We start from the raw sequence: 57,671 nt of genomic DNA, 5'->3' as shown, positions 1-57,671 counted from the left end.
ATGACAAATTCGTCGGGAACGAATTTGCCCAACCAAAGGCTGACCAGAAGTCGAAAGGCAGGAGCCTTTCATTACTCTGGGAGCATAGATAACCGTATGTTTATAAAAATAGTGACCGGGATGAATGGGTACAGCCAACAAAGAGGCAACTTGAAAGACAAAGGGTATAACTAAATTAATGAGTGATATATGTCTAACATTCCACTTTTAGGTATGGTTTCTTATTAAATGGAAACTGACTAACTTATTGGCTATTTAATTTTAAGTGTAACTTATTGAAGTTAAATATTTTTAATTTTTCATCGTTTTTTATTTTCTTATTTATTTCCAAGGGTTTTTATATTTCATTTTTGTACTGAATTTAAATTCTAAAGTGATTTTTATTTTATTGAAGTTAATTTTTTTATTTATGATTTTTTTCCATAAATAATTGATGGATATTTGACATGTGGTGAATAAATACTAATTTTAAATTAAGGGGAATAAAAAGGAGAATGTAAGATGAGCCTTATTTCAATGACGATGACTTTTATAAATAACACGGGAATTACTTTTACCCGGGGAGAGTATGATCTGAATATGAAAGAGGGAACTTTTGAACCATATCCACCAGTTAGTATTGCTAGCCATAGTACTGTTACTATAATAGCTGTATCAACTTCGCCATTTACGGGACTTGAAGGTAGTGTTACATATCATGCTCAATATGATTCAAATAAACATGACAGAAAGATGATTATATACTTTGATATTCCACTAGCAGGCGGAAATACATATGATGTTAATCTTTATGAATTACCTGAATTAACCTATGATGTGCAAAATATATCAGGGTATCATAGCTACCCAACAGTCACCATTAAATATAAAAATTAATTCATTATAATAATCCCCTTGGCTATTTATTATAGATTTTTGGGTTTCGACTAATAACAGTAATTTATAAAATATGTTAACAAATTTTTTTATTAATGAAAGCTCGCGGTTATGGTGATAGTGTGCAATAACCGCGAGTTTTTTATCGAGCCAATGAGTTATTCATACGTTAAATCTCGTCAGATTTACTGCCTAAAAAATCCCCTCTGGTTATAATTTTCTGATAAAAATTAAAATAATTTGTTAAAATTTGCAGATTTTTATGATTTGCCTCAAGGTCTTTATAGACAGCTAGTGAATACTTTGTTACTTTAAGACCCTGTATTCTAAATTGGTATTACCAATTGACTCCGGTCTTGTTATTTTTGGCTTGCTGGCTATAATTCAGGCTGCGAGGCTTAGGTAAACAGGGCATAGTCCGAAGCAACATTTACTCATTGAATGGCTTACAGCAGATATGGCCTATAGCAAGATTCGCCAACCAAAGTTATCAGATGTGATTGAGCAGCGTCTTGAGCAGCTCATCCTTGAAGGCTCGCTTCGCCCGGGAGAAAAACTGCTGCCTGAGCGTGAACTGGCGAAACAGTTCGAAGTATCACGCCCTTCATTGCGCGAAGCCATTCAAAAATTGGAAGCCAAAGGCTTTCTTTTCCGTCGTCAAGGGGGAGGAACTTTCGTGCAGAATAATCTGTGGCAAAGTTTCAGCGATCCACTCGCCCAACTCATTGCAGAAAATCAAGAATCCCAGTTCGATCTTCTCGAAGCGCGGCACGCGCTGGAAGGGGTTGCAGCTTATTATGCTGCCCTGAGAGGAACGGATGAAGATTTTAAACGCATTGAACAAAGCCATTTTGCTATCCAAGAAGCACAGCAAAGCGGTGATGTGAATGCGGAATCTGATGCTGTCTTGCAATATCAGCTTGTTGTCACGGAAGCCGCTCATAATGTGGTATTGCTGCATTTATTGCGTTGTATGATCCCGATGTTAGAACAAAATATCAGGAGCAATTTCGAGTTCATCTATACCCGTAAAGAGATGCTGGCGGCTGTCAGTTCTCATCGAGCTGAAATTTTCCACGCAATTATGGCAAGAGAACCGGAAAAAGCCCGTGAGGCTTCCCATCGCCACTTGGCCTTTATTGAAGAAGTTTTATTGGATCTGACTCGTGAACAGACGCGTCGTGAACGTTCATTGAGGCGGCTCCAGCAACACCAGGAATAAGAGCCTGTCCCTTGGGCTTTATAAGTCAAATTCCTGAATGGGTAGGCTTTAAACTTAACTGTGCAAATCCTGACTGCTGCGTTTGTACAGTTTGTGAACTCTTTATTCAAGAGTTTTAGCAGCAACATATAGCAGGGCCTATCTTCCGGTCATAACGGGCTGTCGTCAAAGGGTATGACCAGAAGATAGGCTCCAACAATCATTAGAAATAGATAACAGATAAGGAATACACCATGTCAGATATTTTGAAAAATGACGTGGATCCGATCGAAACTCGCGATTGGTTGCAGGCGATCGAATCGGTCATCCGTGAAGAAGGTGTTGAGCGCGCTCAGTTCCTGATTGATCAGGTTTTGAATGAAGCTCGTAAAGGTGGAGTTAGCGTTGCTGCTGGTGCTGCAAGTCGTAATTACATCAACACTATTCCTGTTGAGGATGAACCAGCTTACCCTGGCAACCAGAATTTAGAGCGCCGTATCCGTTCTGCAATTCGCTGGAACGCGGTAATGACCGTTCTGCGTGCATCTAAAAAAGATCTGGAACTGGGTGGCCACATGGCTTCTTTCCAGTCTTCCGCTACTGTTTATGAAGTTTGTTTTAACCACTTCTTCCGCGCTCGCAATGAAAATGATGGCGGTGATTTGGTTTACTTCCAGGGTCACATTTCTCCGGGTATCTACGCACGTGCGTTCCTTGAAGGCCGTCTGGCTGAAGAACAGATGAACAATTTCCGTCAGGAAATCGGTGGTAATGGTCTGTCTTCTTACCCGCATCCAAAATTGATGCCTGACTTCTGGCAGTTCCCGACTGTTTCTATGGGGCTGGGGCCAATTTCCGCGATCTATCAGGCTAAGTTCCTGAAATATCTGGAAAACCGTGGGCTGAAAGATACCTCCAAACAAACCGTTTACGCTTTCTTGGGCGACGGTGAAATGGATGAGCCAGAATCCAAAGGTGCGATTACTATCGCAACCCGTGAAAAACTGGATAATCTGGTCTTTATCATCAACTGTAACTTGCAACGTCTGGATGGCCCAGTAACCGGTAACGGCAAAATCGTTAACGAACTGGAAGGCATCTTCGAAGGCGCTGGCTGGCAGGTACTGAAAGTCCTGTGGGGTGAGCGTTGGGATGCACTGCTGCGTAAAGATACCAGCGGTAAACTGGTTCAGCTGATGAACGAAACGCTGGACGGTGATTATCAGACATTCAAGTCCAAAGATGGCGCTTACGTTCGCGAGCACTTCTTCGGTCGTTACCCAGAAACTGCGGAATTAGTCAAAGATATGACTGATGACGAAATCTGGGCTCTGAACCGTGGTGGTCACGATCCTAAGAAAGTATACGCTGCACTGAACAAAGCGCAGAATACAACTGGCAAACCAACTGTAATCCTGGCTCAGACCATTAAAGGTTACGGTATGGGCGATACCGCTGAAGGTAAAAACATTGCTCACCAGGTTAAGAAAATGAACATGGAAGGCGTTCGTCTGTTCCGTGATCGTTTCAACGTGCCTGTATCCGATGAGCAAATCAATGAACTGCCATTCGTGACTTTCGACAAAGATTCTGAAGAATCTAAATATCTGCATGAGCGTCGTAATGCACTGGGTGGTTACCTGCCAAGTCGTCGTGTTAACTTTGACGACAAACTGGAAATCCCAGCTCTGGAAGATTTCAGCTCTCTGCTGGAAGAACAATCCAAAGAAATTTCTACTACCATCGCTTTCGTTCGCGCACTGAACGTTATGCTGAAGAACAAGTCGATCAAAGATCGTCTGGTTCCAATCATTGCTGACGAAGCACGTACTTTCGGTATGGAAGGTCTGTTCCGTCAAATCGGTATCTACAGCCCGAATGGTCAGCAGTATACTCCGCAAGACCGTGAGCAGGTTGCATACTATAAAGAAGACGCAAAAGGCCAGATCCTGCAAGAAGGTATCAACGAACTGGGTGCTGCTTCATCTTGGCTGGCTGCTGCAACTTCTTACAGCACCAATAACCTGCCAATGATCCCATTCTACATCTACTACTCAATGTTCGGATTCCAGCGTATCGGTGATCTGTGCTGGGCAGCAGGTGACCAACAGGCTCGCGGCTTCCTGATCGGTGGTACTTCTGGTCGTACAACTCTGAATGGTGAAGGTTTGCAGCATGAAGATGGCCACAGCCACATTCAGTCTCTGACTATTCCTAACTGTATCTCTTATGACCCAGCATTCGCTTATGAAGTGGCTGTCATCATGCATGACGGTCTGGAGCGTATGTATGGTGAGAAACAAGAAAATATCTACTACTACATCACTACCCTGAACGAAAACTACCACATGCCAGCAATGCCAGCAGGCGCTGAAGAAGGTATCCGTAAAGGTATCTACAAGCTGGAAAGCCTGGAAGGCGGTAAAGGCAAAGTTCAGTTGTTGGGTTCTGGTTCTATCCTGCGTCATGTCCGTGAAGCAGCGAAGATCCTGTCTGACGAATACGGTATCGGCTCTGACGTATACAGCGTAACTTCCTTCACTGAACTGGCTCGTGAAGGTCAGGATTGTGAGCGTTGGAACATGCTGCACCCAGCAGAACAGCCTCGCGTTCCTTACATTGCTCAGATCATGAACGAAGCGCCAGCAGTTGTTTCAACCGATTACATGAAACTGTTCGCAGAACAAGTACGTAACTTTGTTCCTGCAAGCGAATTCCGTGTATTGGGTACTGATGGTTTCGGTCGTTCTGACAGCCGTGAAAACCTGCGTCATCACTTTGAAGTTGATGCTTCTTACGTGGTTGTTGCGGCTCTGGGTGAATTGGCTAAACGTGGCGAAGTTGATGTGAAAGTGGTTGAAGAAGCGATCACTAAATACAACATCAATCCAGAAAAAGTTAACCCACGTCTGGCATAAGAGGTAAAGATTAATGTCTATTGAAATTAACGTACCTGATATCGGTGCAGATGAAGTTGAAGTTACCGAAATCATGGTAAAAGTGGGTGACACTGTAGAAGCAGAACAGTCACTGATTACAGTTGAAGGTGACAAGGCTTCCATGGAAGTCCCATCTCCACAGGCGGGTGTAGTTAAAGAAATCAAAATTGCGGTTGGCGATAAAGTCGAAACCGGCAAATTGATCATGATTTTCGAATCCGCAAATGGTGCAGCAGAAGCTGCGCCAGCACCGCAAGCGGCAGCTCCGGTTGCAGCGCCAGCAGCGGCTGAAAGCAAAGAAGTTCATGTACCTGACATCGGTGATGATGAAGTTGAAGTGACCGAAATCATGGTTAAAGTCGGTGATACCATCACTGAAGAACAATCACTGATTACAGTTGAAGGTGACAAGGCTTCCATGGAAGTTCCTGCGCCATTCGCAGGTACTGTGAAAGAGATCAAAATCGCTGCGGGCGATAAAGTTAAAACTGGCTCTCTTATCATGGTATTTGAAGTTGCGGGTTCTGGTGCAGCACCAGCAGCAGCTCCTGTAGCTGCTCCAGCAGCGCCAGCAGCTTCTGCGGCGAAAGAAGTTCATGTACCAGATATCGGCGGTGATGAAGTTGAAGTGACCGAAATCATGGTTAAAGTCGGCGACACCATTGCTGAAGAACAATCATTGATTACGGTTGAAGGTGACAAGGCTTCCATGGAAGTTCCTGCACCATTCGCAGGTACTGTGAAAGAGATCAAAATCGCTGCGGGCGATAAAGTTAAAACGGGCTCTCTTATCATGGTATTCGAAGTTGCCGGCGCAGCACCTGCTCCAGCGGCAGCGCCAGCAGCGGCTCCAGCTCCTGCGGCGGCACCTGCGAAAGCAGCACCAGCAGCAAGCAAGCCAGCAGAAAGCAAAAACGAATTCGCAGAAAATGACGCTTACGTTCATGCAACTCCAGTGATCCGTCGTCTGGCTCGTGAATTTGGCGTGAACCTGGCGAAAGTCAAAGGTACTGGCCGTAAGGGTCGTATCCTGCGTGAAGACGTTCAGACTTATGTGAAAGAGGCTATCAAGCGCGCAGAAACAGCACCTGCTGCTGCGGGCGGCGGTCTGCCAGGCATGCTGCCTTGGCCGAAAGTTGATTTCAGCAAGTTCGGTGAAATCGAAGAAGTTGAAATGAGCCGTATCCAGAAAATCTCTGGTGCAAACTTGAGCCGTAACTGGGTCATGATCCCTCATGTTAACTTGTTCGATGAAGCGGATATCACAGAAGTTGAAGAATTCCGTAAACAGCAGAACAAAGAAGCTGAGAAGAAACAACTGGGCGTGAAGATCACTCCACTGGTATTCGTGATGAAAGCAGCTGCAAAAGCATTGGAAGCAATGCCTCGCTTTAACAGCTCCATTTCTGAAGATGGCCAGAAGCTGATCCTGAAAAAATACGTCAACATCGGTATCGCGGTTGATACGCCTAACGGTCTGGTTGTTCCTGTATTCAAGGGCGTCAACAAGAAAGGCATCATGGAACTGTCCAGAGAACTGGCTGAAGTTTCCAAGAAAGCACGTGCCGGTAAGCTGACTGCATCCGACATGCAGGGTGGATGTTTCACCATCTCCAGCTTGGGTGGTATCGGTACTACCGGTTTTGCACCAATTGTAAATGCACCAGAAGTGGCAATCATGGGTCTGTCTCGTTCTTCCATGAAACCTGTCTGGAATGGCAAGGAATTCGTTCCTCGTCTGATCCTGCCTATGTCTCTGTCTTTCGACCACCGTGTGATCGACGGAGCTGACGGTGCACGCTTCATCACTTATATTAATCAATTGATGAGCGACATTCGCCGTTTGGTGATGTAATGCAAAGGCCGGTAAATATACCGGCCTAATGATTACTGCCGTGACAGATATTTTCTCCTAATATCTGACAGGTTGAGATTTCTGTCACGTTAACGCGCTTTTCAGGTTATTTACAATTCTGTAAACTGCTCGCGGTGTGTACGTCCCGGTGGAATAAGGTTTTTTTACTCAATGGATTTCGTGTTGCAGCTAGGCGGCAAGTGAACGAATCCCCAGAATCATAGATAACTATGTACCTGCCTGGGGTGAGGGCGCAAAGCTAACAACGCAGCAATGTGAAATACGAAGAGTATTTTCGTCTGACCCGCCGGACAAACAATTAAGAGGTCATGATGAGTACTGAAATTAAAGCCCAGGTAGTGGTGCTTGGTGCAGGCCCTGCTGGGTATTCTGCTGCTTTCCGTTGTGCAGACTTAGGTTTGGATACCGTTCTGGTTGAGCGTTATTCTACTCTGGGTGGTGTTTGTTTGAATGTTGGCTGTATCCCATCCAAGGCGCTGCTTCATGTTGCAAAAGTCATTGAAGAAGCAAAAGCACTGGCACAACACGGTATCGTGTTTGGTGAGCCACAAACTGATATCGACAAGATCCGTCTCTGGAAAGAAAAAGTAATTTCCCAGTTGACAGGCGGTCTGGGCGGTATGGCTAAGGGCCGTAAAGTTAATGTTGTGAATGGTATTGGTAAATTTACCGGTGCTAACACTCTGGTAGTTGAAGGCGAGAACGGCGCAACAACGATTAATTTTGATAATGCCATTATCGCAGCGGGCTCACGTCCAATTCAGCTGCCATTCATTCCACATGATGATCCTCGCGTATGGGATTCTACCGATGCTCTGGAACTGAAAACTGTTCCGGGACGCTTGCTGGTTATGGGCGGCGGTATTATCGGTCTGGAAATGGGTACTGTTTACCACGCTCTGGGTTCTCAGATTGACGTGGTGGAAATGTTCGATCAGGTAATTCCTGCTGCGGACAAAGACATTGTTAAAGTATTCACTAAGCGTGTCAGCAAGAAGTTCAACCTGATGCTGGAAACTAAAGTGACTGCGGTAGAAGCTAAAGAAGATGGCATCTACGTAACAATGGAAGGCAAAAAAGCACCGGCAGAACCACAACGTTATGACGCGGTTCTGGTTGCTATCGGTCGTGTACCAAACGGTAAATCTTTGGATGCAGGTAAAGCCGGCGTTGAAGTTGATGAGCGTGGCTTTATCAATGTTGATAAGCAAATGCGTACTAACGTACCGCACATCTTCGCTATCGGTGATATCGTTGGTCAGCCAATGCTGGCACATAAAGGTGTTCACGAAGGTCATGTTGCTGCTGAAGTTATCTCTGGCAAGAAACACTACTTCGATCCTAAAGTTATTCCATCCATTGCTTACACTGAACCAGAAGTTGCATGGGTTGGCCTGACTGAGAAAGAAGCGAAAGAGAAAGGCATCAATTACGAAACTGCGACTTTCCCATGGGCAGCTTCTGGCCGTGCAATCGCTTCTGATTGTTCAGATGGTATGACCAAACTGATTTTCGATAAAGACACTAACCGTGTTATCGGTGGTGCTATTGTTGGTACTAACGGTGGCGAACTGCTGGGTGAAATCGGTCTGGCTATCGAAATGGGTTGTGATGCAGAAGATATCGCTCTGACTATCCACGCTCACCCAACACTGTATGAATCAATCGGTATGGCTGCTGAAATTTATGAAGGCAGCATCACTGATTTGCCAAATCCAAAAGCAAAGAAAAAGAAATAATCTTTTCTCTTTTGCCATAGATTAGGCATTCATCGAAAACGGCTTCCATATGGGAGCCGTTTTCATTTTGCCATGTCATTAAGGTATCAATAAAACGTGAGTTATGCTTTTGACGTTTTGGGTTGATTAAACCATTCGCGGCCTTGCTCTCTTTCAGCATCATTTCCGGCGTCAGCAAACAGTGTTACTACTTTCTGGTCACTTGTCATAGTTTCTGCAAGTTTCCATGCCGTTTTCCAGTTTGCTGCTGATGACGAGCCAATTTTTATGCCGGTCAGATGGTAAAACTCATACATTGCGGTAATTGCTTCTTCATAGGAGACCGGGTTGAATTGTGGTTCTTCTGGCATGAATTTTTTGATAAAAGGCTGACGGAAACCCCAGCCGAAACCACCGGCACCCATAAATTTTTTCTTCCCGTTAGGCGCTGCAAGTGACCCGTATGGTAATTCCTTCGTTGTGCTCGCCATAACGGTCAGTTGAGGATTATCCTGACGTAGCGCAGCGCTTACACCTGCAAACGTACCACCTGTTCCTACCGCTGCCACCCAACCATCAGCATGGCTACCATTTAATTGTCGCAGAATTTCTTCTCCGGTTTGGTATTGATGCATTGAGGTGTTCACCATATTGATATGTTGGGCGAGGAGTGTCCAACTGCTGTCTTCATGTGCGATTTGCTGACCACGGGCAAGAACGCCCATCAGGAAAAGGTTGTGATCTACAGGTGTAATAGTGGCGTTGGTCGCTTTTAATTCCTCGATTAACTCTTCTGAAGCGGAATCAGGAATGGCTACATGTACAGGAATGTCACACATATAACCCAAATTAGCTAATGCTTTAGCCATATTGCCGCCAGAAGCATCAAGTAATTTTAGTTCCCCTTGAGAAAAATCATGTTTATTGATGGCGTCACAAAATAAACCAAAGGCGACTCGATCTTTCACAGAACCAAACGGGTTCTCAGATTCAAGTTTGGCAAGAATTGAGGCTTTTCCCTCAGGTGAGGGCACTGAAATTAACGGTGTATTACCCAGAGCAGCATAAATTTTTTTCAACTGGGGAAATAGAGTAAATGCTTTTTCTGTGTTTGGTAAATTATCTTGTGGATTAAATAAATCAAGATTCATTATATATTCCTTCAATGTATCGAATGGATAAAAAAGTAAATTCTCACCGAGTTAGTTGATGATTGATTTTTTTATAAATCGAGTCGTTTTTTATTACACCATTATCTTTTCTTATTTGAAGTGCATTTTTACTGTTTTTTTATTAGTTTTTTATTGATTCGATAGGTTAATTTCATTGATCTTTTAACTTCAAATAGAAAAATAAGCACTATGTTGTGAACTTGAAAATGAAATTCAAGAACAACAGTTTCTGTTGAGTATTATGCAAAGCCCTAGTGCTAGCCTCAGCAATTATAAGCTAATTATGGTGTTTTATCGGGAATTTTTTCCTCCATGCATAAAATTATTAAGTCTTTTTTTGTTACATGATTATTGTCTTTTTGTTTATTTCCGTCGCCATTATTGGTTATTTTGTCTTATGATTTATGGGCTTTTTGTGCTTCTTAGATAATTTATATGTAACATTTTGTGCTTACTAGGTATTTTATATGCAGAATATAAAATTATATCCTGAAATCCATATTTTTTAAGCATGCTATATCTTTATGTTTCTTTTTCTTTCTGTTTTATCTCGTTTTATACAATTGTTGTCTATATAAATTATGTCGATTATTTAATTGTGATTTTTTTATTTTGTTAGTAAGTGTAACGAATTTATTATGTTAAATGTGGTGGAAACGGCTTCTGATAGAAACCGTTTTTATTGAGTGATAATAAATGCATTTGAGAACTTTTAGAAAGGAAGTTTATATATATTTCTTTAATCGATAGACGTTATTAACCATTTCCCATTTTTCACTTTCTTTAGGTACTAACACCATTGAGACTGTATTGTTATTAGAGCCCCCTGACCTAGTAAATCCTAATTCTGTGTAAAAAGGGGTAGAAGAATGCTTTGCATTTACCCGTAGCTCATCGTTGGTTAATGACTCCACCGCTTTTTCAACCAGCAAACTTCCAATACTTTTAATACCGGGGTGTGTGAGCAGATAATCTATGTAATCTGGCTTCCCATAACTATATTCAGATGTACCTGGTAAAAATACCATAATACCAACAGGCATATTATTTTGTATGGTGCAGACAAAATATCGATGCCCTGAAGTTGAAGGGAGGGTTGACAACAAGGAATGTTGGTGTTCCCTTTCTATTCCTTTATATACAGCTTCAAAAGATTGTTGTCTAATGGCATACTCACTATTACTATCGATTACACCTAGCCCTTTGTGCCAGTTAGAGGAATCTTGATTAATACGATAAAGATGCCTTAGCATTTGATCTTTATTCACTTCTATAATTTTTGTTGCGTATTCCCTTTGATATATTTCTTTAGCTGATGGCTTTATAGATAGCAGTGATTTAACGCGACTAAACAGTGAGATATTTTTCAACGGTGGGATATCTTTCATGGCAAAAATCTCCAGTTTATTTGACTACTTTACAAAATATAGCATCTCCATAGAGAACCAGGTGAATGTTTAATGAATTGATAACCATCAGGTGTTCTTTTCCACAGGCGACTTTCTGATGGGATTAGTTTCATTTCTATTGCATCAAAATCATTATTACTGTTTGTGATTGAAAAACCTATTTTTTGATAGATAGGAGTGGCGTAGGGTTCTGCATCTAATATTAAATCCCCTGTATGATTTAATGTCATAGAGATATTGACCGCATGCTCAATCAATAATCTTCCATAACCCCGACGGCCAGGGTGAGTCAATATATATCCGATTCGATCAGGGGTATTATATCCAGAAGTATTGCTTGATGATGAAATAAAAATAATAATTCCGACGGTTTTATTTTCACTGGTACAGATAAAATAGCGGTGAGTATCTATCCCTCCATTAATTCCTTGGTTACCATATATGTTTTTTATTGAATTGGCTGTTTGTTGAAACGCACTATGTCGTTTTATATCTTGGTTGGCTGCGTCTGCCATTTCATTTGCTTTTAATCGTTCTAGTTCTGATAACATATCATGTTTTGAAACTTCTTTAATTATGGCTTGATAATTAGCATACGTTTTTTCAGTGAAAGCATTATTGGTGCTGGCTGGTACAATATTGTTGGATGCAGTATCATTAAGTGTGGTTTTATCATCAGGTTGCATGCTCTCCTCCTTAACAGAAAATTGAGATACCTTGATTTCCTATGTAAGCATCCTTGTGCATGTTGAAATTTAATTAATATAAAAAATACATTGGATAAAATAGGAAACGGTTTTTTCTGGAGATAAATAGACAAAGTAGTACCTCAAAATTTAATACACTTTTTTAAAATTATTATCCAGCTATTATTGTTACTTTTTATGTCAATCAACCAGAATGTAAATTTTTTAAAATGTGCAGGATATTAAAGATTTCTAAATGTTTTCACATAAACTTCTGGTTAGGAAAATTTATGGGGAGTTGTGGTAAGCTATGTCAGCATTTAAATGTCCGAGAGCATTTTATAACATCACAATAAAATAAGTTTAATATTCAATTATTTTTATAGGAAACATGGGATATCCTTCAAGTTTCTTGATGATAAAAAGAAGAGAGTTGGAAAAAATGGAAGAATAAAATTCAGCCTTTTCAAAAGGCATCAGAAAAAAACAGAACATTTACCTGACATACACGCTTAAGTAGCTCTTATCTAGAATTTTATCGTCGTTTAATGTTGATTTTATGTGAATGAATTAACATGCCATTCAAATTTTGGTATGCTAAGCGCGCAAAGCTGGGCATAATTCTAATGTTATGCGAGCAAAATCCTCTGACCTGGCACCCTCAACGATCGTTTTAGCTGATTGTTTTTGGATAAGCGTTTTCAATGATCGTTACCGGGTGCAGACAGCCGGGTGTATAAAATGACAATGAGAGCGAGGAGTATGTCGTGCTAGAAGAATACCGCAAGCACGTAGCCGAGCGTGCAGCTCAAGGCATCGTCCCTAAACCGTTAGACGCAGCTCAAACAGCCGCGCTGGTCGAATTACTGAAGAATCCACCTCAAGGTGAAGAAGATTTCCTGCTGGATCTGTTGACCAATCGTGTTCCCCCTGGTGTAGATGAAGCAGCTTATGTCAAAGCGGGTTTTCTGGCCGCTATTGCCAAGAAAGAAGCTGCTTCTCCTCTTGTCACTCAAGAAAAAGCCATAGAATTATTGGGAACCATGCAGGGCGGGTATAATATCCACGCTTTAATTGACGCTCTCGATGATGAAAAACTGGCGCCTATCGCAGCAAAAGCGCTGTCTCATACGCTGTTGATGTTTGATAGCTTCTATGATGTGGAAGAAAAAGCAAAAGCCGGTAACGCTCACGCTAAACAGATTATTCAATCATGGGCTGACGCAGAATGGTTCCTCGAACGCCCTGAGTTAGCAGAAAAAATTACTGTTACAGTCTTTAAGGTCACAGGTGAAACTAACACTGATGATCTCTCTCCAGCCCCTGATGCTTGGTCACGCCCCGATATCCCTCTACATGCCCTGGCAATGCTCAAGAATGCCCGCGAAGGTATCGAACCTGATCAAGCTGGTGCTGTAGGCCCGATTAAACAAATCGAAACATTGAATCAGAAAGGCTATCCACTGGCCTATGTTGGGGATGTTGTTGGTACTGGTTCTTCCCGTAAATCAGCAACTAACTCTGTGCTGTGGTTCATGGGTGAAGATATTCCGTTTGTGCCAAATAAACGCGGTGCCGGCGTAGTATTGGGTGGAAAGATTGCCCCCATTTTCTTCAATACGATGGAAGATGCTGGTGCTTTGCCAATTGAAGTGGATGTATCCAAACTCAATATGGGTGATGTGATTGATATTTATCCTTATAAAGGTGAAATCCGTCATCATGAAACAAATGAGTTACTGGCTACTTTTGAATTGAAAACTGATGTACTCATTGATGAAGTGCGCGCCGGAGGCCGTATTCCGCTGATTATCGGGCGCGGTTTGACCGGAAAGGCTCGTGAATCTCTGAAGTTGCCGCACAGTGATGTTTTCCGTCAGGCAAAAGAAGTTGCAAAAAGCGATCGTGGTTTCTCACTGGCTCAGAAAATGGTTGGCCGTGCTTGCGGCACAGCAGGCATCCGCCCGGGAGAATATTGTGAGCCTAAGATGACTTCCGTAGGTTCTCAGGATACTACAGGGCCAATGACTCGCGATGAACTGAAAGATCTGGCGTGTCTGGGATTCTCTGCGGATTTGGTCATGCAGTCATTTTGTCACACTGCGGCTTATCCAAAACCTGTTGATGTAACAACACACCATACTTTGCCTGACTTTATCATGAACCGTGGTGGGGTATCACTGCGTCCGGGAGATGGGATTATCCATTCATGGCTGAACCGTATGCTGTTGCCGGACACTGTCGGTACAGGCGGTGATTCTCACACTCGTTTCCCTATTGGCATCTCTTTCCCGGCAGGCTCCGGCTTGGTGGCCTTTGCTGCAGCAACAGGCGTGATGCCGTTGGATATGCCTGAATCTGTTTTGGTTCGTTTTAAAGGGAAAATGCAACCTGGCATCACGTTGCGCGATCTGGTTCATGCGATACCTTACTATGCAATTCAGCAAGGCTTGCTGACTGTAGAGAAGAAAGGCAAGAAGAACATTTTTTCTGGCCGCATTCTTGAAATCGAAGGTCTGCCAGAGCTTAAAGTTGAGCAGGCATTTGAATTAGCAGATGCATCTGCAGAGCGTTCTGCCGCAGGTTGTACCATTAAGCTGGATAAAGATCCTATCATTGAATACCTGCAATCGAATGTGGTATTGCTGAAGTGGATGATTGCGGAAGGCTATGGCGATCGCCGGACACTGGAACGCCGTATTATTGGTATGGAAAACTGGCTGAAAGATCCTCAATTGCTGGAAGCGGATGCTGACGCTGAATATGCTGCCGTGATTGAAATCGATCTGGCTGATATCAAAGAGCCTATTTTGTGTGCTCCAAACGATCCGGATGATGCACGCCTGCTATCAGCAGTGGCTAACAGTAAAATTGATGAAGTCTTTATCGGCTCTTGCATGACCAACATCGGCCATTTCCGTGCTGCGGGCAAATTGCTGGATCAACATAAAGGCCAGTTGCCAACTCGTTTGTGGGTCGCTCCTCCAACCAAAATGGATGCAGCCCAGTTAACGGAAGAAGGTTATTACAGTATCTTTGGCAAGAGTGGCGCACGCATTGAGATCCCTGGTTGTTCATTGTGCATGGGGAATCAGGCACGTGTAGCCGATGGTGCAACCGTGGTATCCACATCAACCCGTAACTTCCCGAACCGCCTCGGTTCAGGTGCAAATGTTTACTTGGCTTCAGCTGAATTAGCTGCTGTGGCATCGTTATTAGGTCGTTTGCCAACGCCTGAAGAATATTTGCAATTTATGGATAAAGTTGATGAAACTGCGGCAGATACTTATCGCTATCTGAATTTTGATCAATTGAATCAATACACAGAAAAAGCGGAAGATGTCATCTTCCAAACCGCAGTATAAAAAAGTATATTGCATAATGAGGAGGCGAAAGCCTCCTTTTTTTTGTGTGTAATTCAGGGAGTTTTGTGTCAGTTTGTGGACTACCTCTGAGGTGGGATGAATGGAAATGTTTAAAATCCAGAAATGTTGGTTTGGTATATACGCAATGGATTTCAAGTTGCATCGCGGAGGCAAGGGCTAGGCTCCGGTGAAAGGCATCCCCGGGAGCGCAGATAACTGTATGTTTATAAAAACGGTGAGTGGGGTGCATGAGCACAGCCAACAAAGAGGCAATTTGAAAAACGAAAGGTATAAGCAGAAAAATAGTGGAGGTGCGTAATGGAATATGAATTTACGCAGGATATTGCTGGTCAGGTAACAACCTTTTTTTCGATGGATCATGAAGCTATTGGTCATTGGCTGAATGAAGAAGTAAAAGGTGATTTAAGCGTTTTGGATAAAATCATTGCTGCATTGGGTGATATTAAAGGCAGTGAAAAACAGTGGCAGTTGGAGGGGCATGAATACACTCTATTAATGAGTGAAGATGAGATAATGATCAGGGCCAATCAACTCCAGTTTGATACTGAATTGATAGAAGAAGGCATGAGTTATTACGATAACGAAAGCCTGGCTTTCTGCGGAACAGACGATTTTATCGGTATGCTCGATGATTACAGGGCATTTATTTTGCAAAAGAATCAAACGTAAGTACAAATGTTCAACCTGTGATAGCTTTCTGTCATAATCGACACTCCATCACTTTCGTGTGTGATGAACATTGGATATGTTGCAAGCGTTTGTATTGCCATTGTGTATATTATAATCGTCATTTTTCTGTTTTATGAACAGGAACCTATGCTAACTGACGGTGTTCATAACTATTAATGACACCAAGTGAAATAGGTTCCAACAATAATGGTGGACTTTGTATGGAAGAGCTAAATTTGTCGCATGAGATTAATAAAGCAGCGGGCTGGTTTACCAACAATCAGGATTTATTGATCCAGTATGCAGTGAATATTGTATCAGCCATTCTGATCCTTATTGTTGGTTTATTTATTGCGAAAGTAGTCAGTAAAACCGTTAAGCGTGTTATGTCATTGCGTGATATCGACACGACTATTGCCGACTTTTTGTCTGCAATTATCCGTTATGCTGTTATCGCATTTACGATTATCGCTGTTCTTGGGAAATTGGGCATTCAGACGGCATCCGTCATTGCAGTAATCGGTGCCGCAGGTTTGGCTGTGGGCTTGGCATTGCAGGGATCGTTATCTAACTTTGCCGCAGGTGTGTTATTAGTCCTTTTTCGCCCACTTCGCACGGGTGAATATGTCACTATCGGTGCTGTGGAAGGAACCGTTATGCAAGTGCAAATTTTCTCTACGACATTACGTACAGCAGATGATCGCATCATTGTTATCCCCAACGGTAAGATTATTGCCGACAACATTATCAATATAAGCCGTGAGCCTAACCGCCGTACACAGATCATCGTGGGAGTAGCATATAATGCGGATATTGATGAAGTGAAAAAAGTGCTGGGCGATGTCATTAAAGAAGATAAGCGTATCCAGCATGAAAAAGGCGTCACAGTCCGATTGCATGAAATGGCACATTCCTCGTTGAACTTTGTTGTTCGTGTATGGACAGTTAATGGTGATGCCTGGGATGTGTACTGGGATCTGATGGAAAACTTTAAACGTGCCCTGGACAAGCATAATATCGGCATTCCGTTCCCACAAATGGATGTTTATCTGCACCAGCAACACCAGCAACAAATCGCTTCACAGAAAAATACCGACAGCCGGAATGTGTGAGCGTAGCCTATAAAGTTACAATTTAAACGGCGTTAGCCGTAAGAGCCGAGCCATATTAGTGTGAGGATATGGCTGTGAAAATATTGGTGTGAGAACAATGATGCTCACACCAAATCCAGTGATTTCTTCCCGCCCACAAGTATCATCACTTTTTCTAATGGTAGATAAATATTATTCATTTCTTCTAATGTCTTATATTGACTAATATGCATTTATACCGAATCAAGCTGAATAATTATTAGGGATTTTTGCATGTTATCGATCTTAATGCAGGGTTTTTTCCTCAGTGCTGCAATGATCATTCCACTTGGCCCACAAAATGTATTTGTTATGCAACAGGGAAGCAGAAAACAATTTCATTTAATGAGTGCAACATTATGCTCTATCAGTGATGCCTTACTCATGACAGCCGGGGTCTTTGGCGGAAGCGCCTTGCTTGGACAATCACCGTTTCTGCTACAGGCCGTAACATGGGGTGGTGTTGCATTTTTATTGTGGTATGGATGGGGCGCTTTCCGCACAGCTTTATTTGCCAATACCGAACTTTTCTATGCTGAAAACGTAGTCCAAAACCGTTGGCGGGTCATCATAACGCTGTTTGCAGTGACTTGGCTGAATCCTCATGTCTATTTGGATACTTTTGTGGTACTGGGAAGCATCGGTGGGCAATTATCAGCGGAATTTCGATCATGGTTCGTTTTTGGGGCTGTCATGGCATCAATTAGCTGGTTTTTTGCGTTGTCGCTTTTGTCTTCATGGCTCTCACCTGTATTAAACCAACCCAAGTCACAACGAATTATTAATATTTTTGTTGGCAGTGTAATGTGGTATATCGCTTGGGGATTAATTAAGCAGGGCTTACAGATTTTTTACTGATAACGATACTTCTTTATAGATAGTATGCTAATGTTTCTGAAAGCATCAATTAATGTAAACTTGCTGTATTTGAAGGAGGTTTTGTGAAACATAAATCACTGGTATTGGCCGCAATGATGGCTCTTGGAGGTCTGTCGGCGATGACGGCTTCAGCAGCTGAATTACCTTCTGTTCCACATATTTCTACATCTGGTAACTCGGTAATTAAAGCGACACCAGATATGGCTACTTTAATTATCAATGTAAGTGAAACTCAAAAAAGTGCGGCAGATGCGAAGAAAAAAGTAGATAGTCGTGTCGCAAAATATTTTGATTTTCTGAAAAACAGCGGCATCGACAAGAAAGATATTGATGCTGCTAACTTACGCACTCAGCCAGAATATCAATATGATCAGAAAACTAACAAATCAACTATTACGGGTTACCGTGCTTCGCGCTCAGTTGAAGTTAAAGTTCATAAATTAGACCAACTGAATACATTGTTGGATGGCGCTTTAAAAGCAGGGCTGAACGAAATTAATTCTATCCAATTCAGCGTTGATAACCCACAGCGTTATCGTGATGAAGCCAGACAAAAAGCAATTGATAATGCTATTCAACAGGCTACTGCGTTGGCAAAAGGATTCAATGGCAAACTGGGGCCAGTCTATAGCATCAATTACCGTGCTCCTGAAGCCGTGGCTGCGCCAATGAGCCGCCTGAAATATCAGGCAGCCTTGATGGCAGCACCTGCGTCAGATGCAGCCAATGAAACTTATGAGCCTCAGAGCATTGAGTTCTCCGATCACGTTGACGCGGTTTTTGAATTGCAACGTTAATGATCATCATCGTCTTGACGTAACATTTGGCGCCCTAATTTCAGCAGGGCGTCAGTGACTTTCCTCATTGCTCCGCTTTCTGGGGCAAAGCGATGCCAATAAAGCATGCGGCGCTGGTATAAGCCAGGGGTCAAATCAACCAATTCTCCCGCCTGTAGTTCTTTGTCGATTTGTAAGTGAGGGATCATACAGCAGGTCGAGCCTTGTTTTGCCAATTGAACAAACGCTTCTGAGGAATTGACAATATGACAAGGAACACTGCCCGGCGATAAATCAAAATGTTGTTGTAAAAACGCCTGATGCATATCATCCAAGTGGTCAAATGCAACCGCTGGTGCTTTCAATAATGCGGAACGAGTCACCCCATTTGCGAAAAAACGGTCAGCAAATTTTGGTGAAGCCACAAAGAGATAATCGAGAGCACCTAATTTATCCACCAGACAACTTGGCAAAGGCTGAGATTGAATACTAACCGCTCCGACAACCTCTCCACGCCGTAAGCGCTCCTGCGTTCGGGTTTCATCTTCCACTTGAATATTTAATCGAATAGGCAAATCAGATAAAACCGGATGAAGGGCCGGCAAAAGCCAGGTTGCCAAACTGTCCGCATTCACTGCGAGAGAGAGCAGTAGCGGAGTATCACTACCATTTTCGTCACCAAGCCATTGTGCTTCCAATAACTCTACCTGATGTAATAGCGCGAGCAATTTCTGCCCTTGCTCTGTGGGGCGGGGAGGTACGGTGCGAACCAACAGTGGTTGGCCAAACAAATTTTCTAATTGTTTGATCCGCTGGGATACTGCGGATTGGGTGATACAAAGTTTTTGTGCCGCCCGCTCGAAACCACGTTCTCGGATCACTGCATCCAGTGCTTGTAGTGATCGATAATCAGGACGTTTCATTAAAAATAAAATTCTCCGGTTGTAAAGCCTGTGTTTATTTGCCTGCCTAGCACTATGCCATATTTTTTCGTGGGAAGAGGCAATATTGTTTATACTAGCCGTCAGATTTTTCCTTGTAACTGATTATAGGCTGTGATTGATATGACTCAGGATGAACTGAAAAAAGCAGTAGGTTGGGCAGCATTGGAATATGTCAAACCCGGTACAATCGTCGGTGTTGGTACGGGTTCAACGGCAGCGCATTTTATTGATGCATTGGGCACGATCAAAGATAAAATTGAAGGTGCAGTATCGAGTTCAGAGGCTTCAACTGAAAAATTAAAAAGTCTCGGTATTCCCGTATTTGATTGTAATGATGTTGATACTTTGGGCGTTTATGTTGATGGTGCGGATGAAATCAATGACCAGATGCAGATGATCAAAGGTGGGGGCGCTGCATTGACCCGGGAAAAAATCATTGCTGCAGTTGCAGAGAAATTTATTTGCATTATCGATGCCTCTAAGCAAGTCGATGTGTTGGGTAAATTCCCACTGCCGGTTGAGGTTATTCCCATGGCTCGCGCTCATGTTGCCCGTGAATTGGTTAAATTGGGCGGCACGCCGGTTTATCGTGAAAATGTCGTGACGGATAATGGCAATGACATTTTGGATGTTCATAACCTATCCATCGTTGACCCTGTTGCGCTAGAAAACAAAATCAATGCCATTCCTGGTGTGGTAACGGTTGGTCTTTTTGCTAATCGCGGCGCCAATGTTGTGCTGGTTGGTACAGCAGACGGCGTTAAAACGCTCACAGAGTAATCATTCAGAGGGCAGAATATCCTGCCCTCAAAATATTTTTGTATTTATTAAAAAAAAGAAAATTTAGAGATATCTGTCACATCACCATCTAAAAAAAACTCAAAATCCTGTCTTTTATCTGTAACCAATTATTTTACTTTGCATAACAACTTATTTACTGTTGCTTATTCTGTAATAGAAGCAATCGATTGTATTGCCGTTGTCGTTTTTTTTGTTATTTTGGTGGAACCTATGGGAGTCATGAAAGTTAGAACAACTAGGGCGGGCAAATGGTTAAGGTATCTTTAGAAAAGGACAAAATTAAATTTTTGCTACTGGAAGGCGTTCACCAAAGCACAGTAGATAGTTTAAAAGCGGCTGGATACAGCAATATTGAATATCATAAAGGAGCATTGGAACCTGAAGAATTAAAAGAAGCTATTCGTGATGCTCGTTTTGTTGGGATCCGTTCTCGTACCCAGTTAACGGAAGATGTTCTTTCCTCCGCAGAAAAATTGGTTGCAATAGGATGTTTTTGCATCGGCACCAACCAAGTGGATCTGAAAGCGGCAGCAAAACGCGGTATTCCTGTCTTTAATGCCCCATTTTCCAATACACGCTCAGTAGCAGAAATGGTATTGGGTGAGTTACTGCTGTTATTACGTCGCATCCCTGAGGCAAATGCAAAAGCACATATTGGTGTATGGGATAAGCAAGCCAAAGGTTGTTATGAAGCACGCGGAAAAAAATTAGGCATTATTGGTTACGGCCATATTGGCACACAGCTTGGCATTTTGGCTGAAAATATCGGCCTGAACGTCTATTTTTATGATATTGAAAATAAACTGCCATTAGGCAATGCACAGCAAGTTCATCACCTGTCTGAACTATTGAACATGAGTGATGTTATCAGTTTGCATGTTCCTGAAACTGCTTCGACTAAAAATATGATTAGTGCGTCAGAATTGGAGCTGATGAAACCTGGCTCAATTCTAATCAATGCATCACGTGGCACAGTAGTGGATATTCCGGCATTAAGTGAAGCCTTGGAAATCGGGCACCTTGCTGGTGCGGCGATAGACGTGTTCCCTGTAGAGCCAGCCACAAACAGTGATCCTTTCATTTCACCACTGAGCAAATTTGACAACGTGCTGTTGACACCCCATATCGGGGGATCAACTCAGGAAGCTCAGGAAAACATTGGTACAGAAGTCGCGGGCAAACTGGTGAAATATTCTGACAACGGCTCGACTTTGTCAGCAGTCAATTTCCCGGAAGTTTCTCTGCCGATACACGCCAAAGATACTCACCGTTTGCTGCATATCCATGAAAACCGCCCGGGTATCCTGACCAGCATTAACCAGGTATTCACCGAGCAATCAATTAATATTGAAGCGCAATATTTGCGGACTGAGGGAGATATCGGTTATGTGGTTATCGATATCACGACCCAAAGTTCGGCTCAAGCGGAATTAGTATTGCAACAACTGAAAACAGTACCGGGCACAATCCGTTCCCGTCTGCTTTACTGATTTGGATTGAACCTACCAGCCATTTTAGTTGTAAATCGTATTTGTAAAATGTAGTGGTAGAAAGCAGGGGCTAATTAACATTGGCTCCTGCTAATTCTGTAAAGCCTGCCAAAGGTCAGACAGTATTTATTCATGCCATTGCCATCGTTTTCTCGGTGTAATAATTTCTGGCAAGGGAATGTCCCATTTCTCACTGGGTAAAGTTTCGACTAATTGAACGTCGTGGGCTAACCCGATGGGATAAAATTTTTGCTCCTGCCATTTTGCCAAGGTTCTGTCGTAAAACCCGCCGCCCATACCTAAACGTTGACCTTTAGAGTCAAAAGCAACGAGTGGAATAAACATAATATCAAGCTCGGAAACCGGTAACACGTGCCTTACATCCAATAAGGGTTCTTCTATGTTAAAACGGTTGCGAACAAGGGGGGATTCGGGGCTATAGCGCAGGAATAACAGATGATGCTGGCTGAACGGATGAATTATTGGCAAATAGACTTGTTTGTTTTGCCGCCAGAGTTGTTGAATCAATGGGCTGGTATCCAACTCGCCATCGAAGGAGAGATACACTGCTATTTTGTCAGCTTGCTGGATCTTTGGGTGAGTGAGAGCACTTTCAGCGACTTGCTGGGCGAACTGTAATTGTTGCTCAGGAGATAAATTTTGACGTAATTGTCGAACATTTTTGCGAATTGATTTTCGTAGAGATAAAAATTGAGGCGAAAAAAAAGAATCTGATTGCATGATACCTGCCTATAAATGCAGAAAAGGATACAAAACAGATAAAAAATTGAGATTCTCCAAGATGCCGTTGCAGGTGGTAACCCTTGAACCCTTGGTTCAAGGTGAACGTAGTGTCGCTTCTATTAGGCTTCTTAGTCGAGCCAAGCATGCTCACAAGAAACGGAGCACTACATTCTATAGAGATGAAATATCGGCTCAGGGGACTTACCTGCTGACAAACATCTCAGAGAAATTTTTTTGCTGCTTAAACCATCAAGATAGGCTTTAAGCGATGCTATGGAGCCTATTGTATGGAACTAAATGAAGAAAGCAACTGCTTATATTAAGCCTTAGCAACTACTGCCTAATTTATCAACAAAACAACGTTTGCTGAATGCTGAATAGGCAGAACATCAGATAATTCTATTTTTCTTCTGACTACTATCCCCAATGGCTTTCAAGTTGCATCGATACGGCAGGGAATGACAAATTCGTCGGGAACGAATTTGCCCAGCCTATGGCTGGCTTTTGGTAAAAGGCTCCTGCCTTTCATTCATCCCCGGGGAACATAGATAACCGTATATTTATAAAAGCGGTGACCGGGGTGAATGAGCGCAGCCAAAAAAAGGCAACATGAAAGACGAAAGGTATACCTTGTTCTAGCTTTTATTTTGTTCTAGCAATGCCTTTTCAATGGATTGCTGGAGCATTTTTATTTTTTGTTCCATATTGTAGGCGTAATCACGGGTTTTCACTTTCTCTTGTGCCAACTCATGACAAATGTTCAGTGCCACAATAAAAACCAGTTGCTCAGTGTTAGTGACTCTGGTGCGTTCTTTGAGATTATGTAAACGTTGTTCAAGTTCCTCAGCAGCAGCTTGCAAGGCTTCTATTTGCTCTGGTGGACAATTGACACGTAATGACCGCCCAAAAATCTGAATATCTACTGGTTGTGCAGACATGACACCTTCCTGATTTAATACTGTGCCGATACCTTGATTTTGATATACCCTTCGTCTTCCAAGTCGCTGCTTTGTTGGCTGCGTTCACTCACCCCAACCACATAGTTAGCTATGCTCTTGGAGATTTGTTCCCTTACGGCTTGCTTAGCTGAATAGCAACTTGAAATCTGCTGGGTGTAAAGTTAATTTTGGTATAAAAACAAGGCCGACACCAATCATTACTGTACAAATACCAAAAGCCCCCCTTTTTATATCGGTGTGTGCTGTCTGGTATAGCGACTCCCCTTGATGGTAGCATAGCATGAACTTATATCGCCAACGATGATCAATATACATGTCTATACAAAACTCATTACCTAATTATCAATCATTTGATGAAATTTTGCATCAACAGTCCGTAGCACTGACAGCAGCAGAAATGCATGGCTTAATCAGTGGATTATTGTGTGGTGGAAATCACGACAGTAGTTGGCAAGCATTGGTGCATGACCTCGCAAATGATGGTCTGGCATTCTCTCAAGTTTTATCGCAGCCGCTCAGAGAATTATACGAAACGACGTTTGAATCGCTGGATGACAGTAATTTTGCGTTTAATTTACTGCTTCCTGATGAAGAAGCTGGGATTTTTGAATGCGCAGATGCGTTGGCGGGATGGGTCAACCATTTTCTGTTGGGAATAGGTGTGGCAAATCCCAAATTGACAGAAAAAGCGGAAATTCAGGAAATTATCACCGATTTACGTAACATCGGTATGCTAGGGTACGACGAGAGTGAAGATCAGGAAGAACTGTCTCAGGCTCTAGAAGAAGTATTGGAATATGTTCGTGTTGCAGTCCAGCTCTGTTACATCGCCTTAGCGAAGCCGAAAACTTCAAGTAGTGCAAAAAACGAAAAGCCAACGTTGCACTGATTGGCGATACATACCCGTTCTCTTCCATGTTGCAACTAACTGCATGTTGCAACCAACATAGCGGTAACTTGGCAATGGGCGGGTATTTCAACTAATAATAATGAAATCGCAGGAGTGGGTATGACTAAGCAAGAATATTTATCTCGTCGTCAGGCATTATTGGAAAAAATGGCACCGGGCAGTGCGGCCATTATTTTTTCTGCCCCGCCTGCGACACGCAATTCAGATAGCGAATATCCCTACCGTCAGCACAGTGATTTTCTGTACCTGACAGGATTCAGTGAGCCAGAATCCGTTCTGGTGCTAATCAAAAGCGATAACACACATAACCACAGTGTGTTGTTCAATCGTGTTCGCGATTTGACTGCGGAAATTTGGTCTGGCCGTCGTCTTGGGCAAGAAGCCGCATTGGAAAAAATGGGGGTGGATCGTGCCCTGCCAATTGATGATATCAATAGTCAGCTTTACCTGTTGTTAAATGGCTTGGAAGTGGTTTATCACGCTCAGGGGGAGTTTGAATACGCTGATAAAATTGTATTCGACGCCTTGGCTACATTGCGTGAAAACAGCCGTCGCAATTTCAAAACTCCGTCAATAATGGCAGATTGGCGTCCATGGTTGCATGAAATGCGTCTGTTTAAATCAGAAGCAGAGCTGGAGGCCATGCGCTTCGCGGGCCAAATCAGTGCGCAGGCACATACCAGAGCTATGCAAGCGTGCCGGCCCGATATGTTTGAATATCAGCTTGAAGCCGAAATTCACCATGAATTTACCTATCATGGAGCCCGTTATCCTGCCTACAACACGATTGTTGGTGCGGGAGAAAATGCCTGCATTCTGCATTACACTGAAAATGATCGCCGAATGAAAGATGGCGATTTGGTGTTGATCGATGCGGGATGTGAATATAAAGGATATGCAGGCGACATTACGCGGACATTCCCGGTCAATGGCAAGTTTACCCGTCCTCAACGTGAAATTTATGACATTGTGCTGGAAGCTATCAATGTCTCCCTTGAACTGTATAAACCGGGCACCAGCATCAATAAAGTGATGGAGCGTGTTGTGCGCATTATGGTTGAGGGATTGGTAAAACTGGGAATTATGCATGGAGACGTCGAACAATTGATCGAAACCAATGCACATCGCCAATTTTTCATGCATGGTTTAAGTCATTGGCTGGGGCTCGATGTACACGACGTAGGTGATTACGGGATCGATCGCGACCGCATTCTGGAACCGGGCATGGTTCTGACTGTTGAACCGGGGCTCTATATTGCATTGGATGCGGATGTTCCACAGGAATACCGCGGCATCGGTATTCGTATTGAAGATGATATCGTGATTACGGATACCGGAAATGAAAATCTGACTGAGTATGTCGTGAAAGATCCGGATGAAATCGAAGCTCTGATGGCACAGGCAAAACAGAATTAAGAGATTCAGTGATCAGGAAGTTATCATGAACGTGATTATCGTGGGAGGAGGAATGGCCGGGGCGACGTTGGCACTGGCGATTTCTTCACTAAGCCGGGGGCAACTGAAAGTCTCCTTGATTGAAGCAGCAGAGCCTACTCAGGAGCATCCGGGATTTGACGCAAGAGCCATTGCCTTAGCTTACGGCACATGCCAGCGCCTGAATCAGATAGGAATCTGGCAAACATTGAAAAATTATGTCACGCCAATAACTCACGTTCATGTCAGCGATCGTGGCCATAGTGGTTTTGTTAATATTCACGCCAGTGATTATGATATTTCTGCATTGGGCAATGTCGTTGAATTGCACGATGCAGGAACCCATCTGTTTGATTTATTAAATCAATCTCCAAATATCCAGTTGCATTGCCCGGCGAAAGTAGATTCTATCGAACGTCTGGAAAATTCAGTCGTTGTTACGTTGAACAATGGTGAAAAACTGACCGGAGAGTTGCTGGTGGCCGCAGATGGCAGCTATTCAGCAATAGCTCAAGCGTGCCATATTCCCTATCAGCAACAATCTTATGGGCAGGTGGCAGTTATCGCCAATATCTTGACGTCTGAGCATCCTCAGGGCAGGGCATTTGAGCGTTTTACTGAGCATGGACCATTGGCCCTTTTGCCAATGTCAGAAGGGCGCAGTTCTCTGGTGTGGTGCCATCCCTCGGAAAAACGGGCAGAAGTTAATCACTGGAGCCAGCATGAATTCCTTCAACATTTACAGAAAGCATTTGGCTGGCGGCTGGGAAAAATGTTGGAAACCGGCCAGCGGCACAGTTATCCATTGGCTTTATCAACAGCCAACCAACAAATAAGCCACCGTGTTGCTTTAGTCGGCAATGCATCCCAGACCCTGCACCCCATTGCCGGGCAAGGGTTTAATTTGGGAATACGCGATGTCATGGCGTTGGCAAGCGTTATCTCAGCAGCGGCTGCCTCAGGGCAGGATATTGGCTCCTACCAAGTGCTGGCTCAATACCAGCAACAACGTCAGGCCGATCGCGAAAATACCATTGGCATCACGGACGGATTGGTTCGGTTATTTGCCAATGACTACTTGCCATTGAAGATTGGGCGCAATCTTGGCCTGATGGCAATGGAAACTTTACCGCTGACGCGGGATCTACTTGCCCGCCAGACATTGGGTTGGGTTGCCCAGTCATCATTGGCAAATTAAGAGGAAAGAAAAAATGCAATCATTTGATGTGGTGATCGCAGGGGGCGGAATGGTCGGCCTTGCGCTGGCCTGTGGTTTGCAGGGTAGCGGTTTGCGCATCGCGATTGTAGAAGAGTATCCGCCGACGGAAACATTTGATGCCAGCGATGAACATGCACTACGGGTATCGGCCATCAATGCCGCAAGTGAACGGTTACTGACCCATCTTGGTGTCTGGCAGAATATTCTGGCAATGCGGGCAAGCCCTTATCAGGGAATGGCAGTCTGGGATCAGGACAGCTTCGGCCGCATTCAATTCAATTCGGCCGAAAATGGCCTGACGCATCTTGGTCATATCATTGAAAACCGGGTTATCAGGCAAGCGCTTTGGCAACGGGCAGAAAGCCTGCCGGATGTAACCATTTTTGCCCCATCCTCCCTTCAAAATGTAGCCTGGGGAGAAAACGAAGCGTTCATTACCTTATCTGATAACCGAATGTTGACTTCGCGGTTGGTTATCGGTGCAGATGGCGCTCACTCCTGGTTGCGCCAGCATGCTGATATCCCGCTGACTTTTTGGGATTATGAGCATCACGCCTTGGTGGCGACGATCCGTACAGATGAACCCCATCAGGGTGTTGCGCGTCAGGTTTTTCATGGCGACGGTATATTGGCTTTCCTGCCATTGTCCGATCCCTATCTATGCTCAATTGTCTGGTCACTGCCAGCAGAATCGGCACAACAGCTCAAAGTGATGGAGCCTGAATTATTTAACCGACAATTGGGAGTGACTTTTGATATGTGCCTTGGTCAGTGTGAACTGGTCAGCGATAGGCAAACAATCCCATTAATGGGGCGATATGCCCGTAATTTTGCTGCACATCGCTTAGCCCTTCTGGGGGATGCGGCACACACTATCCATCCTTTGGCTGGGCAAGGCGTCAATCTGGGATTCATGGATGTAGCGGAATTGATAGGGGAATTGAGCCGCCTGAATAAGCAAGGAAAAGACATTGGTCAATATCTCTATCTGGGTCGTTATGAACGCCGCCGCAAACACAGTGCTGCATTAATGCTGGCTGGGATGCAAGGGTTCCGTCAGTTATTCGATGGTAATAACCCTGCTAAGAAGTTATTCCGGGACATCGGGCTGGCGCTGGCTGATCATTTGCCCGGGGTGAAACCACAATTACTTCGTCATGCAATGGGGCTCAACGATCTTCCTGATTGGCTGGCTGCTCAACCCTCTTCAGTTGAAAAAATCTAATTCTACGCATTATTTAGGATTAGTTTTTTTCATGTAAGACTAAAGTGTGTTCAGTTGATTTATTTCACACTTTAGTCATTTTCTAATTTAATCAGATTGTATTTTCCCTTTTATTGCCAATTTTGAGTGCAATGGCACAATAAATTAGACAAAAATTCTGCATGATAGTGAATGTTTTTTTAGGTGAACACTCTAGTGCAGCTAATTTATTTTATGGTTCATTTCTATTTTCAGTGATAACTTCTGATCCCAAGGTATTGTTTGCGTGGTTAACCGCTTCTTTGCTTCATGATCCAACATCTGCCGGTTAATGCGCTGCATGTTTTTTCAGGTCACGAATGTTTTCATGTCAAGAATGGAAAGAGGGAAAGAATGTCAAAACACACCCCACTATATGATCAGCATCTGGCATGTGGAGCACGCATGGTCGATTTTCATGGCTGGATGATGCCCCTGCATTATGGATCACAAATCGACGAGCATCACACAGTGCGTACCGATGCTGGTATGTTCGACGTTTCCCACATGACAATTGTGGATCTGCACGGTACAGGTTGCCGTGATTTTCTTCGTTACCTTCTGGCAAATGACATTGCCAAACTCACCGAACAAGGCAAGGCGCTCTATACCGGCATGTTGAATGCTTCTGGTGGCGTCATTGATGACCTTATCGTCTATTTCTTCACTGATAATTTCTATCGCATGGTCGTTAACTCAGTTACCCGTGAGAAAGATTTGGCATGGATCCAACAACATGCAGAGAAATATGAAGTTGAGATTACTGTTCGTGATGATCTGGCATTAATCGCTGTTCAGGGGCCTCAGGCACAAAGCAAAGTGCAGGCACTGCTCAGTGATGAACAAAAGCAGTCAATTGCCGGCATGAAGCCTTTTTTTGGTATCCAGACAGGGGATTTATTCCTTGCGACAACCGGTTATACCGGCGAAGCGGGTTATGAAATCGCATTACCAAAAGAACAGGCCGCCGATTTTTGGCAGCAATTATTGTCTGTAGGTGTAAAACCTGCGGGATTAGGTGCACGCGATACATTGCGCCTTGAAGCCGGCATGAATCTTTACGGTCAAGAAATGGATGAAACCATTTCACCTCTGGCTGCCAACATGGGTTGGACAATTGCCTGGAAGCCGGAAGATCGTCAATTTATTGGTCGAGAAGCACTGGAAAGACAGCGTGAAGTCGGTACTGAACAGCTGGTCGGGCTTGTCATGCGTGAAAAAGGGGTATTGCGGGGTGGGTTAACTGTCAGCTTCAGTGATGATTCTGGGGAAATGCAAACAGGCATTATTACCAGCGGAACATTCTCTCCAACTTTGGGGTTTAGTATCGCTCTCGCGCGCGTACCTCAGGGGATTGGTGAGCAGGCTGTCGTTCAGATCCGCAACCGTGAGATTCCCGTACAGGTGGTTAAACCGGGCTTTGTGCGAATGGGGAAACCACTTGTAGAGTGATTTTTGAATAAAATGTTTTGATTGTTGTAATTTTTTTTTGATTAATCATTAAGAAACAAGGAGATGGCAGCAATGAGTCATGTACCGGCAGAATTGAAATATACAGAATCACACGAGTGGGTTCGTTCGGAAGGCAATGGTGAGTATACAGTTGGTATTACCGAGCATGCCCAGCAATTATTGGGTGATATGGTGTTTGTTGACTTGCCGGATGTCGGCACAGAAGTAAACAGCGGCGATGATTGTGCCGTTGTTGAATCCGTTAAAGCAGCTTCTGATATTTATGCACCATTGAGCGGCGAAATTATCGCCATCAACCCTGAGTTAGAGGAAACCCCCGAATTAGTGAACAATGAGCCTTATAATGAAGGCTGGTTGTTCCGAATCAAGACCACTGACGATAGTGGGCTTGCTAATCTGCTTGATGCTGAAGGCTATCAATCGCTTCTGGAAGAAGAATAATTATTTTTACCGCCCCATATCACACTGTGAATGGGGCGTTTTTTTATGAGCCATTTTTTAGCTATACCCTATGGATTTTGAGTTGCATCAAGGCGGCAAAAGAGTGACAAAGTCGTCGGGAACGAATTTGCCCAGTCTATGGCTGGCCAAAGGTCGAAAGGCAGGAATCTTTCATTCATCCCTGAGAGCACTGTAGCTATGTGACGGGGTGAATAAATCAGCCAACAAGGCGGCAACTTGAAAGACGATGGGTATAAGTTTCAGGAAACTATTATCAATGACCCAGACACTAGTCCAACTTGAAAATCAAGGTGAATTCATACGTCGCCACATTGGTTCTTCTGTTGAACAGCAAACAGAAATGCTGGCAATAGTTGGAGCAGATTCCCTTGATGAGCTGACAGAAAAAATCGTCCCTCACAATATCGCCTTATCAGAGCCACCAGCAATCGGTGAAAGTGCGACAGAACAACAGGCATTGGCCGAATTGAAAGCGATGGCGAGCCAAAACCAGCGCTATCAGACATATATCGGAATGGGGTATGCGCCATCAATACTCCCGCCAGTGATTCTACGCAATTTATTGGAAAATCCGGGTTGGTATACGGCATATACTCCTTATCAACCGGAGGTTTCCCAAGGTCGGCTGGAAGCATTGCTGAATTTCCAGCAAGTGACCATTGATCTGACCGGTTTAGATCTTGCCTCTGCCTCTTTATTGGACGAAGCAACGGCGGCGGCGGAAGCTATGTCCATGGCGAAAAGAATCAGCAAACTGAAAGGGGCCAACCGTTTCTTCGTGGCAGATGACATTCATCCACAGACATTGGATGTTGTACGTACTCGGGCGGAAACATTTGGTTTTGAAGTCATCGTTGATAAAGCAGAAAAATCACTGGAACTGGATGGTATCTTTGGCGTTTTACTGCAACAAGTCGGCACAACAGGCGAAGTTCATGACTACAGTGCACTTATCGCGGCACTGAAAGAGCGTAAAATTATCGTCAGTGTTGCTGCGGACTTTATGGCACTCGTCATATTGACCGCGCCGGGCAAACAAGGGGCTGACATCGTATTTGGTTCCGCCCAGCGTTTTGGTGTCCCGATGGGTTACGGCGGCCCTCATGCTGCTTTCTTTGCTTGCCGTGATGAGTTCAAGCGCTCAATGCCGGGACGTATCATCGGGGTTTCTCGCGATGCTGCGGGCAACAGGGCGTTGCGTATGGCGATGCAAACCCGTGAACAACACATTCGCCGCGAAAAAGCGAATTCAAATATTTGTACCTCGCAGGTTTTGCTGGCAAATATTGCAGGCATGTACGCGGTTTATCACGGTGAAGAAGGGTTGAAACGTATCGCGAACCGTATCCACCGCCTGACCGATATCCTGGCTGCCGGTTTGCAAAAAGCAGGCATGTCACTGCGTCATAAAACATGGTTTGATACCCTGACTGTTGAAGTCGCAGATAAATCTCAAGTTCTGGCAAGAGCGGAGAAAGCACAGATTAACCTGCGTACCGATATTCTGGGTGCGGTGGGTGTCTCCCTGAGTGAAAAAACCAGCCGCGATGACTTGGTTACATTATTTCAGGTACTGACGGGTTCTGAAGCTGTATTGGATATCGATACCCTCGACAAAGAACTATCCGTAGCCAGCCAATCCATACCCGCTTCCATGCTGCGTCATGATGAAATTCTGACACACGATAACTTCCGTTGTTATCACAGCGAAACTGACATGATGCGCTACTTGCACAGTCTGGAGCGTAAAGATCTGGCCTTGAATCAGGCAATGATCCCGCTGGGTTCATGCACCATGAAACTGAACGCTGCCGCTGAAATCATGCCGATTACATGGCCTGAATTCACCGATATGCATCCTTTCTGCCCAACAGAACAGGCACAAGGTTACCATCAGATGATTGGCCAACTTTCCCACTGGTTGGTATTGCTGACAGGGTATGATGCTTTCTGCATGCAGCCAAACTCTGGCGCACAAGGTGAATATGCAGGCTTGCTGGCGATCCGTCGTTACTACGCCAGCCGTGGCGAGCAGCATCGGCATGTTTGCCTGATCCCAAGCTCTGCGCACGGTACAAACCCGGCTTCAGCGAATATGGCAGGTATGACAGTCGTTGTCGTGAACTGTGATAGCAGCGGCAACATCGATCTGGCTGACTTGCGTGAAAAAGCGGAAAAACACAGTAACGATCTTGCTTGTATCATGGTGACTTACCCGTCGACCCACGGTGTGTACGAAGAAACCATCCGTGAAGTTTGTGACATCATTCACCAAAACGGCGGTCAGGTTTACCTTGACGGCGCTAACATGAATGCTCAAGTGGGTATCACGACCCCAGGTTTTATTGGTGCGGATGTTTCTCACTTGAACCTGCATAAAACCTTCTGTATTCCTCATGGTGGTGGTGGGCCGGGCATGGGGCCGATTGGCGTGAAGAAACATCTGGCTCCTTTTGTGCCGGGTCACTCAGTGGTCGAAATGGATGGCGTTACCACGCTGGGTGCTGTATCCGCAGCACCATTTGGCAGTGCATCCATTCTGCCGATTAGCTGGATGTATATTCGCATGATGGGAGCCAAGGGGCTGAAAAAAGCCAGTCAGGCTGCCATCTTGAATGCAAACTATATTGCAGCCCGTCTGAAAGGTGCTTATGAAATCCTGTATACCGGGCGTGGCGGCTATGTTGCTCACGAATGTATTTTGGATATCCGTCCGTTGAAAGAAGAGTTCGGTATCAGTGAAATGGATATCGCCAAGCGCTTGATTGATTATGGTTTCCATGCACCAACCATGTCATTCCCTGTTGCTGGCACCCTGATGGTTGAGCCAACGGAATCAGAAAGCAAAGTAGAGATTGATCGTTTCATTGACGCAATGCTGGCTATTCGTGAAGAAATCAGCAAAGTGGCAAAAGGGGAATGGCCTTTGGAAGATAACCCTCTGGTTAATGCCCCGCATGTTCAGGCAGAACTGGTTTCTGATTGGAACCATGCATATAGCCGCGAACTTGCTGTTTTCCCAACCGAAGAAACTAAAGCCAACAAATACTGGCCGACCGTTAAACGCCTTGATGATGTTTACGGCGACCGAAATTTGCATTGCTCTTGTGCACCCATTGACGTGTATCGCTAATGGGTACTAAACATTAATCAGTATTTATCCCCGTTCATTGAACGGGGATAGCCAGTATCATTCTGACAAACCATTTAATGCAAATACCCACGTCTAAATACTATTAGAGGTGACTATGCCAGAACTTTATAATATGGTTGGTTTTTCTTTTGTCGCATTAGGTATGGTTTTGACTCCTGGGCCTAATATGATTTACCTCATTTCTCGCTCTATTTGTCAGGGGCATATTGCAGGATTAATTTCATTAATTGGAGTGGCAGCTGGTTTTGTTTTTTATATGTTATGCGCAGCATTTGGGATAACCACTTTTTTAATGATGGTGCCTTTTGCCTATGACGCATTAAGAATCGCAGGGGCATGCTATTTAGTTTATCTTGCCTGGCAAGCTGTGAGGCCAAAAGGTAAATCACCATTTGAAGTCAAAGAATTGCAGCTTGATAGTAATAGAAAACTGTTCACAATGGGTTTTATAACAAATTTACTCAATCCTAAGATTGCAGTCATGTATCTTTCTTTATTACCCCAATTTATTTCACCTGATCATGGCTCTGTTCTATCCCAATCCTTATTTCTTGGGTTCACACAAATTATTATTAGTGTTGCGGTCAACACTATTATTGTATTTAGCGCCAGTACTATAGCGACACATCTTTCCAGCCGCCCCATATGGTTACAACTGCAACGTTATTTTATGGGAACAGTATTATTTGGATTGGCAGCCAAAATGATGACTGACAATAAATAATTAACAGATTTTTATTATGTGCTGACTAAGATTTTTCTTGACGATGCCAGCACCAATGTCCGGATGGGGGAACATCATGCCGGTTTTATAGGTGACGGTGTTTCTCATTTGGGCTTTTTTATTACTAATCTTGTCTTATATCCGTTACCTTTCAAGTTCCAAATATAATCTATTGAATATCGATTTTTTATTAGGGTGTTATGTTTTTCATTTTTCAATAATATATTTTGGTAATAAGTAAAACAAATAAGGCATAATAAAAAACACTAAACTTATAAAGAATGCGTAGCCAATTTACCTTTCCTAATGAAAAGGAATTATGCTTTAATCAGGAATGCAGCATAATAACCCCTCATTGTAGAAAAATAATACTCTTTTATATGAATAGGATTGAAAATGTTTACTGTCATGACCGAAGCATTTTTTCATACCAGTTTTCTCCATGAAAAATTGAGAGATTTCCAACTTAATTGGATTATCAGAAATTTCAGAAAATTAGATAAATCAACATTAGATAATCTCCATCATGAACTTTCCAGAAAAGACAAAATAACGGATGATGATCTCATTAAATTAGAAGAGGCTTATAAAGGGCTTAATGAGTCAGAAAGATATCTTGCAAAAACCCACGGTGTTCCTGCAACTCATGCGTTATCCAGTGCCAATATGGTTGATACCGGGAATTTTGGGGAAAGTTTTTATCAACATTATTTGAGTACGGAATACAGCAAAAATAACGAAGGCACGCTTATTTTTTTGAATGTGATCTTGGCACCATTTTGGATAGATCACTTTGATAAAAAAATAGTCAATGCACATTCCGCTATCCTGCCTTACGCCAGAGGCATGTTTGCTATCGAACAATTGGCAATACATGGAAATAAAGAATCGGTTGAACGTGCTGCCGGAGCGACGATTCATTATGTTGACACCGGAATAGATACCGGCCCGATTATCGAACAAAAGAGATTACCTTCACCTTGGGTGTTAGACAGCATATGGGCAGTGAAAGGTGAATCTCAGCTAACGGCATTTGGGCTTTTAAAAAGTTATCTGGAACGAGATAATAAATTCCAATTTACTGATACCATACCGATTGAACAAGGTATTGAAAGCCCGTTATTTGTCAGTAAAACCTTTACCAATGAAGTGAAGCGTAACGCAGAAACCAGTTTTATTAAAATGAAAGAAGCGTAAAAAATAATAGAGAACGAAAAAACAGTGTTGATATCGCTTACAACACTGTTTTTTTGTTGTCTTCTTTGCTAAAAAATCAGACGTTATACTTTCTTGCCTTCATAGTAAGCTACAAAGCCTTTACCGCAATGAGGAGCTACAGGCTTAACACCCTGCAAATAATAATGAACGTTGCCGTCAACAAAATCACTTTCAAAAATATAATTAGAACGCACTTCATATAACTGAAATACGGTGCCATTTGGGCCAGTATGTGTTCTTCCGGAACTATAACAATCATTATAGGTAAAATCTTTATTAACTGACGCATTTGCCATGCCGCCAATTAATGTAAGAGCCGCTGCCAATGCACCACCAACGAATAGTTTCTTCAACATAAAAACCTCTCGGTAACATTAATTTAACTTTCTATTTAAATTTATCAATTATCAAATTATATTTGATAATATGAACCGAATATTAATCATTAAGAGTCATATTGACCATTTCAAAAATTAGAACTGTATATGATTTTTATATTGTTATTTTTTCAGGGATTATAAAATAAAAGACCCCATTATTTAAATGAGGTCTATTATGTTTTGAATTTATGTAATAATAGTGTGTTTTGTGCGTTTTCTTATGATTTTACTGCTTCATATTTACCAACGTAAACACTCATGCCACAATTATATAATTTTTTAAAGCCTTTTAAATGCCACTCGAATCCATCTTCTTTACGTACATCAAGGAAAACAATACCATCTTTAACGAGATATTTAGTGTATACACCATTGTTATGTTCAACAGCGGAAGAATGGCAATTATTCCAAGGGATATTTGTGTTTGCTGATGCTGTGCTAATGCCGCCAGTTAAGGTAATAGCTGCTGCCAATGCACCACCGACGAATAATCTCTTCAACATAAAAACATTCCTTTTACATTTAATTAGCTTTTGATGTAATTTCATAAATTATCAAATCATCTTTGATAAAGTGCGCTAAATGTAAGCCATCACAAAATAATTCTGCTATCACAAAATTTGAAAATGGTGTATGTTTTTTATATTGATTTTGTTCATGAAAAAACATAATCAAGATATGGAAAATGAAATTATTTATAATAAAATAAAACCCCGCTAAAAATAACGAGGTTTTTATTTTTTTATAAAAAAAGATTGTTTTTTGATGAAGGTTACTTTTTATATTTTTTTTACATTAGAATTATGTAATTCCTAATAGTGTTAATCACAATTTCATATTAGTTATCTAATGTAATTAACTCTCGTAATAACCAGCCCACTTACCATTTCCACAACTTAAGATTGTCCCTTTAAAATGCCATGTTTTCCCATTTTGTGAAAATGTTTTTGCAAAGTTTTTATATGGATTAACAACCCACATAACATTTCCATAAGGAATATGATCATGAACCATTCGTCCTTCGCAATGGTAATAGCTTCCTGCTGCTGATGCTGTTCCAATTCCTGCGAATAATGCAGTTGCCAATGCGCCACCTACTAATAATTTCTTCAACATAACAATTCTCCTGTCATAGATTTATAAATTCAAAAATATTATTTTCATATGAGTTTTGTAGTGCGGATAAAATCTAATCCATTATGTTGATAGGTTGCAATTTTAAAGTTTGAAATAACTAATATACTAAACCCAATAATAGAATCTTGGTATCCTTTATCATAATCTATGACAAATAATTATGATGATATTAATTATGCAAAGGAAGTATTTTATTTACAATTAACACGCATTATATTAAAGTTATATGTTCTAAAATAATGCTAATTGTTATTTGGTTATTAATCTATTAGCGTTAACATATGCATATGTTATTTTAATAGTGATAGTGTTATTTTTTATAAGAGTAAATAAAGACAAAAAACAATAAAATTATAATCAAAATAAACTTTTATTTTGGAAATTCGGACAGCGGCGATTATAGATATTCAAGCGGGGAAACTGCAAACGACAATGGAATTTATACACTCTATTCAATCCACATCAGCGATAACACCGGTTATTAACCTGCAGCAACTCACTCGTGTTTATCAACAGAATAGTGAAGGTGAAACGCCTGTTCTGAAAAATATCACTGCACAAATTTTCGCCGGACAGAGTTGTGCCATTGTGGGGACATCAGGTTCAGGTAAAAGTACATTATTAAATATTCTTGGTTTGCTGGATAAACCCACTTCCGGGAAATATTTCCTTTGCGGTGTTGATATGTCTACAGCAGATGACGAACTTCGTGCCAGAATGCGCAATAAAGAAATTGGCTTTGTTTTTCAAAGTTTTCATTTATTACCCGGAATGACCGCAACGGAAAATGTCGCATTACCATTGCTTTATCGCGGCATTTCAGTTTCTCAAGCCCATCAAATTGCCAGAGAAAAATTACAGTTGGTCGGGCTTTATCATCGTGCAGAGCATTATCCGGCAGATCTTTCCGGCGGCCAACGACAGCGGGTAGCGCTTGCCAGAGCCTTGGTCGGCGAGCCTTCACTGCTGCTGGCGGATGAACCCACCGGAAATCTGGATCAACAAACAGCAGAGGAAATTTTGCTGCTGCTTTCTTCTCTTCACACAGAAAATGCGATGACATTGGTCGTTATAACCCATGATGCGATGGTTGCTAACCATATGCAGCGCGAACTGCGCATGGTTGATGGTCAGTTGCAGGAAACCAGAGGTGTAGCCATTCATGCAGGATAAGCGCCAGTTAGGCAGTTATGGCATGTCAGCATTCATGATGTGGCGGGAAGCATGGCGTAATTTATTGGTGACAGGAAAAAGTACTCTGCTTGCATTATCGGGTATTGCCATTGGTTGTGCGTCAGTGGTGGCTTTTGTCAATACCGGGCATAACAGCACGATTGCAGCATTGAAGATGTTCAGTGGGCTTGATATCAATGTGATTACCACCAATTTTTATTCTTACCGTCATGGCGTTGATAGCAAATCCATTCAGATGGACGACCTGAAAACGGCTGTCCCTGGTTTGTCTGCGGCCGCTCCGTGGGCCTATTATCCCTCTCCTTTGCGCTATAACGGGAAAACAGAAACGTTTATTATGATAGGCGCTTCTGCTGAACTTGAAGACGTCATGCAATTGCAAATGCGTCATGGGCGGTTTATTTCTGACTACGACCAACACTCACCCTATATGGTTGTTGGTAATGAAGTCGCAGTGAGCCTCGGTGAAGGAGATGCTGCTAAAATACTGGACGAACAGGTTCAAATTGGTAAATATTTATACACAGTCATTGGTGTTTTCGATATCAAGGGGCAAAACCCGATCTTTCCTTTTTCTCTGGATTCTGTCGTTGTTGTTCCTATTGATGCGATGCGTAAAATATCATCCAGCATTCATCTGAATGGCATTATTTCCCGCGTAAGCAAAACTGACACGATAGAAGCTGATGCCAAGAATTTAACGGTGTTTTTTAAGAATAAATATCCCGCAGTTGAAACTGAAGTTCAGATCGCTCAGCAATTGCTGCAAGGGCAGACAGAGCAAAGTGAAACCTTTTCTTTTATGTTGATAGGCTTGGCGGGAATTTCATTGCTCACCGGCGGGATCGCCATTTCCAATATTATGCTGATGAGCGTTTCAGCCCGCCGAAAAGAAATCGGTTTGCGCATGGCTTTGGGGGCAAGAATGCAGGATATTAGACGCCTGTTTTTATATGAAACTGCCGCGCTGACTGTTGCTGGGGCAATGCTTGGCGCACTGATCGGCGTCATCGTTTCTTTCCTTTTTGTTTTATATTCCGGCTGGTCATTTTCTCTGGCTCCCTTATCCATTCCTTTGGGAATAGGCAGCTCGATTGTGGCGGGGCTTATTTCTGGCTTTTATCCCGCGCATAAAGCCTCACAAATGGAACCTGTACAGGCATTACGTGATGATTAAAAAATATTTCCTTTATAGTGCCCTGCCCCTGTTTTTCTGTTTTCCTCAAACAAACGTTTTTGCGCTTGAACAAAAACGGCCGGCTTTATCAGAAGTTGAAGGTATCCAGCATCGGAAAACTTCAGGAGAAGTGATCGGCCTGTCATTGAGCGATGCGATATCGTTGGGGTTAAGAAATAACTATGCCATTCGCAGTGTTTACCTGGATCGCATCGCCCAGAAATTTGATTTGCGGGTGGCGGAAGACAGATTTACTCCCAAGCTACAATTAAGGGGGCGTTACACTGCCGGCAAAGATCAGGATGCAAATTTCAGGAAAGCCCGCTTTTCACCCGAAGCCACATTACTGACTCCGTTGGGCACGCGCTTTGCGCTTTCATGGGCGCGTGAGAACAATAAATCGGGGATCAACAATGTTCACAACGATGGTGCAAGCATTACGGTTATCCAGCCGCTTTTACGGGGAGCGGGAACGGATATCAATAATGCTCCGGTTTTACTGGCAAAACTGCGGGAGCAAACTCATCGGCTGAACCAGAAATCCATTGTTTCCGATTCAATCACCCAAATCATTCTGACTTATCATGATTTACTCCGTGCTCAGGAGCAGCAAGCTCTGTCTGTTGCCTCACTTAAACGTATGCGGAAATTAGTGGAGACGAATAAGGAGTTGATTGATGCCGGCAGAATGGCGCAAACCGATATCATACAAACTCAGGCTGACCTCGCCATGCAGGAGCTTTCAGCAAAAGAGGCTGAAAATCATGTTCATACTACAAGACTGGCATTGCTCAAGTTGCTGGCCCTGAGCCTTAAAACGCCTATTCAGGCAACTGATACGTTGCAAGGCACTCATGTCAAATTGAATGTTGAGCAGTCGATTAAAAAAGCCCAGGCTCAGCAGCCGGCTTATCTTATCCAACAACTCGAGGCAAAAGCCGCGGATATTCAATTATTGCAGGCTCAGGATAATAGACTCTGGGACTTATCATTGGTTGGAGGAACATCCCAGTATCGTTCATCTTCTTCTGATACCCGCAATTGGGAAAATTATGTGGGGATACAACTGGATATTCCAATTGGTGACATGACCCAAAAACAGACGGAAGTTCAGGCTCAAGTGGAAGTGCAAAAGCAGGCATTAAATCAGGAAGAGGCCAAAATAATTCTGGAACAGAAAGTCATTAATGCTATTCGTGATACCGAATCCCGCTGGCAGGAATATCAATTGGCAATAAAAGCCAGTTCACTTTCCCAACAGAAACTCGAAATTGAACAGGAAAAATTGCAGGCAGGGAGATCCAGTAACTTTCAGGTATTGAGCTTCGAAACTGATCTCAGAAATGCTGAAAATGCGCGTCTGAATACACTTATCCAGTATCTCAATGCGCAGGCGGAGTTGGATCAAACTCTGGGGACGACACTGGAAAGCTGGGAGATAACGATTAATGACTAAACGCTCAATATTTTTACATTCAATGCTCAAACGCTATCGGTGGATTATCGCGGGGCTATTTATTGTAGCGCTCATTTTTCTTTTTTCTGTCCGCTATGTGTTTTCAGAAAAATCCTCCGATCAACAATCGGTACAGTGGATGGCAATAACCCCTGTTCTGATAGAAAAACAACTGGGATTGGTCGGCAAACTGCAATCCAGATGTCTTGAAACCATACCGGCGCCATTTGAAGGGATTATCAAGCAGGTTTTGGTGAAAGAAGGGCAGCAGGTGAGCCAAGATCAGGAATTGATCACGCTTGATACCCGGAAAATTGATATCGAACTTCGACAGGCGCAGGTTGAGATGATTAAGGCCTCATCCGTTGTTGACCAATTACATGACTGGGAAAACAGTCAGGAAGTTATTCGAGCCAGAAGGAACGTCGAAAGTGCGAACCATATGGTGATGGAAATTAAAAATAATCTTGCAAAAACACAGGCACTTTTTGCACGGGGCATTGTTCCACGAATGGAAGTGGAAACGCTTGAACAGCAACTTCATCGGCAATTGACCGATCTCGCTTCAGCGCAGGGTGATCTTACCTCTACTCGCGAGAAAGGGGATGTTAATAATGTCCGTGTTGCGGAAATGGAGCTCCAGAACGCAACAAGCCGTTATCAGGCATTGCAGGAACAACACGCTAATAAAGCAATCAAGGCCCCGTTTTCTGGTGTCATATTAAGGGCCACCCAAGGAGAAAAAGGGAAGTTCGTGACGCTTCAAACCGGTATTCGGGTCACTGAGGGTACACCTTTGCTGGAAATTATGGATACGACACAATATCAGGTATTGGCTCAGGTTGAAGAGGCTGATCTTGCCAAACTCAAAGAAGGGCAGCCAGTAAAAATCAGCGGGGAAGGATTTTCTCAGAACCCTCTGGATGGCGTGATTGAAGCCATTGCGATGCAAAGTACAAATAACGATAGCCCCGGCTCGGCGATTTACTATGATGTTGTGATTAAAGTGACGTCACCCATAAGCCGGAATTATTCCATTAGACCGGGCATGAGTGCCAAAGTGAATATTATTGTTTATCGCAATGAAAAAGGCGTCGTGGTACCAGAAAAAACGTTAATTCGAGGTAACAACGGAGAGTTATCCGTAAATTGGCGACCAGATTTAAAAAGCCAGCCAGTTTCCCGGCTGGTCACTATTGGTGAGGTGGTACCGGAAGGTATTGAGATCCACGGGCTGGATGCGGGGTTTATCGCTTTGCCTCAATGATACTATCCCCAGAATAAAAGAGGCTATTTTCCCGTACGGCTTTTATTCTGGGGCTTTAATTGCTTATTCTCAGTTTTCCAATATTATTAATGGTGCAATTGTAATTGGCTCGTAAAAAAGGTTTACGGAATCATTTAGTTAAAAACTAATTTAGTCTATACCCTATGGATTTCAAGATGCATCGCGGCGGCAAGGGAATGACAAATTCGTCGGGAACGAATTTGAACAGCCAAAGGCTGGCCAAAGGTCGAGAGGCAGGAGCCTCTCATAATCCCCAAGAGCATAGATAACTATGTGACTGGGGTGAGTGAGCGAAGCCAACAAAGAGGCAACTTGAAAGACGAAGGTTATATTAATTATCTTGGATTTGTTTACTATGACGATGCTTCAAATTTCACATCAATTTCTTTCTGAAAATAGTTCCACCAGCGTCCCTGTCTGGATGGAATTTTATTACTTCTATAGTTAGCTCCCTTCTCTAAGCGTAAATTTAATTGGTCAGTGTTATTAGCTAATAACACCCAGTTATTTTTTGCGTTCTCATAACTTCCTTGGTTACTCAAATAAATTCACTGCTTTAAAAAATAAAGCAAGAGTTTCTTGTGTATACGATTGATTCCTTAAAGTTTCTTTCCATATTTTAATTATAAAAATAGGAGTTAAATTAATGTCATTAAATCAAACTGACAGTTTGAATAAACAAGCTGGGCTGCGTAATTGGTTTGGGCTAATCGTATTAATGTTACCTGTTTTATTAGTCACAGTAGATAATACGGTCTTAGGATTTGCCTTGCCGAAAATAGCGAGTGCTTTGGAACCCAGCGCTAATCAACAACTATGGATAATAGATGCTTATTCTTTGGTGTTGGCTGGTTTGTTGATTTCTATGGGCAGTATTGGCGATCGCGTGGGGCACCGATTATTGCTGATATTGGGAGCATCAGGCTTTACTGTCGTTTCGGTTTTAACGGCATTCTCAACATCTGCGGAACAATTGATTTTTGGGCGCACCGCGCTTGGTTTTTTTGGCGCGATGCTGATGCCATCAACGTTGGCGTTGATTAGTTGTCTGTTTGAAGAACGCGAACAGCGCCGTATAGCTGTTGCTATTTGGGCAACAACCTTGACAGTTGGCTCAGCTTTGGGGCCAGTTATTGGCGGCGTTTTGCTACAGTATTTCGACTGGAATGCTATTTTCTTATTAGCCGTGCCCATTTTAGTGCCTCTACTCATCTTCGGCTTTGTTTTATTGCCTGAGTCAGATAAAAAACAGGCAGGATTTATTGATATCTATAGCGTTTTATTATCCATCGTTTCAATGGCCGGTATTGTGTATGCCATTAAGCATATCGCCAGTGATGGGTTTGATATTGGTGTCATTATCACATTCATGATTGGTTTGGTTATCGGAAGGGAATTTATTCGGCGGCAGCAAAAATTACCTGTGCCATTGATGGATCTCTCTTTATTCCGCAATGGTGTATTTACGGGTTCGATTATTGCGAATTTATTGAGTTTGGCACTGTTGATTGGGTTTGTTTTTTTCGCTACTCAATTTTTACAGATTGTACTGGGCATGGAACCACTCTTAGCCAGTTTTGCCTTGATACCGGGTCAAATTATGGCCGTCATTGTCGGCATGGCAATCGTATCTGTTGCCCAAAGAGTATCAGTGCACTGGCTTATTCCTATTTTACTCGTTTTAGCGGGGGCCGCGTTTTTCCTCATCGCCTATGCAGGCGGCAATCTGAACTCAGTCATTTTCGCCTTTATCATATTGGGTGTAGCTGTGGGTGCCATTGCTTCTGTTTCGAATGATTTGATACTTTCTGCTGTTCCATCGTCCAAGGCTGGCGCTGCTTCGTCAATCAGCGAAACCGCCTATGAAGTAGGTGTTGTTCTTGGCACGACAATTGTTGGGGGATTAGTGACGGTTTTTTATCGCCTCAATCTGAAATTGCCTGATGATATTCCTCAGGAGCAAGGCAAATTGGCATTGGAAACACTTGCAGGAGCATATGAAGTTGCAGGTTCATTAACGAGCTCAGGAGGCCATCAATTGATGAATTCAGCAGCCCTTTCTTTTACTGATGCCATTCATATTACTAGTTGGGCTATGACAGGGTTAACAGGGATCGTTGTCTTCATTGTGTGGTATTTACTGAAACAGCGTGCAAGCCAGCAAATTTCCCAATAAGCATGCTATTTTTGAATCAGTAGCGTGAATATGTTGAAGTTGCCAGACCGCATGCTTAATGCGTCTGACAGCTTCATTTATCCATTATTTATCATTGAATAAAGGCTGCAATAATTTCATTCAACCCATCTTTTTATTGTCTTGCATTCAAAAAGCATTAATGAAATTTAATATCAATAATTTAATGTTTTTAAATATAAAATTTTTCTGTAAATCTAAGTGGTTGTAGTTGCCGATACTTCCATCTGAAAATACACTGTCACAGTAACATGTTCCCTATATTGGTTTTTATAGGAACGCAAACCCAGCGCTTCAGCTATTCCAACATCGTTTTATCGCTTACCAATAAACGCTAATCAGCATTCTTTTTGCAGTTCGTACATTCCATTCAAATCAGGAGAAAACCGCCTTATACAACGAAACAGGAACCATCCTTAAACCGGCTTTTCAAATGATAGGCCGGTTGGTACAAAAATATCGGTTGGTACAAAAATAATAGAAGGAGACGTTTATGAATGGCGCGGAAAGTCTATTGAGATCGTTAACCGCCAGTGGTGTAACGGTCTGTTTCGGAAATCCTGGCACTTCGGAAATGCATTTTGTCTCGGCCCTTGATAGCGTCAGCGAAATGCGATGTATACTTGGTCTTCACGAAAATGTGATTACAGGTGCGGCTGATGGCTATGCCAGAATGTCGGGAAAACCTGCCTGCACTTTGCTTCATCTTGGCCCGGGGCTGTCGAATGGCCTGGCCAATCTTCACAATGCCCGTCGGGCATCCAGTCCAATCGTTAATATTGTCGGTGATCACGCGTTATCCCATACCGGCATTGATGCACCGCTGGCATCCGATATTATCGGTATCGCCCGTCCGGTATCACATTGGGTTTATACCTCCACCAGTGCAAGAAATGTCGGGGCTGATGCAGCCAGAGCGGTACAGGCTGCCAATGCTGCCCCCGGCAATATAGCAACGTTGATATTGCCGGCAGATACCGCATGGAGTGATGCTGATGATGTTGCCAATCCACTGCCATTTGTTTCACCTGTCGATGTTGCACAATGCACCATCGAACGTGTGGCAGCTCAATTGCGTTACGCATTGTCACCCGCCATTTTATTGCGGGGTGATGTTCTCAGAGATGAAGGCCTGATTCATGCAGGCCAAATAGCAAAACACACCGGAGCCAGGCTGTTGTGTGATACTTTTGCGCCCCGTTTGCAGCGTGGAGCGGGTCGTGTAGCGGTGGAAAGGTTACCCTATTTTGCCGAACAGGTATTGGAGAGCTTACAGGGTGTTGATCTGCTTGTGTTGGTCGGTGCCAAACCACCAGTCAGCTTTTTTGCTTATCCTGATAAACCGGGCTGGCTGACCCCGGAAGGTTGTACGCTTTCTGTCTTATCCCATCCCCATGAAAATGGCCGGAGCGCATTGTCTTCATTGGTCGAGGCGTTGGGAGCCGCCAAAGATTTACCGGCAGCCACTAAATTGAGCGTCCCTGAATTTTCCCGGACGGGGGCGTTAGATGCCCGTTCAGTGATACAGGCTGTCGCACGGCATATGCCAGAAAACGCCATTCTGGTGGACGAATCTGTCAGCTCCGGGTTTCCGCATTATGGTATTACGGCCTCAGCAGTGCCGCATGATTATCTGAACCTGACCGGAGGAGCCATCGGCAGCATGATGGCTGTATCGATCGGGGCTGCGGTGGTTTGCCCCGATCGCAAAGTTATCACATTGGTAGGTGATGGCAGTGCCATGTACACACTTCAATCCCTTTGGACTCAGGCACGGGAGAAACTGGATGTGACCACTGTCATACTGGCAAACCGGGGATACAAAGTACTGCATAATGAATTAATCCGTGTGGGAGCGGCTCAGGAAGGAATAAAGGCTCATTCGATGATTGAATTAACTAATCCACACATTGATTGGGTTTCTTTGGCTCGTGGAATGGGCGTTGAAGCGGTTCGAGTGGAACTGCATGCAGGTTTTGAAGATGCCTTTTTATCTGCCATGCGGCATCAAGGCCCTCGATTGATTGAAGCAGTAATTGGCTGAAAGTAGTCAAAATGACCGAATGCAGCTAAAAATCAACGTATTTACAAGTAAATGCACTAATAAACGTATTTCAAAAACCGAGCTTGAAGCTGTCAGAAACAATATTGACTGGTTCTGACAGCTTGATGCAAAAGATACCTGATACAAAAGATAAAAGTGGGAGGACTACTTCAGCCAGCCTTTTTCTTTCGCCGCCTCTAATTGTGGCAGCAAGTATTTCCACAGTTCAGGGTAGCTTGCGGGAACAAAATCGAGCAGCTTGTAGACTTGCTCAAGGCGAATATTATTTTCAACCCAGCTCTGCCCATCATTATGCAGATTCATTAACACGGGCATAACTCTGTCGAGTGTTTTGGCAAAACGCGCTTCAGGCGTGTTGGCATCTTCATATTCGTGCCAGAGTGCCAGAAAATAATCTCTTTGTGTTTCCGGTAGCATGCCAAAAATCCGGTTGGCTGCTTTCACTTCTTCTTCTTCAATTGCTTTGCGGGCAGCCAAATCGAACGCAATAACATCCCCGGCATCAATTTCAACGATGTCATGGATCAAGGCCATCTGCACAACACGGCTAATATTGATATCCCCTGCATAAGGCGCAAACCCAAGAACTGCAAGAGCAAAATGCCAGCTATGTTCAGCTGAATTTTCATGGCGAGTGTTGTTCAATAACTTCGTTTTGCGGTGGACATACTTTAATTTATCCAGCTCCATGATAAACGCAATAACGTCAGTAAAAGGGCCGAAGTCAGCGGTAGGTACAGCTAGCGACATACAAAACCTCAATAATTATTTTTCTTCATCTAACGAATAAGGCAATGCCTGAATGCTCAGGGCACTGTCCTGGTCTTCACGGATACGGAATACACTGTCTGCTTCCATATCATTATTCATGACGACTTGCACCCAGGCTAAACCATCATCCAGCCTGACCGCAGCCAACACCGATCCTGTCCGGCGCCACTTGTCACCCAATTGCCACTCTAAGTCATCGCCTGCATTTGGCAATGAAGATGCGCTGCCGGCCAGCCAATACATCGCCCGTTTATTGGCACCACGATATTTAGCCCGAGCGACCATTTCTTGGCCGGTATAACAGCCTTTTTTGAAGCTGATGCTGTGTTCGATCGCTTGGAGGTTGGTTGCTTGCGGGATCAATTGTGCACTGGTTGCACTGTCAATCACCGGGAAACCGGCTTCAATCTCCAGTGCCAGCCATTGTTGGCTGTCATTCAATTGCGCTTGGTATGTTTCGACCAGCGTTGCGGCCAGTTGGCCTGCAGTTGCTTCATCTGTAACTAACAAAAAACGTTCTGCCGGCAGTGAAAAGTAGAGAAGAGTTGTGTTTTGATGCTGGATAACAGGGGATTCGGCATCCGGCAGCGTCGGGAAACATGTTGCCAGTGCTTCCCGGCTACCTGCTCCGGCGACACCAAGCAGGGTACTTTCTTCATCCTTGGCAAAAGCCACCTTGGAAAACACAGCATATTTTTTCAATTCTGTTAATTGTGCATCCAATAACGAACGGCGCTCAATGTAAGCAAAACCTTCACCACGACGAAACAGCCGCAGGTTGCTCCACATCTTTCCTTTGGCATCACAATGCGCGGTTAACACATGTTGGTTTTCATTGAGGGAATCAAGATCTGCTGTGATTTGCCCTTGCAGATATTTTTGAGCATCCGCTCCAGTTGCGGTCACAAGCCCCCAATCATCAAGGGAGATTAAAGTCAGTGAAAGGGTTGCAGAAGAAGATGGGGATTGTGCAGAAAAGGGAATTTGATAAGCCATAGCAGCTCCTGCTAGTCAAACTGTCTGAGAAATAACGCTAATGGTAAAAGAGAAGTGGGTTAATGCAAAGGGGTTATTCCCATTCTCTCTGGATAATGCATTTTATTATCGGGTTGTTGCGAGTTACTTCGCAACTTGTCGATATATCCAGTCATTCAATCGCAGCAGATGATGAAAAACGATTTAGGATCGTTGATAATCCAGCCTGATGAAAATGATAAAGAGGCAGTTTAAACATGGATATTGAAAACAAAGCGCGTATTCATTGGGCATGTCGTCGTGGGATGCGGGAACTGGATATTTCTATCATGCCATTTTTTGAATATGAATATGATTCATTGAATGATGACGAAAAGCGAGTTTTCGTTCGTTTGTTAGAATGTCCAGACCCTGATCTCTTCAACTGGATCATGAATCACGGGCGGCCTGAAGATGATGAACTTTTCCAGATGGTGAAATTAATCCAAAGCAGAAACCAAGCCCGTGGTCCTGTGGAACAATGAATTAACCATATCCCGCCATACTCGCCTATTCTCCGGTTGCGTTCATGGCGGGGTCGCATGGGCGGCTTTATTGGCTCCGTGGCCAATGAATGGCGTTTACTTCTGGCTTGTCGCCATGTTATTCCTCAGCATCATCATGTTGAGCTGGGTAGGGAGCCAGAAGAATATCCAACGGTGCCAAGGAAGGCTGGTAATGTTCAAAGGCAATAAGGTTCACTGGCAAAAAGCGGCATGGCGCATTAGCCAACCGCCGTGGTTTTGCCCTTACGGGATGCTGGTTGTCCTTGAGGCGCTTGGTGAGGCGGAAAATATAGACGGCCAGCCGCCAGCCCGGTTATGGCTGGCATTCGATAGTATGCCTCCAGGAGCATGGCGCCATTTGAATCAGCTTATGCGCCAATATCCTGATATCTAGCTAACCCGATAGCCCGATATATTGCTAACTCTAAATTGAGTCTGGCTATTTATCAGATCGAGGCTTATCAGATTAAGGCTGTCGTCAGGCTAAAACAGAGATTCCATTTCAGACAGAATTTGCATGCACCACTCGCTTAAACGCTCATCGGTTTGTTCGAACTGGTTGACATCATCCAGCGCCAATCCGACAAACTGCTTGCCATCTTCAGACAGCGGTTTGGGGCTGGTAAATTCATAACCCTCTATTGGCCAGAAACCAATAAATTGCACACCTGTTGGTAAGAGATGATGATAGAGCATTCCCAGTGCATCCAAGAACCACTCACTATAATCGATTTGATCGCCCATGCCATACATGGCAACTATCTTTCCTGCCAGATTCAATGACGGAAGAGTATCCCAAATTTCCAGCCAATCTTCCTGTATCTCACCAAAATCCCAAGTAGGAATGCCGAGAATGAGAACAGAATACTCTTCCATCAATTGTGGATCGCAATCCTTAACATTATGCAGATCGACCAGATCCTCACCGAGTATATCGCGTATTTTTTCTGCTACCATTTCTGTATAGCAAGTGCTGGAGCCGTAAAAGAGACCAATTTTCATCATTATTCATCAGGAAATTTTGAACGTCAGGGCGGTATTGTAACAGAAGAATTGCTTTTTCAGGCATAATAGCCGAGCCGATAGGAAGGCGTAGACAGATAGGGTGCAAATAGAAAAAGGAGGGGCAATGCCAAAAAAACACGATCAACCCGAAAAACACGATCAAGCAGAAAACCACTCACTGGAACCATCCCCGTTAGCTGATCCCCTGATAGAACAATTTCTCGACACTATCTGGCTGGAAAAGGACTTGGCTGAAAACACCCTGATTTCTTATCGACTTGACTTGCAAGCCCTGAATAATTGGCTGGTAAATTATGGGCACAACTTACTTTCTGTACAGCCTATAGAACTACAATCATTTTTGGCTGAGCGGGTAGATGGCGGTTATAAAGCCAGTAGTTCAGCCCGGCTATTAAGTGCAATGCGACGATTGTTTCAATACCTGTATCGGGAAAAAATGCGTGAAGATGATCCAACCGCATTATTGTCGGCACCTAAATTGCCGAAACGACTACCCAAGGATTTAAGTGAAAAACAAGTTGAGGATTTACTCAGCACACCCTTGACAGAAAATCCGATTGAATTGCGGGATAAAGCTATGCTTGAAATACTTTATGCTTGTGGATTGCGGGTTTCAGAATTAGTGGGTCTAACCTTATCAGATGTGGGCTTGCGTCAGGGGGTTATCAGGATAATCGGGAAAGGAAATAAGGAAAGATTGGTTCCTTTAGGAGAAGAAGCCATTTACTGGTTGGAAAAATATCTGGAATATGGGCGCCCCTGGTTATTAAATGGCGCGGTATCTGATGTTTTTTTCCCCAGCAAACGGGGCACACAGATGACACGGCAGACTTTCTGGCATCGGATAAAACATTATGCCATATTGGCAGGCATTGATTCTGAGCGCCTGTCTCCCCATGTTTTGCGCCATGCTTTCGCGACACATTTACTTAACCATGGCGCAGACTTGCGTGTTGTACAAATGTTGCTGGGTCATAGTGACCTGTCTACAACTCAAATTTACACTCATGTAGCAACCGAACGTCTTAAGGTGCTGCATCAACGACATCATCCTCGCGGGTAACTGTGTAGAAGGATGTAAATATAGGAACAAAAAATGAAGAAGATTGCGGTTTACCTTTCCTTGATATTGACAGCCTTTGCCAGCAATAGCTTTGCTGATGAAAGCTCAATCAACAAGTCACTGTCTAAAATGGGGCTTAAAGCAGAAAGCATTGCACCTTCACAACTTCCCGGCGTTAGCACAGTTTTAACCACTCATGGCGTTGTATATATGTCTAATGATGGTAATTATCTGTTACAGGGAACACTCTATGATATTAGTGGTAACGTTCCGAAAAATATCAGTAACCAGATTTTGGTGAAAAAATTAGAAGCCTTGAAAAATCAGATGATCATCTACAAGGCGCCAAAAGAAAAACATGTCGTTACTGTTTTTACTGATATTACTTGCGGTTACTGCCAGAAATTACATAACAGCATGCAAGAGTATAACGATTTGGGAATTACCGTTCGTTATTTGGCTTTCCCTCGCCACGGTTTTCAACATCAATCCGCTAAAGACATGCAATCTATTTGGTGCAGTGCTAAGCCAAACAAGTCACTGGATGCTGCATTTAAAGGTGAAAAAGTTTCTCCAATTAAAAGCTGCGAAGCTGATCTTGAAAAACAATATGATCTGGGCCTGAAATTTGGTGTTCAAGGTACGCCAGCAATTATCCTGCAAGATGGCAGCATGGTTGGTGGTTATTTATCGCCAAAAGATTTGTTGGCCGGGCTGGAACAGCATGGTGAATAACCAATAATGGCTCTTATTTAGTGAATAACAATTTGTGAAAAGCAAACCTGTTAAAAGCTATCAGTAAAAATTATCAGTGAAAAACTATCTGTGAATAGAGAAACACAACTCCGCCGCCGACCCGTGGCGGATCTTAGCGAACTTCCCAGCACCATTCATCCGTTGTTGCGTCGATTATACGCTATGCGTGGTGTGCGCCAGGCTGATGAACTCGAACGTAGTGCAAAGGGATTACTCAGCTACCAGTTACTTAGTGGCATAGAACAGTCTGTTTCCCTGTTGATAACAGCATTGCATGAACATTGGCGTATCGTCATTGTTGGCGATTTTGATGCTGATGGCGCAACCAGTACAGCATTGTGCATGCGCGCCTTACGGGCAATGGGTTATCGTAATCTTGATTATTTAGTTCCAAACCGTTTTGAAGATGGTTATGGGTTGAGTGTTCAGGTTGTCAATGAAGTTGTCAAAAAAGGCGCGGAACTGATAATCACCGTGGATAATGGGATCTCATCTCATGATGGTGTAACCGCTGCACACCAGAATGGCATTAAAGTGATTGTCACTGACCATCACTTGCCGGGGGAAACCTTGCCCGCCGCAGATGCCATCATTAATCCCAACTTGGCTGATTGTGATTTTCCATCCAAGGCATTGGCCGGTGTCGGGGTCGCATTTTATCTTATGTCTGCGCTCAGGGCAGAATTGCGCAAAGCAGCATGGTTTGAACAACAAGGCATGCCACTTCCCAATCTGGCAGAACTGCTGGATTTAGTCGCATTGGGCACGGTGGCTGATGTTGTTCCCCTCGATACCAACAACCGTATCTTTGTATATCAGGGATTGAATCGTATTCGGGCAGGGCGTTGCTGTGCGGGAATTCGGGCATTGCTTGAAGTTTCCAAACGGGAAGCCACAAAATTGGCTGCCAGTGATTTAGGCTTTGCATTGGGACCTCGATTAAACGCCGCAGGGCGTCTGGATGATATGTCTGTCGGGGTTGCTTTGTTACTGACCGACGACATAGCACAAGCCCGCCAAATAGCCTGTGAATTGGATGGATTGAACCAGACTCGCCGGGAAATCGAGCAAGGCATGCAGCAAGAAGCCTTGCTGATTTGCGACAAAATTGAGCGAAGTGACACTCAGTTACCTTACGGTCTGGCGATTTATCATCCTGAATGGCATCAAGGCGTGGTCGGGATTCTGGCTTCACGGATAAAAGAGCGTTTCCATCGCCCGGTAATCGCCTTTGCTCCCGCGGGAGATGGCACGTTAAAAGGCTCAGGCCGTTCTATCAATGGCTTGCATATGCGTGATGCTCTTGAACGCCTTGATACTCTGCATCCTGGGCTGATGCTTAAATTTGGCGGTCATGCAATGGCGGCAGGATTATCCATTGAGCCAGACAAATTTGATCTATTTCAGCGCTATTTTTCCGAGCTGGTAGCAGAATGGCTGGATGTCGCACAACTTGAAGGCGTTGTCTGGAGTGATGGCGAGTTGGCATTAGGCGAATTATCGCTGGAGATCGCTGAAATCCTGCGTGATGGCGGCCCATGGGGGCAAGCCTTTGCCGAGCCGGTTTTTGACGGTAAATTCAAACTCCTGCAACAACGAATTGTCGGCGAAAATCACCTTAAGGTCATGCTCGAACCATTAAACGGTGGCCCAATGCTGGATGGCATTGCATTCAATATTGATGTGAAACGTTGGCCAGATAATAGTGTCAAGATTGTGGAGCTGGCTTATAAATTGGATATTAACGAATTTCGTGGCAACCGCGATGTTCAGCTTTTGATCCAGCACATTTGGCCTTTAGCTCATTAACCTTTTCTTTAATGCATTGATCTTTGGCACATCGATCTTTGTAATAAGCTGATCTTTTTAATAAATGGTCGCATAGTACAGTGCATAGTAAAGATTGTATGGCAAATCTCAGAAATGCTATACCCAATGGATTTCAAGTTGCATCGCGGCGGCAAAGGAATTCATCCCCGGAACATAGATAACGGTATGTTTATAAAAACGGTGACCGGGGTGAATGAATGCAGCCAACAAAGAGGCAACTTGAAAGGCGAAGGGTATATAAACATGTTGACAGATCCGTTACAATGCACGGTTCGAAAAGATACATGCGACCATCATTTATTCATAATACACAACGTATAAGACACTAAATATGTTTGAAATTAATCCGGTAAAAAACCACATTCAGGACCTGTCTGAGCGGACAGCAGTTCTGAGGGGGTATCTTTGACTATGATGCCAAGAAAGAACGCTTAGAAGAAGTTAATGCGGAACTGGAACAGCCTGATGTCTGGAATGAACCGGATCGGGCACAGGCGTTGGGTAAAGAGCGTTCATCACTGGAAAGCATCGTAGAAACAATTGATCAGCTTGATCAAGGTTTGGAAGACGTAAATGGGCTGCTGGAACTGGCCATTGAAGCGGATGACGAAGAAACCTTTCATGAAGCCGTTGTCGAGTTGAACCAGCTGGAAGAAAAACTGGCTCAATTAGAATTCCGCCGTATGTTTTCTGGTGAATATGATAATGCAAACTGCTACCTTGATCTGCAAGCAGGTTCTGGTGGTACAGAAGCGCAGGACTGGGCCAGCATGCTGATGCGCATGTATTTGCGCTGGGCTGAATCCAAAGGCTTCAAGACTGAAATTATCGAAGAATCCGATGGTGACGTTGCTGGCCTGAAATCCGCAACCATCAAAATCATCGGTGAATATGCTTATGGCTGGCTGCGTACAGAAACGGGCGTGCATCGCTTGGTACGTAAAAGCCCATTTGATTCAGGCGGCCGTCGTCATACCTCATTCAGCTCTGCCTTTATCTATCCGGAAGTGGATGATGATATTGATATCGAAATCAATCCGGCAGATTTGCGAATCGACGTATACCGTGCATCAGGTGCTGGTGGTCAGCACGTTAACAAAACTGAATCCGCGGTACGTATTACTCACGTACCGACTGGCGTTGTAACCCAATGTCAGACCGACCGCTCTCAGCATAAAAACAAAGACCAGGCAATGAAACAGTTGAAAGCAAAACTGTATGAACTGGAAATGCAGAAAAAGAATGCTGATAAACAAGCAATGGAAGAAAATAAATCGGACATTGGCTGGGGCAGTCAGATCCGCTCTTACGTTTTAGATGATTCCCGCATTAAAGATTTGCGTACGGGGGTTGAAACCCGCAATACGCAATCAGTGCTGGATGGAGATTTGGACAAATTCATTGAAGCAAGCCTAAAAGCTGGTCTATGAGGAACTAAAATGTCACAACAACAGCAGGGGGCTGAACAGGCTCCTGATTTAAATAACGAACTGAAAACCCGCCGTGAAAAATTGTCTGCTCTGCGCGACAACGGCATTGCTTTCCCAAATGATTTTCGTCGCGAAAACATCTCCGAAGATTTGCATGCGAAATACGATGACAAGACTAAGGAAGAATTGGAAGAGCTGGGCATCGAAGTGACCGTTGCTGGTCGCATGATGACACGCCGTATCATGGGTAAGGCATCTTTCGCAACCTTGCAGGACATGGGCGGCCGTATTCAGATTTACGTTTCCCGTGATGATCTGCCGGAAGGCATTTACAACACTCAGTTCAAAAAATGGGACTTGGGTGACATTTTAGGTGCGCGTGGTAAGTTGTTCAAAACTCAAACGGGTGAACTTTCCATCCACTGTACTGAATTGCGTTTGCTGACCAAGGCATTGCGCCCACTGCCGGATAAATTCCACGGCTTGGCGGATCAGGAAACCCGCTATCGTCAGCGTTATTTGGATCTGATCTCGAATGATGAATCCCGCAAGGCATTCCAGATCCGTTCCCGCGTGATGTCTGCATTGCGTAACTTCATGACTAAGAAAGACTTCATGGAAGTTGAAACACCAATGATGCAGGCAATCCCGGGTGGTGCAAGTGCGCGTCCATTCATCACGCATCACAATGCGCTGGACATCGACATGTACCTGCGTATTGCACCGGAACTGTACCTGAAACGTCTGGTTGTGGGTGGTTTTGAGCGTGTCTTCGAAATCAACCGTAACTTCCGCAACGAAGGTATTTCTCCGCGTCATAACCCAGAGTTCACCATGATGGAACTCTACATGGCTTACGCGGACTACCAAGATCTGATTGCTTTGACTGAAGAACTGTTCCGTACCCTGACTCAAGAGGTTCTGGGAACGACGCTGGTACAATACGGTGAACAAGAGTTCGATTTCGGTAAACCTTTTACCAAAATGAGCATGAAAGAAGCGATCTGCAAATATCGTCCAGAAACCAACATGGCGGATCTGGATGATATGGATAAAGCCACTGCTATCGCTGAATCTCTGGGCATTGAAGTCGAAAAAGCGTGGGGACTGGGTCGCGTTCAGTGTGAAATCTTTGAAGAAACCGCAGAAAGCCACCTGATCCAGCCAACATTCATTACTGAATATCCGGCAGAAGTTTCTCCGTTGGCGCGTCGCAACGACGACAACCCATTCATCACTGATCGTTTTGAATTCTTCATCGGCGGCCGTGAAATTGGTAACGGTTTCTCCGAGTTGAACGATGCGGAAGATCAGGCAGAACGTTTTGCTGAGCAAGTTCGTCAGAAAGACGAAGGCGATGACGAAGCCATGTTCTACGATGAAGATTACGTCACCGCTCTGGAACACGGCATGCCGCCAACAGCAGGTTTGGGTATTGGTATCGACCGTATGGTGATGCTGTTCACTAATAGCCATACCATCCGCGACGTCATTCTGTTCCCGGCAATGCGCCCGAACAGATAATCATTTTTGATTAAAATAATTTAAACGCCTTGCCTATTGAACCGGGCAAGGCGTTTTTTTATATGCATTAAAAAAGATCAAACAACAGGCTGAAATATAGAAAAATATCAATAAGCTACTACTTGCTGAGTTGCGGTAAGAGGTATATATTTGACGGCAACCACTTCATTGATGCGAGTGTAGTTCAATGGTAGAACGAGAGCTTCCCAAGCTCTATACGAGGGTTCGATTCCCTTCACTCGCTCCAATCAAGCCTCTCCTGAAGTCAATTAAAGTCCATTAAATTCAGATAAATCAACCTAATATATATTTCATTTCCTTAGGGTCTAGTGTCATCTTTCTATAACTACAATTTGGATGGGTTATGAAACTGATGGCCTGTTAATTAGCAATGTGGAGATTGTGCTGTTCAATCCCCGCAAGTATCTCTATCACGTTTACCTCATTTTATGAAAGGCAACAACCTGAATAAATTGGTTTACGAGGCCCTATTTGGTATGGATATGCTCGATGCACTGATTGAAAACGGTCAGCATGACTTACGTAAGAAAAGTCAACAGAGCATCCCCAGCAATCTGAACCTGAATATCCAGCGAATGGCTGTCGAAGCTGACAAAGGACAGCCTGCCTGAAGAATAATCTTTTTAACCCAGATAAAGGTTTCCTGAAAAATATAAAAAACGTGTTCACCCTGTAATTTAAACCAGATATATCAATGTATTGTAGGATAAACAGTTTTGCCCTTAATTCTTTAAGAGGGAGGGGGAAAATGGTTTTTCTTGGTAGGTGTTTTTTCAACTCTTTGTGTTACTGAGTAATGTATTAGCCCGGTAACACAAAGAAGACAAGTGGAACGCGTCAGTGATGTTTTAATTTGAAGCATTAAGTTAAATTAATACTACGTAATAATCTGATTTTATTTATAAATAGAAGTTAATCACAATTTCCGTGCGGCTATCCTGTTCACTCTGGAACTCATAAATGTAGCTGTTATATCCTGCCCTTATTCATATAACTAAAACATAAATTTATTTTTAATAAGGCAAAGGAAATATGGAAACACGCTCACGCTGTCTGTTCTCGGAAGGCAGCATTACTCTACCGGAAGGTTATCAGGAACAAACCGTCAATATTATCATCGCGCCTAATGTACCTGCATTGAATATCAGCCGCGACCAGCTAAATGATGGAGAAGATTTAGCCGGTTATCTCACCCGCCAGAAGGCGTTGCTGAAAAATGGTCTGAAAGACTGGCAATTGCTTGAAGAACACCCCGCCATATTAGGTGACAACTTGCTGCAAGGCAGTTTGTTGCTTTCCCGTTACCGCCCCAAAAAAGGCCAACAGGTTTACCAGTATCAGGCGGCA

Annotated in this window: 48 protein-coding genes, 1 tRNA gene and 1 other RNA gene; 37 read left to right on the top strand and 13 right to left on the bottom strand. The window is 43.5% G+C overall.

Annotated elements, in window-relative coordinates; all coding sequences use genetic code 11:
• Window positions 1-501: 501 nt before the first annotated feature.
• The 5 genes from FE392_RS04415 (at window position 502) to lpdA (ending at window position 8,631) form a co-directional block, all read left to right on the top strand.
• A complete protein-coding gene (locus FE392_RS04415; RefSeq protein ID WP_319929023.1) occupies window positions 502-876 on the top strand; it encodes a hypothetical protein in 375 nt (124 codons plus the stop codon).
• A 457-nt stretch (window positions 877-1,333) separates the two neighbouring features.
• Window positions 1,334-2,098, top strand: a complete 765-nt coding sequence (pdhR, locus tag FE392_RS04410) for a pyruvate dehydrogenase complex transcriptional repressor PdhR (RefSeq protein ID WP_319929022.1) — start codon at window positions 1,334-1,336, stop codon at window positions 2,096-2,098.
• 233 nt (window positions 2,099-2,331) lie between these two features.
• Window positions 2,332-4,995 carry a pyruvate dehydrogenase (acetyl-transferring), homodimeric type gene (aceE, locus tag FE392_RS04405; RefSeq protein WP_319929021.1) on the top strand — a complete coding sequence of 888 codons (2,664 nt, stop codon included), beginning with the start codon at window positions 2,332-2,334 and terminating at the stop codon, window positions 4,993-4,995.
• 13 nt (window positions 4,996-5,008) lie between these two features.
• Entirely contained in the window at window positions 5,009-6,871 is a 1,863-nt protein-coding gene (gene aceF, locus FE392_RS04400; protein WP_319929020.1) for a pyruvate dehydrogenase complex dihydrolipoyllysine-residue acetyltransferase, read from the top strand.
• A gap of 332 nt (window positions 6,872-7,203) precedes the next feature.
• A complete protein-coding gene (gene lpdA, locus FE392_RS04395) occupies window positions 7,204-8,631 on the top strand; it encodes a dihydrolipoyl dehydrogenase (RefSeq protein WP_319929019.1) in 1,428 nt (475 codons plus the stop codon).
• Between the two features lie 101 nt (window positions 8,632-8,732).
• Here the strand turns inward: lpdA and FE392_RS04390 are convergent, their stop codons facing one another.
• From FE392_RS04390 to FE392_RS04380, 3 genes are all read right to left on the bottom strand, one after another.
• Window positions 8,733-9,761, bottom strand: a complete 1,029-nt coding sequence (locus FE392_RS04390) for a PLP-dependent cysteine synthase family protein (protein WP_319929018.1) — start codon at window positions 9,759-9,761, stop codon at window positions 8,733-8,735.
• Between the two features lie 746 nt (window positions 9,762-10,507).
• A complete protein-coding gene (locus FE392_RS04385) occupies window positions 10,508-11,170 on the bottom strand; it encodes a hypothetical protein (protein ID WP_319929017.1) in 663 nt (220 codons plus the stop codon).
• Window positions 11,171-11,199: 29 nt separating this feature from the next.
• Window positions 11,200-11,877: a GNAT family N-acetyltransferase gene (locus FE392_RS04380; RefSeq protein WP_319929016.1), complete on the bottom strand. Its 678-nt coding sequence runs from the start codon at window positions 11,875-11,877 to the stop codon at window positions 11,200-11,202.
• Between the two features lie 767 nt (window positions 11,878-12,644).
• Between FE392_RS04380 and acnB the strand changes: the two genes are divergently transcribed.
• From acnB to FE392_RS04355, 5 genes are all read left to right on the top strand, one after another.
• Window positions 12,645-15,242, top strand: coding sequence for a bifunctional aconitate hydratase 2/2-methylisocitrate dehydratase (gene acnB / locus FE392_RS04375; RefSeq protein WP_319929015.1), 2,598 nt, complete (start codon window positions 12,645-12,647; stop codon window positions 15,240-15,242).
• Window positions 15,243-15,560: 318 nt separating this feature from the next.
• Complete coding sequence (locus FE392_RS04370) at window positions 15,561-15,932, top strand: YacL family protein (RefSeq protein WP_319929014.1); 372 nt, start codon at window positions 15,561-15,563, stop codon at window positions 15,930-15,932.
• A gap of 221 nt (window positions 15,933-16,153) precedes the next feature.
• Window positions 16,154-17,044 carry a small-conductance mechanosensitive channel MscS gene (gene mscS / locus FE392_RS04365; RefSeq protein WP_319929013.1) on the top strand — a complete coding sequence of 297 codons (891 nt, stop codon included), beginning with the start codon at window positions 16,154-16,156 and terminating at the stop codon, window positions 17,042-17,044.
• A 252-nt stretch (window positions 17,045-17,296) separates the two neighbouring features.
• On the top strand, window positions 17,297-17,920 hold the full coding sequence (gene argO, locus FE392_RS04360; protein ID WP_319929012.1) for an arginine exporter ArgO: 624 nt from the start codon (window positions 17,297-17,299) through the stop codon (window positions 17,918-17,920).
• 83 nt (window positions 17,921-18,003) lie between these two features.
• The gene (locus tag FE392_RS04355) at window positions 18,004-18,738 is read left to right on the top strand and encodes an oxidative stress defense protein (protein ID WP_319929011.1); all 735 of its coding nucleotides are present in this window, start codon (window positions 18,004-18,006) and stop codon (window positions 18,736-18,738) included.
• On the opposite strand, the gene FE392_RS04350 is transcribed toward FE392_RS04355, so the two are convergent.
• Window positions 18,735-19,640, bottom strand: a complete 906-nt coding sequence (locus FE392_RS04350; RefSeq protein WP_319929009.1) for a LysR family transcriptional regulator ArgP — start codon at window positions 19,638-19,640, stop codon at window positions 18,735-18,737. The two genes, FE392_RS04355 and FE392_RS04350, sit on opposite strands and share 4 nt — an antisense overlap.
• A 141-nt stretch (window positions 19,641-19,781) precedes the next feature.
• On the opposite strand from FE392_RS04350, the gene rpiA reads away from it, so the two are divergent.
• Entirely contained in the window at window positions 19,782-20,441 is a 660-nt protein-coding gene (gene rpiA, locus FE392_RS04345) for a ribose-5-phosphate isomerase RpiA (protein ID WP_319929008.1), read from the top strand.
• Window positions 20,442-20,710: 269 nt separating this feature from the next.
• A complete protein-coding gene (serA, locus tag FE392_RS04340) occupies window positions 20,711-21,952 on the top strand; it encodes a phosphoglycerate dehydrogenase (RefSeq protein ID WP_319929007.1) in 1,242 nt (413 codons plus the stop codon).
• Window positions 21,953-22,078: 126 nt separating this feature from the next.
• On the opposite strand, the gene FE392_RS04335 is transcribed toward serA, so the two are convergent.
• From FE392_RS04335 to zapA, 3 genes are all read right to left on the bottom strand, one after another.
• Complete coding sequence (locus FE392_RS04335) at window positions 22,079-22,693, bottom strand: 5-formyltetrahydrofolate cyclo-ligase (RefSeq protein WP_319929005.1); 615 nt, start codon at window positions 22,691-22,693, stop codon at window positions 22,079-22,081.
• A gap of 49 nt (window positions 22,694-22,742) precedes the next feature.
• Window positions 22,743-22,926, bottom strand: a non-coding RNA gene (gene ssrS / locus FE392_RS04330) — 6S RNA.
• A 405-nt stretch (window positions 22,927-23,331) separates the two neighbouring features.
• Window positions 23,332-23,634, bottom strand: coding sequence for a cell division protein ZapA (gene zapA, locus FE392_RS04325; RefSeq protein ID WP_092511050.1), 303 nt, complete (start codon window positions 23,632-23,634; stop codon window positions 23,332-23,334).
• Between the two features lie 334 nt (window positions 23,635-23,968).
• Between zapA and FE392_RS04320 the strand changes: the two genes are divergently transcribed.
• The 9 genes from FE392_RS04320 to FE392_RS04280 all read left to right on the top strand — a co-directional run bounded on the left by FE392_RS04320 (window position 23,969) and on the right by FE392_RS04280 (window position 35,471).
• Entirely contained in the window at window positions 23,969-24,544 is a 576-nt protein-coding gene (locus FE392_RS04320; RefSeq protein WP_319929004.1) for a YecA/YgfB family protein, read from the top strand.
• A 120-nt stretch (window positions 24,545-24,664) separates the two neighbouring features.
• The gene (gene pepP, locus FE392_RS04315) at window positions 24,665-25,981 is read left to right on the top strand and encodes a Xaa-Pro aminopeptidase (RefSeq protein ID WP_319929003.1); all 1,317 of its coding nucleotides are present in this window, start codon (window positions 24,665-24,667) and stop codon (window positions 25,979-25,981) included.
• 25 nt (window positions 25,982-26,006) lie between these two features.
• The gene (ubiH, locus tag FE392_RS04310) at window positions 26,007-27,197 is read left to right on the top strand and encodes a 2-octaprenyl-6-methoxyphenyl hydroxylase (protein WP_319929002.1); all 1,191 of its coding nucleotides are present in this window, start codon (window positions 26,007-26,009) and stop codon (window positions 27,195-27,197) included.
• Window positions 27,198-27,210: 13 nt separating this feature from the next.
• Window positions 27,211-28,443 (top strand): FAD-dependent 2-octaprenylphenol hydroxylase, encoded by a 1,233-nt coding sequence (gene ubiI / locus FE392_RS04305; protein ID WP_319929001.1) that lies wholly within the window; start codon window positions 27,211-27,213, stop codon window positions 28,441-28,443.
• Window positions 28,444-28,815: 372 nt separating this feature from the next.
• Window positions 28,816-29,913 carry a glycine cleavage system aminomethyltransferase GcvT gene (gcvT, locus tag FE392_RS04300; protein WP_319929000.1) on the top strand — a complete coding sequence of 366 codons (1,098 nt, stop codon included), beginning with the start codon at window positions 28,816-28,818 and terminating at the stop codon, window positions 29,911-29,913.
• 72 nt (window positions 29,914-29,985) lie between these two features.
• The gene (gene gcvH / locus FE392_RS04295) at window positions 29,986-30,375 is read left to right on the top strand and encodes a glycine cleavage system protein GcvH (protein ID WP_319928999.1); all 390 of its coding nucleotides are present in this window, start codon (window positions 29,986-29,988) and stop codon (window positions 30,373-30,375) included.
• A gap of 277 nt (window positions 30,376-30,652) precedes the next feature.
• Window positions 30,653-33,529, top strand: a complete 2,877-nt coding sequence (gcvP, locus tag FE392_RS04290; RefSeq protein WP_319928998.1) for an aminomethyl-transferring glycine dehydrogenase — start codon at window positions 30,653-30,655, stop codon at window positions 33,527-33,529.
• 115 nt (window positions 33,530-33,644) lie between these two features.
• Window positions 33,645-34,274, top strand: coding sequence for a LysE family translocator (locus FE392_RS04285; protein ID WP_319928997.1), 630 nt, complete (start codon window positions 33,645-33,647; stop codon window positions 34,272-34,274).
• Between the two features lie 396 nt (window positions 34,275-34,670).
• Window positions 34,671-35,471, top strand: a complete 801-nt coding sequence (locus FE392_RS04280) for a formyltransferase family protein (RefSeq protein ID WP_319928996.1) — start codon at window positions 34,671-34,673, stop codon at window positions 35,469-35,471.
• Window positions 35,472-35,554: 83 nt separating this feature from the next.
• Here the strand turns inward: FE392_RS04280 and FE392_RS04275 are convergent, their stop codons facing one another.
• From FE392_RS04275 to FE392_RS04265, 3 genes are all read right to left on the bottom strand, one after another.
• Window positions 35,555-35,848, bottom strand: a complete 294-nt coding sequence (locus FE392_RS04275) for an LCI family antimicrobial peptide (RefSeq protein ID WP_319928995.1) — start codon at window positions 35,846-35,848, stop codon at window positions 35,555-35,557.
• 242 nt (window positions 35,849-36,090) lie between these two features.
• Window positions 36,091-36,375 carry an LCI family antimicrobial peptide gene (locus tag FE392_RS04270; RefSeq protein ID WP_319928994.1) on the bottom strand — a complete coding sequence of 95 codons (285 nt, stop codon included), beginning with the start codon at window positions 36,373-36,375 and terminating at the stop codon, window positions 36,091-36,093.
• Between the two features lie 352 nt (window positions 36,376-36,727).
• Complete coding sequence (locus FE392_RS04265) at window positions 36,728-36,988, bottom strand: LCI fold-containing protein (RefSeq protein ID WP_319928993.1); 261 nt, start codon at window positions 36,986-36,988, stop codon at window positions 36,728-36,730.
• A gap of 453 nt (window positions 36,989-37,441) precedes the next feature.
• On the opposite strand from FE392_RS04265, the gene FE392_RS04260 reads away from it, so the two are divergent.
• The 6 genes from FE392_RS04260 (at window position 37,442) to FE392_RS04235 (ending at window position 46,362) form a co-directional block, all read left to right on the top strand.
• A complete protein-coding gene (locus FE392_RS04260) occupies window positions 37,442-38,182 on the top strand; it encodes an ABC transporter ATP-binding protein (protein ID WP_319928992.1) in 741 nt (246 codons plus the stop codon).
• Complete coding sequence (locus FE392_RS04255) at window positions 38,172-39,380, top strand: ABC transporter permease (RefSeq protein ID WP_319928991.1); 1,209 nt, start codon at window positions 38,172-38,174, stop codon at window positions 39,378-39,380. The genes FE392_RS04260 and FE392_RS04255 overlap by 11 nt, the downstream gene beginning before the upstream one ends.
• Window positions 39,373-40,836: a TolC family protein gene (locus FE392_RS04250; RefSeq protein WP_319928990.1), complete on the top strand. Its 1,464-nt coding sequence runs from the start codon at window positions 39,373-39,375 to the stop codon at window positions 40,834-40,836. Before FE392_RS04255 ends, FE392_RS04250 begins: the two co-directional genes overlap by 8 nt.
• Entirely contained in the window at window positions 40,829-42,103 is a 1,275-nt protein-coding gene (locus FE392_RS04245) for an HlyD family secretion protein (protein ID WP_319928989.1), read from the top strand. Before FE392_RS04250 ends, FE392_RS04245 begins: the two co-directional genes overlap by 8 nt.
• A gap of 667 nt (window positions 42,104-42,770) precedes the next feature.
• Window positions 42,771-44,300: an MFS transporter gene (locus FE392_RS04240; protein ID WP_319928988.1), complete on the top strand. Its 1,530-nt coding sequence runs from the start codon at window positions 42,771-42,773 to the stop codon at window positions 44,298-44,300.
• A gap of 511 nt (window positions 44,301-44,811) precedes the next feature.
• A complete protein-coding gene (locus FE392_RS04235) occupies window positions 44,812-46,362 on the top strand; it encodes an acetolactate synthase large subunit (protein ID WP_319928987.1) in 1,551 nt (516 codons plus the stop codon).
• A 165-nt stretch (window positions 46,363-46,527) separates the two neighbouring features.
• Here the strand turns inward: FE392_RS04235 and FE392_RS04230 are convergent, their stop codons facing one another.
• Window positions 46,528-47,133 (bottom strand): HD domain-containing protein, encoded by a 606-nt coding sequence (locus FE392_RS04230; RefSeq protein ID WP_319928986.1) that lies wholly within the window; start codon window positions 47,131-47,133, stop codon window positions 46,528-46,530.
• Between the two features lie 15 nt (window positions 47,134-47,148).
• Entirely contained in the window at window positions 47,149-48,150 is a 1,002-nt protein-coding gene (ygfZ, locus tag FE392_RS04225) for a tRNA-modifying protein YgfZ (RefSeq protein WP_319928985.1), read from the bottom strand.
• Between the two features lie 236 nt (window positions 48,151-48,386).
• On the opposite strand from ygfZ, the gene sdhE reads away from it, so the two are divergent.
• Together sdhE and FE392_RS04215 are read left to right on the top strand one after the other, a co-directional pair.
• A complete protein-coding gene (gene sdhE, locus FE392_RS04220) occupies window positions 48,387-48,653 on the top strand; it encodes an FAD assembly factor SdhE (RefSeq protein WP_319928984.1) in 267 nt (88 codons plus the stop codon).
• Window positions 48,634-49,068, top strand: a complete 435-nt coding sequence (locus FE392_RS04215; protein WP_319928983.1) for a protein YgfX — start codon at window positions 48,634-48,636, stop codon at window positions 49,066-49,068. The genes sdhE and FE392_RS04215 overlap by 20 nt, the downstream gene beginning before the upstream one ends.
• Before the next feature lie 89 nt (window positions 49,069-49,157).
• Here FE392_RS04215 and fldB read toward each other — a convergent pair whose 3' ends face one another.
• Window positions 49,158-49,676, bottom strand: coding sequence for a flavodoxin FldB (gene fldB / locus FE392_RS04210; RefSeq protein WP_319929116.1), 519 nt, complete (start codon window positions 49,674-49,676; stop codon window positions 49,158-49,160).
• Between the two features lie 127 nt (window positions 49,677-49,803).
• Between fldB and xerD the strand changes: the two genes are divergently transcribed.
• From xerD to FE392_RS04170, 8 genes are all read left to right on the top strand, one after another.
• The gene (gene xerD, locus FE392_RS04205) at window positions 49,804-50,763 is read left to right on the top strand and encodes a site-specific tyrosine recombinase XerD (protein ID WP_319928982.1); all 960 of its coding nucleotides are present in this window, start codon (window positions 49,804-49,806) and stop codon (window positions 50,761-50,763) included.
• A gap of 33 nt (window positions 50,764-50,796) precedes the next feature.
• Complete coding sequence (gene dsbC / locus FE392_RS04200) at window positions 50,797-51,498, top strand: bifunctional protein-disulfide isomerase/oxidoreductase DsbC (protein ID WP_319928981.1); 702 nt, start codon at window positions 50,797-50,799, stop codon at window positions 51,496-51,498.
• Between the two features lie 90 nt (window positions 51,499-51,588).
• Entirely contained in the window at window positions 51,589-53,328 is a 1,740-nt protein-coding gene (gene recJ, locus FE392_RS04195) for a single-stranded-DNA-specific exonuclease RecJ (RefSeq protein WP_319928980.1), read from the top strand.
• 352 nt (window positions 53,329-53,680) lie between these two features.
• Window positions 53,681-54,779 (top strand): peptide chain release factor 2 gene (gene prfB / locus FE392_RS04190; protein ID WP_319928979.1). Its coding sequence is split into 2 segments (ribosomal slippage): window positions 53,681-53,755 and window positions 53,757-54,779, totalling 1,098 coding nucleotides; the frame shifts between segments, so codons are not numbered across the junction.
• Window positions 54,780-54,788: 9 nt separating this feature from the next.
• Window positions 54,789-56,303, top strand: coding sequence for a lysine--tRNA ligase (gene lysS / locus FE392_RS04185; protein WP_319928978.1), 1,515 nt, complete (start codon window positions 54,789-54,791; stop codon window positions 56,301-56,303).
• Window positions 56,304-56,476: 173 nt separating this feature from the next.
• A tRNA-Gly gene (locus FE392_RS04180) sits at window positions 56,477-56,550 on the top strand.
• 202 nt (window positions 56,551-56,752) lie between these two features.
• On the top strand, window positions 56,753-56,935 hold the full coding sequence (locus FE392_RS04175) for a hypothetical protein (protein WP_319928977.1): 183 nt from the start codon (window positions 56,753-56,755) through the stop codon (window positions 56,933-56,935).
• Window positions 56,936-57,356: 421 nt separating this feature from the next.
• On the top strand, window positions 57,357-57,671 hold a 315-nt coding region (locus FE392_RS04170), incomplete at its 3' end, for a DcrB-related protein (RefSeq protein ID WP_319928976.1).

It is taken from the genome of Xenorhabdus santafensis, assembly GCF_033949405.1.
Lineage (GTDB): Bacteria > Pseudomonadota > Gammaproteobacteria > Enterobacterales > Enterobacteriaceae > Xenorhabdus > Xenorhabdus santafensis.
Note: the sequence above shows the minus strand (reverse complement) of the source record. Positions and strands in the feature narration are given on the sequence as shown.

Bases quoted from the DNA above. Each gene is read 5' to 3' on its own strand.
- argO (WP_319929012.1), top strand. From the start codon at position 17,297: ATGTTATCGATCTTAATGCAGGGTTTTTTCCTCAGTGCTGCAATGATC.
- zapA (WP_092511050.1), bottom strand. From the start codon at position 23,634: ATGTCTGCACAACCAGTAGATATTCAGATTTTTGGGCGGTCATTACGT.
- FE392_RS04235 (WP_319928987.1), top strand. From the start codon at position 44,812: ATGAATGGCGCGGAAAGTCTATTGAGATCGTTAACCGCCAGTGGTGTA.
- FE392_RS04230 (WP_319928986.1), bottom strand. From the start codon at position 47,133: ATGTCGCTAGCTGTACCTACCGCTGACTTCGGCCCTTTTACTGACGTT.
- ygfZ (WP_319928985.1), bottom strand. From the start codon at position 48,150: ATGGCTTATCAAATTCCCTTTTCTGCACAATCCCCATCTTCTTCTGCA.
- FE392_RS04275 (WP_319928995.1), bottom strand. From the start codon at position 35,848: ATGTTGAAGAAACTATTCGTTGGTGGTGCATTGGCAGCGGCTCTTACA.
- gcvT (WP_319929000.1), top strand. From the start codon at position 28,816: ATGTCAAAACACACCCCACTATATGATCAGCATCTGGCATGTGGAGCA.
- FE392_RS04260 (WP_319928992.1), top strand. From the start codon at position 37,442: ATGGAATTTATACACTCTATTCAATCCACATCAGCGATAACACCGGTT.
- aceE (WP_319929021.1), top strand. From the start codon at position 2,332: ATGTCAGATATTTTGAAAAATGACGTGGATCCGATCGAAACTCGCGAT.
- gcvP (WP_319928998.1), top strand. From the start codon at position 30,653: ATGACCCAGACACTAGTCCAACTTGAAAATCAAGGTGAATTCATACGT.
- lysS (WP_319928978.1), top strand. From the start codon at position 54,789: ATGTCACAACAACAGCAGGGGGCTGAACAGGCTCCTGATTTAAATAAC.
- FE392_RS04390 (WP_319929018.1), bottom strand. From the start codon at position 9,761: ATGAATCTTGATTTATTTAATCCACAAGATAATTTACCAAACACAGAA.
- rpiA (WP_319929008.1), top strand. From the start codon at position 19,782: ATGACTCAGGATGAACTGAAAAAAGCAGTAGGTTGGGCAGCATTGGAA.
- pdhR (WP_319929022.1), top strand. From the start codon at position 1,334: ATGGCCTATAGCAAGATTCGCCAACCAAAGTTATCAGATGTGATTGAG.
- ubiH (WP_319929002.1), top strand. From the start codon at position 26,007: ATGAACGTGATTATCGTGGGAGGAGGAATGGCCGGGGCGACGTTGGCA.
- FE392_RS04350 (WP_319929009.1), bottom strand. From the start codon at position 19,640: ATGAAACGTCCTGATTATCGATCACTACAAGCACTGGATGCAGTGATC.
- pepP (WP_319929003.1), top strand. From the start codon at position 24,665: ATGACTAAGCAAGAATATTTATCTCGTCGTCAGGCATTATTGGAAAAA.
- ubiI (WP_319929001.1), top strand. From the start codon at position 27,211: ATGCAATCATTTGATGTGGTGATCGCAGGGGGCGGAATGGTCGGCCTT.
- FE392_RS04245 (WP_319928989.1), top strand. From the start codon at position 40,829: ATGACTAAACGCTCAATATTTTTACATTCAATGCTCAAACGCTATCGG.
- FE392_RS04270 (WP_319928994.1), bottom strand. From the start codon at position 36,375: ATGTTGAAGAGATTATTCGTCGGTGGTGCATTGGCAGCAGCTATTACC.
- serA (WP_319929007.1), top strand. From the start codon at position 20,711: ATGGTTAAGGTATCTTTAGAAAAGGACAAAATTAAATTTTTGCTACTG.
- FE392_RS04265 (WP_319928993.1), bottom strand. From the start codon at position 36,988: ATGTTGAAGAAATTATTAGTAGGTGGCGCATTGGCAACTGCATTATTC.
- FE392_RS04335 (WP_319929005.1), bottom strand. From the start codon at position 22,693: ATGCAATCAGATTCTTTTTTTTCGCCTCAATTTTTATCTCTACGAAAA.
- FE392_RS04175 (WP_319928977.1), top strand. From the start codon at position 56,753: ATGAAAGGCAACAACCTGAATAAATTGGTTTACGAGGCCCTATTTGGT.
- FE392_RS04380 (WP_319929016.1), bottom strand. From the start codon at position 11,877: ATGCAACCTGATGATAAAACCACACTTAATGATACTGCATCCAACAAT.
- fldB (WP_319929116.1), bottom strand. From the start codon at position 49,676: ATGAAAATTGGTCTCTTTTACGGCTCCAGCACTTGCTATACAGAAATG.
- FE392_RS04415 (WP_319929023.1), top strand. From the start codon at position 502: ATGAGCCTTATTTCAATGACGATGACTTTTATAAATAACACGGGAATT.
- FE392_RS04370 (WP_319929014.1), top strand. From the start codon at position 15,561: ATGGAATATGAATTTACGCAGGATATTGCTGGTCAGGTAACAACCTTT.
- gcvH (WP_319928999.1), top strand. From the start codon at position 29,986: ATGAGTCATGTACCGGCAGAATTGAAATATACAGAATCACACGAGTGG.
- FE392_RS04240 (WP_319928988.1), top strand. From the start codon at position 42,771: ATGTCATTAAATCAAACTGACAGTTTGAATAAACAAGCTGGGCTGCGT.
- FE392_RS04280 (WP_319928996.1), top strand. From the start codon at position 34,671: ATGTTTACTGTCATGACCGAAGCATTTTTTCATACCAGTTTTCTCCAT.
- xerD (WP_319928982.1), top strand. From the start codon at position 49,804: ATGCCAAAAAAACACGATCAACCCGAAAAACACGATCAAGCAGAAAAC.
- sdhE (WP_319928984.1), top strand. From the start codon at position 48,387: ATGGATATTGAAAACAAAGCGCGTATTCATTGGGCATGTCGTCGTGGG.
- FE392_RS04285 (WP_319928997.1), top strand. From the start codon at position 33,645: ATGCCAGAACTTTATAATATGGTTGGTTTTTCTTTTGTCGCATTAGGT.
- dsbC (WP_319928981.1), top strand. From the start codon at position 50,797: ATGAAGAAGATTGCGGTTTACCTTTCCTTGATATTGACAGCCTTTGCC.
- FE392_RS04250 (WP_319928990.1), top strand. From the start codon at position 39,373: ATGATTAAAAAATATTTCCTTTATAGTGCCCTGCCCCTGTTTTTCTGT.
- FE392_RS04255 (WP_319928991.1), top strand. From the start codon at position 38,172: ATGCAGGATAAGCGCCAGTTAGGCAGTTATGGCATGTCAGCATTCATG.
- mscS (WP_319929013.1), top strand. From the start codon at position 16,154: ATGGAAGAGCTAAATTTGTCGCATGAGATTAATAAAGCAGCGGGCTGG.
- FE392_RS04385 (WP_319929017.1), bottom strand. From the start codon at position 11,170: ATGAAAGATATCCCACCGTTGAAAAATATCTCACTGTTTAGTCGCGTT.
- lpdA (WP_319929019.1), top strand. From the start codon at position 7,204: ATGAGTACTGAAATTAAAGCCCAGGTAGTGGTGCTTGGTGCAGGCCCT.
- aceF (WP_319929020.1), top strand. From the start codon at position 5,009: ATGTCTATTGAAATTAACGTACCTGATATCGGTGCAGATGAAGTTGAA.
- FE392_RS04320 (WP_319929004.1), top strand. From the start codon at position 23,969: ATGTCTATACAAAACTCATTACCTAATTATCAATCATTTGATGAAATT.